This window comes from Streptomyces sp. NPDC006326 (assembly GCF_040612915.1).
Lineage (GTDB): Bacteria > Actinomycetota > Actinomycetes > Streptomycetales > Streptomycetaceae > Streptomyces.
On record NZ_JBEXRC010000021.1, the window covers coordinates 56,035 to 112,699 of the forward strand.

General features: G+C 71.6%; 52 protein-coding genes, 1 tRNA gene and 1 pseudogene (2 of these 54 running past the window's edge). 15 read left to right on the plus strand and 39 right to left on the minus strand.

Annotated elements, in window-relative coordinates:
* From ABZ128_RS18155 to ABZ128_RS18190, 8 genes are all read right to left on the minus strand, one after another.
* A protein-coding gene (locus ABZ128_RS18155) for an LCP family protein (protein WP_356849427.1) crosses the window boundary here: on the minus strand, positions 1–1,038 show its 5' portion. 66 nt of this gene lie to the left of the window's left edge; only the first 1,038 of its 1,104 coding nucleotides appear in the window; it begins with the start codon at positions 1,036–1,038; its stop codon lies beyond the left edge, outside the window.
* A gap of 371 nt (positions 1,039–1,409) precedes the next feature.
* Complete coding sequence (gene rho, locus ABZ128_RS18160; protein ID WP_356849429.1) at positions 1,410–3,509, minus strand: transcription termination factor Rho; 2,100 nt, start codon at positions 3,507–3,509, stop codon at positions 1,410–1,412.
* Positions 3,510–3,965: 456 nt separating this feature from the next.
* Positions 3,966–4,892 carry a homoserine kinase gene (gene thrB / locus ABZ128_RS18165; RefSeq protein WP_356849430.1) on the minus strand — a complete coding sequence of 309 codons (927 nt, stop codon included), beginning with the start codon at positions 4,890–4,892 and terminating at the stop codon, positions 3,966–3,968.
* Positions 4,893–5,200: 308 nt separating this feature from the next.
* On the minus strand, positions 5,201–6,271 hold the full coding sequence (thrC, locus tag ABZ128_RS18170) for a threonine synthase (RefSeq protein WP_356849432.1): 1,071 nt from the start codon (positions 6,269–6,271) through the stop codon (positions 5,201–5,203).
* A 6-nt stretch (positions 6,272–6,277) separates the two neighbouring features.
* A complete protein-coding gene (locus ABZ128_RS18175; protein WP_356849433.1) occupies positions 6,278–7,582 on the minus strand; it encodes a homoserine dehydrogenase in 1,305 nt (434 codons plus the stop codon).
* 125 nt (positions 7,583–7,707) lie between these two features.
* Positions 7,708–9,099 (minus strand): diaminopimelate decarboxylase, encoded by a 1,392-nt coding sequence (gene lysA, locus ABZ128_RS18180; RefSeq protein ID WP_356849435.1) that lies wholly within the window; start codon positions 9,097–9,099, stop codon positions 7,708–7,710.
* 19 nt (positions 9,100–9,118) lie between these two features.
* Positions 9,119–10,081 (minus strand): ArgS-related anticodon-binding protein NrtL, encoded by a 963-nt coding sequence (gene nrtL, locus ABZ128_RS18185; RefSeq protein WP_356849436.1) that lies wholly within the window; start codon positions 10,079–10,081, stop codon positions 9,119–9,121.
* A gap of 109 nt (positions 10,082–10,190) precedes the next feature.
* Positions 10,191–10,664: a response regulator gene (locus tag ABZ128_RS18190; protein ID WP_356849437.1), complete on the minus strand. Its 474-nt coding sequence runs from the start codon at positions 10,662–10,664 to the stop codon at positions 10,191–10,193.
* Positions 10,665–10,771: 107 nt separating this feature from the next.
* On the opposite strand from ABZ128_RS18190, the gene ABZ128_RS18195 reads away from it, so the two are divergent.
* A tRNA-Arg gene (locus ABZ128_RS18195) sits at positions 10,772–10,843 on the plus strand.
* Between the two features lie 212 nt (positions 10,844–11,055).
* Here ABZ128_RS18195 and ABZ128_RS18200 read toward each other — a convergent pair.
* The 12 genes from ABZ128_RS18200 to ABZ128_RS18255 all read right to left on the minus strand — a co-directional run bounded on the left by ABZ128_RS18200 (position 11,056) and on the right by ABZ128_RS18255 (position 18,970).
* Positions 11,056–12,429: a site-specific integrase gene (locus ABZ128_RS18200; protein ID WP_356849438.1), complete on the minus strand. Its 1,374-nt coding sequence runs from the start codon at positions 12,427–12,429 to the stop codon at positions 11,056–11,058.
* Positions 12,426–12,599, minus strand: coding sequence for a helix-turn-helix domain-containing protein (locus ABZ128_RS18205; protein ID WP_356849508.1), 174 nt, complete (start codon positions 12,597–12,599; stop codon positions 12,426–12,428). The genes ABZ128_RS18200 and ABZ128_RS18205 overlap by 4 nt, the downstream gene beginning before the upstream one ends.
* A gap of 11 nt (positions 12,600–12,610) precedes the next feature.
* Positions 12,611–13,993: a replication initiator protein RepSA gene (repSA, locus tag ABZ128_RS18210; RefSeq protein ID WP_356849439.1), complete on the minus strand. Its 1,383-nt coding sequence runs from the start codon at positions 13,991–13,993 to the stop codon at positions 12,611–12,613.
* Positions 13,990–14,175 (minus strand): hypothetical protein, encoded by a 186-nt coding sequence (locus tag ABZ128_RS18215; protein WP_356849441.1) that lies wholly within the window; start codon positions 14,173–14,175, stop codon positions 13,990–13,992. The genes repSA and ABZ128_RS18215 overlap by 4 nt, the downstream gene beginning before the upstream one ends.
* Before the next feature lie 89 nt (positions 14,176–14,264).
* Positions 14,265–14,813 (minus strand): GGDEF domain-containing protein, encoded by a 549-nt coding sequence (locus ABZ128_RS18220; RefSeq protein ID WP_356849442.1) that lies wholly within the window; start codon positions 14,811–14,813, stop codon positions 14,265–14,267.
* A gap of 94 nt (positions 14,814–14,907) precedes the next feature.
* Positions 14,908–15,222: a SpdD protein gene (locus ABZ128_RS18225; RefSeq protein ID WP_356849444.1), complete on the minus strand. Its 315-nt coding sequence runs from the start codon at positions 15,220–15,222 to the stop codon at positions 14,908–14,910.
* Positions 15,223–15,245: 23 nt separating this feature from the next.
* Positions 15,246–15,404 (minus strand): hypothetical protein, encoded by a 159-nt coding sequence (locus ABZ128_RS18230; RefSeq protein WP_356849446.1) that lies wholly within the window; start codon positions 15,402–15,404, stop codon positions 15,246–15,248.
* Positions 15,405–15,421: 17 nt separating this feature from the next.
* The gene (locus tag ABZ128_RS18235; RefSeq protein WP_356849447.1) at positions 15,422–15,613 is read right to left on the minus strand and encodes a mobile element transfer protein; all 192 of its coding nucleotides are present in this window, start codon (positions 15,611–15,613) and stop codon (positions 15,422–15,424) included.
* A gap of 12 nt (positions 15,614–15,625) precedes the next feature.
* Positions 15,626–16,273: a DUF2637 domain-containing protein gene (locus ABZ128_RS18240; RefSeq protein ID WP_356849448.1), complete on the minus strand. Its 648-nt coding sequence runs from the start codon at positions 16,271–16,273 to the stop codon at positions 15,626–15,628.
* Positions 16,274–16,351: 78 nt separating this feature from the next.
* On the minus strand, positions 16,352–17,710 hold the full coding sequence (locus ABZ128_RS18245) for an FtsK/SpoIIIE domain-containing protein (protein WP_356849450.1): 1,359 nt from the start codon (positions 17,708–17,710) through the stop codon (positions 16,352–16,354).
* A gap of 2 nt (positions 17,711–17,712) precedes the next feature.
* Entirely contained in the window at positions 17,713–18,051 is a 339-nt protein-coding gene (locus ABZ128_RS18250; protein WP_356849451.1) for a hypothetical protein, read from the minus strand.
* 139 nt (positions 18,052–18,190) lie between these two features.
* Positions 18,191–18,970 (minus strand): GntR family transcriptional regulator, encoded by a 780-nt coding sequence (locus ABZ128_RS18255; RefSeq protein ID WP_356849452.1) that lies wholly within the window; start codon positions 18,968–18,970, stop codon positions 18,191–18,193.
* Between the two features lie 18 nt (positions 18,971–18,988).
* On the opposite strand from ABZ128_RS18255, the gene ABZ128_RS18260 reads away from it, so the two are divergent.
* The 7 genes from ABZ128_RS18260 to ABZ128_RS18290 all read left to right on the plus strand — a co-directional run bounded on the left by ABZ128_RS18260 (position 18,989) and on the right by ABZ128_RS18290 (position 29,456).
* Positions 18,989–19,456, plus strand: a complete 468-nt coding sequence (locus tag ABZ128_RS18260; RefSeq protein ID WP_356849453.1) for an NUDIX domain-containing protein — start codon at positions 18,989–18,991, stop codon at positions 19,454–19,456.
* 13 nt (positions 19,457–19,469) lie between these two features.
* Positions 19,470–19,946 (plus strand): hypothetical protein, encoded by a 477-nt coding sequence (locus ABZ128_RS18265; protein WP_356849455.1) that lies wholly within the window; start codon positions 19,470–19,472, stop codon positions 19,944–19,946.
* Between the two features lie 690 nt (positions 19,947–20,636).
* Positions 20,637–21,443: an adenylate/guanylate cyclase domain-containing protein gene (locus ABZ128_RS18270; protein ID WP_356849457.1), complete on the plus strand. Its 807-nt coding sequence runs from the start codon at positions 20,637–20,639 to the stop codon at positions 21,441–21,443.
* Positions 21,444–21,462: 19 nt separating this feature from the next.
* The gene (locus tag ABZ128_RS18275; RefSeq protein WP_356849458.1) at positions 21,463–21,957 is read left to right on the plus strand and encodes a Pycsar system effector family protein; all 495 of its coding nucleotides are present in this window, start codon (positions 21,463–21,465) and stop codon (positions 21,955–21,957) included.
* A gap of 2,356 nt (positions 21,958–24,313) precedes the next feature.
* Positions 24,314–27,061, plus strand: coding sequence for a PKD domain-containing protein (locus tag ABZ128_RS18280; protein WP_356849459.1), 2,748 nt, complete (start codon positions 24,314–24,316; stop codon positions 27,059–27,061).
* Between the two features lie 497 nt (positions 27,062–27,558).
* On the plus strand, positions 27,559–28,185 hold the full coding sequence (locus ABZ128_RS18285) for a tetratricopeptide repeat protein (protein ID WP_356849460.1): 627 nt from the start codon (positions 27,559–27,561) through the stop codon (positions 28,183–28,185).
* Positions 28,182–29,456, plus strand: a complete 1,275-nt coding sequence (locus ABZ128_RS18290; protein ID WP_356849462.1) for a glycosyltransferase — start codon at positions 28,182–28,184, stop codon at positions 29,454–29,456. The genes ABZ128_RS18285 and ABZ128_RS18290 overlap by 4 nt, the downstream gene beginning before the upstream one ends.
* Positions 29,457–29,521: 65 nt before the next feature.
* Here the strand turns inward: ABZ128_RS18290 and ABZ128_RS18295 are convergent, their stop codons facing one another.
* Positions 29,522–30,073 carry a hypothetical protein gene (locus ABZ128_RS18295; protein ID WP_356849463.1) on the minus strand — a complete coding sequence of 184 codons (552 nt, stop codon included), beginning with the start codon at positions 30,071–30,073 and terminating at the stop codon, positions 29,522–29,524.
* 284 nt (positions 30,074–30,357) lie between these two features.
* Positions 30,358–31,638 carry an alpha/beta family hydrolase gene (locus tag ABZ128_RS18300; RefSeq protein WP_356849464.1) on the minus strand — a complete coding sequence of 427 codons (1,281 nt, stop codon included), beginning with the start codon at positions 31,636–31,638 and terminating at the stop codon, positions 30,358–30,360.
* 232 nt (positions 31,639–31,870) lie between these two features.
* Between ABZ128_RS18300 and ABZ128_RS18305 the strand changes: the two genes are divergently transcribed.
* On the plus strand, positions 31,871–32,854 hold the full coding sequence (locus ABZ128_RS18305) for an XdhC family protein (RefSeq protein WP_356849466.1): 984 nt from the start codon (positions 31,871–31,873) through the stop codon (positions 32,852–32,854).
* Between the two features lie 147 nt (positions 32,855–33,001).
* On the opposite strand, the gene ABZ128_RS18310 is transcribed toward ABZ128_RS18305, so the two are convergent.
* Positions 33,002–33,325, minus strand: a complete 324-nt coding sequence (locus ABZ128_RS18310) for a plasmid stabilization protein (RefSeq protein WP_356849467.1) — start codon at positions 33,323–33,325, stop codon at positions 33,002–33,004.
* A 167-nt stretch (positions 33,326–33,492) separates the two neighbouring features.
* On the opposite strand from ABZ128_RS18310, the gene ABZ128_RS18315 reads away from it, so the two are divergent.
* Positions 33,493–33,894, plus strand: coding sequence for a DUF6479 family protein (locus tag ABZ128_RS18315; protein ID WP_356849468.1), 402 nt, complete (start codon positions 33,493–33,495; stop codon positions 33,892–33,894).
* Between the two features lie 91 nt (positions 33,895–33,985).
* Here ABZ128_RS18315 and ABZ128_RS18320 read toward each other — a convergent pair whose 3' ends face one another.
* On the minus strand, positions 33,986–34,903 hold the full coding sequence (locus ABZ128_RS18320; protein WP_356849469.1) for an ATP-dependent DNA ligase: 918 nt from the start codon (positions 34,901–34,903) through the stop codon (positions 33,986–33,988).
* Positions 34,900–35,823 (minus strand): non-homologous end-joining DNA ligase, encoded by a 924-nt coding sequence (ligD, locus tag ABZ128_RS18325; RefSeq protein WP_356849471.1) that lies wholly within the window; start codon positions 35,821–35,823, stop codon positions 34,900–34,902. The genes ABZ128_RS18320 and ligD overlap by 4 nt, the downstream gene beginning before the upstream one ends.
* A gap of 31 nt (positions 35,824–35,854) precedes the next feature.
* Here ligD and ABZ128_RS18330 point away from each other — a divergent pair, with 31 nt between their 5' ends.
* Positions 35,855–37,012: a Ku protein gene (locus tag ABZ128_RS18330; RefSeq protein WP_356849472.1), complete on the plus strand. Its 1,158-nt coding sequence runs from the start codon at positions 35,855–35,857 to the stop codon at positions 37,010–37,012.
* Here ABZ128_RS18330 and ABZ128_RS18335 read toward each other — a convergent pair.
* On the minus strand, positions 36,903–37,838 hold the full coding sequence (locus tag ABZ128_RS18335; protein WP_356849473.1) for a nuclease-related domain-containing protein: 936 nt from the start codon (positions 37,836–37,838) through the stop codon (positions 36,903–36,905). The two genes, ABZ128_RS18330 and ABZ128_RS18335, sit on opposite strands and share 110 nt — an antisense overlap.
* A 195-nt stretch (positions 37,839–38,033) precedes the next feature.
* Here ABZ128_RS18335 and ABZ128_RS18340 point away from each other — a divergent pair, with 195 nt between their 5' ends.
* A complete protein-coding gene (locus tag ABZ128_RS18340; protein ID WP_356849474.1) occupies positions 38,034–38,642 on the plus strand; it encodes a hypothetical protein in 609 nt (202 codons plus the stop codon).
* A gap of 75 nt (positions 38,643–38,717) precedes the next feature.
* On the opposite strand, the gene ABZ128_RS18345 is transcribed toward ABZ128_RS18340, so the two are convergent.
* From ABZ128_RS18345 to ABZ128_RS18355, 3 genes are read right to left on the minus strand one after another with little or no spacing between them, the layout of a single operon-like run.
* Positions 38,718–39,002: a hypothetical protein gene (locus tag ABZ128_RS18345; RefSeq protein ID WP_356849476.1), complete on the minus strand. Its 285-nt coding sequence runs from the start codon at positions 39,000–39,002 to the stop codon at positions 38,718–38,720.
* A 10-nt stretch (positions 39,003–39,012) separates the two neighbouring features.
* Entirely contained in the window at positions 39,013–39,726 is a 714-nt protein-coding gene (locus tag ABZ128_RS18350; RefSeq protein WP_356849477.1) for a helix-turn-helix domain-containing protein, read from the minus strand.
* Between the two features lie 29 nt (positions 39,727–39,755).
* Complete coding sequence (locus tag ABZ128_RS18355) at positions 39,756–40,685, minus strand: diiron oxygenase (RefSeq protein WP_356849479.1); 930 nt, start codon at positions 40,683–40,685, stop codon at positions 39,756–39,758.
* Positions 40,686–40,879: 194 nt separating this feature from the next.
* Between ABZ128_RS18355 and ABZ128_RS18360 the strand changes: the two genes are divergently transcribed.
* Complete coding sequence (locus ABZ128_RS18360; RefSeq protein WP_356849480.1) at positions 40,880–41,989, plus strand: ferritin-like domain-containing protein; 1,110 nt, start codon at positions 40,880–40,882, stop codon at positions 41,987–41,989.
* Between the two features lie 6 nt (positions 41,990–41,995).
* Here ABZ128_RS18360 and ABZ128_RS18365 read toward each other — a convergent pair whose 3' ends face one another.
* Together ABZ128_RS18365 and ABZ128_RS18370 are read right to left on the minus strand one after the other, a co-directional pair.
* Positions 41,996–43,468 (minus strand): penicillin-binding transpeptidase domain-containing protein, encoded by a 1,473-nt coding sequence (locus ABZ128_RS18365; RefSeq protein WP_356849481.1) that lies wholly within the window; start codon positions 43,466–43,468, stop codon positions 41,996–41,998.
* Entirely contained in the window at positions 43,465–44,832 is a 1,368-nt protein-coding gene (locus ABZ128_RS18370; RefSeq protein ID WP_356849483.1) for an FtsW/RodA/SpoVE family cell cycle protein, read from the minus strand. The genes ABZ128_RS18365 and ABZ128_RS18370 overlap by 4 nt, the downstream gene beginning before the upstream one ends.
* A gap of 892 nt (positions 44,833–45,724) precedes the next feature.
* Between ABZ128_RS18370 and ABZ128_RS18375 the strand changes: the two are divergent.
* Positions 45,725–46,381, plus strand: a pseudogene (locus tag ABZ128_RS18375) (C40 family peptidase); the annotation flags it as partial.
* Between the two features lie 119 nt (positions 46,382–46,500).
* On the opposite strand, the gene ABZ128_RS18380 reads toward ABZ128_RS18375, so the two are convergent.
* From ABZ128_RS18380 to ABZ128_RS18400, 5 genes are read right to left on the minus strand one after another with little or no spacing between them, the layout of a single operon-like run.
* Entirely contained in the window at positions 46,501–47,838 is a 1,338-nt protein-coding gene (locus ABZ128_RS18380; protein WP_356849485.1) for a styrene monooxygenase/indole monooxygenase family protein, read from the minus strand.
* Between the two features lie 9 nt (positions 47,839–47,847).
* On the minus strand, positions 47,848–48,471 hold the full coding sequence (locus tag ABZ128_RS18385; protein WP_356849486.1) for an ATP/GTP-binding protein: 624 nt from the start codon (positions 48,469–48,471) through the stop codon (positions 47,848–47,850).
* Positions 48,452–48,886, minus strand: a complete 435-nt coding sequence (locus ABZ128_RS18390) for a DUF742 domain-containing protein (protein WP_356849488.1) — start codon at positions 48,884–48,886, stop codon at positions 48,452–48,454. Before ABZ128_RS18390 ends, ABZ128_RS18385 begins: the two co-directional genes overlap by 20 nt.
* Positions 48,883–49,359 (minus strand): roadblock/LC7 domain-containing protein, encoded by a 477-nt coding sequence (locus tag ABZ128_RS18395; protein WP_356849489.1) that lies wholly within the window; start codon positions 49,357–49,359, stop codon positions 48,883–48,885. The genes ABZ128_RS18390 and ABZ128_RS18395 overlap by 4 nt, the downstream gene beginning before the upstream one ends.
* A complete protein-coding gene (locus ABZ128_RS18400; protein ID WP_356849491.1) occupies positions 49,356–52,271 on the minus strand; it encodes a nitrate- and nitrite sensing domain-containing protein in 2,916 nt (971 codons plus the stop codon). The genes ABZ128_RS18395 and ABZ128_RS18400 overlap by 4 nt, the downstream gene beginning before the upstream one ends.
* Positions 52,272–52,708: 437 nt before the next feature.
* Here ABZ128_RS18400 and ABZ128_RS18405 point away from each other — a divergent pair, with 437 nt between their 5' ends.
* Positions 52,709–53,482, plus strand: coding sequence for a protein phosphatase 2C domain-containing protein (locus ABZ128_RS18405; protein WP_356849493.1), 774 nt, complete (start codon positions 52,709–52,711; stop codon positions 53,480–53,482).
* Between the two features lie 74 nt (positions 53,483–53,556).
* On the opposite strand, the gene ABZ128_RS18410 is transcribed toward ABZ128_RS18405, so the two are convergent.
* From ABZ128_RS18410 to ABZ128_RS18420, 3 genes are all read right to left on the minus strand, one after another.
* Complete coding sequence (locus tag ABZ128_RS18410) at positions 53,557–53,997, minus strand: MarR family transcriptional regulator (protein WP_356849494.1); 441 nt, start codon at positions 53,995–53,997, stop codon at positions 53,557–53,559.
* 117 nt (positions 53,998–54,114) lie between these two features.
* Positions 54,115–56,514, minus strand: coding sequence for an endopeptidase La (gene lon, locus ABZ128_RS18415; RefSeq protein ID WP_356849495.1), 2,400 nt, complete (start codon positions 56,512–56,514; stop codon positions 54,115–54,117).
* 97 nt (positions 56,515–56,611) lie between these two features.
* On the minus strand, positions 56,612–56,665 hold the 3' end of the coding sequence (locus ABZ128_RS18420) for a DinB family protein (RefSeq protein ID WP_356849509.1). The gene runs 411 nt beyond the window's last position; the window shows 54 of its 465 coding nt (coding positions 412–465); the start codon falls outside the window, past its right edge; the stop codon is at positions 56,612–56,614.

Here is a 56,665-nt window from a genome sequence, read left to right on the forward strand (position 1 = left end):
CGGCTGCTCGCCCAGCAGTGCGGTCCACACCATCTGGGATTCCCTGGTGAGCGGGACGACCCGGTCGGGGTCCCGGGCGTCGGCGGTCACCGGCAGGGTGATCATCTGCATGTTCTGGGCGTCGATGCCCTGGAGGCTCTGGGCGAAGCCCGCGAGCGCCTTCACGCTGCCGAGCTGGGTGTCGGTGGTGAGCGACTTGGTGGAGGTGTCGGCGAGGTCGAGCAGCCGCTTGGGGCTGTCGAAGAGGCCGATGCCCTTGACCTGCTTGATCAGGGCCTTGATGAAGGCCTGCTGCAGCTGTATTCGGCCGAGGTCGCTGCCGTCGCCGACGCTCTTGCGGGTGCGTACGAGGCCGAGGGCCTGTTCGCCGTTGAGCTTGTTGGTGCCGGGGGGCAGGTCGAGGTGGCTGGACCCGTCCTTGATCGGCTTGGTGGTGGTCACCTCGACGCCGCCGAGGTTGTCGATGATCTTCTTGAAGCCCGTGAAGTCGACCTCGATGTAGTGGTCCATGCGGATCCCCGACATCTTCTCGACGGTCTTGACGGCGCAGGCCGCCCCGCCGATGGTGAACGACTCGTTGAACATCTGGCGCGGCCCGCCGCGGTCGGTCTTGTTCGAGCCGGTGACCGTGCAGGCGGGCCGGGTGACCAGGGTGTCGCGCGGGATCGATATGACGCTGGCCTTCTTGTGGCCCTCGTACAGGTGGACGATCATCGCCGTGTCGGAGCGGGCGGAGCCGCCGTCGTCGTGTCCGTACTCGCCGTTGGCGCCGCCGCGGGAGTCGGAGCCAAGGACGAGGATGTCCATCGAGCCGTTGTCCACGTCCTGGGGACGGTCGGTGCCGAGGGCCTGGTCGATGTCGACCGTCTTCAGGTTCCCGTTCAGCGTGAAGTAGACGTAGCCGAGGCCCGCTCCGCCGAGGAGGACGACGCCGGCGGCGCTCCACGCCGCGATCGCGAGGGCTCTGCGGCGCTTCGCCGGTTTCCGTCGGCGCCGGCCCGCGGCGCGTCGGCCCTGGCCGCTGCTGTCCTCGCTCATGCTCTCCTCAGTCCTGCGTACCGTCTCCGGCGGGTTCCGGCCCGGTGGCCTCCCGCTGTCGCTGACACAGACGGCGGAACGCCCCCTCAGGGTTCCACGGCGTACGGGGGCCGCCGGCGGACGGCCGCGGCCGGGCCGGACGGGACGGGCGCTCGGCCGCGCCCGCTCCCGCCTGCGGTTTCCCGGCCGGCGGGGGCGGCGGCGTACGCAGGTCGCCCGGCGGCCGGGTGTGGCGAAGCTCGCACCCGTACGCCCTCCCCTGCGACCGCCCGCACGCGCCTGCGTACGCGCCGGCGCACCGGACGCGCACGCGAGGCCGCCCCCGTCGCGGATGCGGCGGGGGCGGCCTCGGTGGTGCGCGGCGAAGACGGTCAGTCGTCGTTCTTGCCCGACGGAGTCGTCTTGGCGATCTGCATCAGGAACTCGGCGTTCGACTTCGTCTGCTTCATCTTGTCGAGCAGCAGCTCGATCGCCTGCTGCGAGTCGAGCGCGTGCAGCACCCGGCGCAGCTTCCAGACGATGGCGAGCTCCTCGCTGTTGAGGAGGATCTCCTCCTTGCGGGTGCCCGACGGGTCGACGTCGACCGCCGGGAAGATGCGCTTGTCGGCGAGCTTCCGGTCGAGCTTGAGCTCCATGTTGCCGGTGCCCTTGAACTCCTCAAAGATCACCTCGTCCATGCGCGAGCCGGTGTCGACCAGCGCGGTGGCCAGGATGGTCAGCGAGCCGCCGTCCTCGATGTTGCGCGCGGCACCGAAGAAGCGCTTCGGCGGGTACAGCGCGGTCGAGTCGACACCACCGGACAGGATGCGGCCGGAGGCGGGCGCCGCGAGGTTGTACGCGCGGCCCAGACGGGTGATGGAGTCCAGCAGGACGACCACGTCGTGACCCAGCTCGACGAGGCGCTTGGCGCGCTCGATGGCCAGCTCGGCGACGGTGGTGTGGTCCTCGGCCGGGCGGTCGAAGGTCGAGGAGATGACCTCGCCCTTGACCGACCGCTGCATGTCGGTGACCTCTTCCGGACGCTCGTCGACCAGGACGACCATCAGGTGGCACTCGGGGTTGTTGGTGGTGATCGCGTTGGCGATCGCCTGCATGATCATGGTCTTGCCGGTCTTCGGCGGGGCCACGATCAGGCCTCGCTGACCCTTGCCGATCGGCGACACGAGGTCGATGATGCGGGTCGTCAGCACGCCCGGGTCGGTCTCCAGGCGGAGCCGGTCCTGCGGGTACAGCGGCGTCAGCTTCTGGAACTCCGGTCGGCCCCGGCCCGATTCGGGCGCCATGCCGTTGACGGAGTCCAGCCGCACGAGGGCGTTGAACTTCTCGCGGCGCTCGCCGTCCTTGGGCTGGCGCACGGCACCGGTGACGTGGTCGCCCTTGCGCAGACCCGCCTTGCGGACCTGGGCGAGGGAGACGTACACGTCGTTGGGGCCGGGCAGGTAGCCCGAGGTCCGGATGAACGCGTAGTTGTCGAGGATGTCCAGGATGCCCGCGACGGGGATCAGGACGTCGTCGTCGGCGACCTGCGGCTCGCCCGGCGCGAACTCGTCGCGTCCGCGGCGGCCCCGGCGGTCGCGGTAGCGGCCGCGACGGCCGCGGCGGCCGCCCTCGTCGTCGAAGTCGTCCTGCGGACCGCCGTCCTGGCGGCCCTGCTGACCCTGCTGGCCCTGGCCCCGGCCGCCCTGCTGGCGGTCCTGACGGCCGCCGCCCTGACCGCCGCCCTGGCCCGGGGCGCCCTGGCCCTGGTCATCGGCCTTGGCGCCGCGCTCGCGACGGCCCTGGCGGTCGCCGCGCTCGGCACGGTCACCGCGGTCGCGGCGGTCGCGGCGGCCGCGGCCCTCGCCGTCCTGCGCGGGCGCGGAGACGGCAGTGGCGGCCTCGGCCTTGACATCGGTCTGCGCGGTGGCGGCAGGCGCGGAGGCGGTCTCGGTCTTCTGCTCGACCTGGACGGCCGTGGCGACCGGAGCCGCGGTCTCCGGGCTGCCGGAGGGGGCCGTGGCCCGGCGGCGGCGGCGCTCGCCGGCCGGGGCTTCCTCTGTCCCGCGCTCGGCTTCGCTCGTGCGGGAGGGGCCACCGGCCGGCTGGCCCGGGATCTCGATCTGCGCCTGCGTGGCAGGCTTCTCGGCGGGCGCCTGGGCGGCGGTCTCGCCGGTGCGGGCCTTGCTGGTGGCGCGGCGCTTCGGCTTGGCCTCGGCGGCCTCGGCGGTCGTGGCGGCCGCGGCCTTGGGGGCGCTGCCGCCACCCGCCTGGGCCTCCTTGATGACCTCGATCAGCTGGCTCTTGCGCATCCGCGCGGTGCCCCTGATGCCGAGGCCGGACGCGACCTGCTGCAGCTCGGCCAGGACCATGCCCTCAAGGCCGGTGCCGGAGCGGCGGCGCCGTCCGGCAGTGGCGGCCGGGGCGCCCGCGGCGGGGGCACTGGCGTCGACATTGGTGTCGGCAGCGCCCATCAGATCGGTGGTGTCGCTCACGAAGGGTCCTTCCCTGGAGCGGACGTCGGCCTGTCTGGCTCGGCGACCGGTTGTGCTGTCCGACGGCAGTCCATGGCCTGATGGGACGTGGACCGCAGCCGGGGCGGTGGTCCGCCGGTGAGAGATACGGCGGAAGAAACGTGCATGGTGGTTCCGGCGAGAGGCCCCCGAGCTGGAAGCGTGGGAAGTTCACGCCGATTCCGGAGCGTGCTCGAAACTGCTGGCAGCGATCAAAGCAGTCGGGGAGGCTCCCGGAAGAAAGGTGGTCCCGGATGGGGACACTGAGCACCGAGCCATGGCGGCTTCGGCTGCGCACTTGAGACTAACACTACCGGATCCAATAGATATTCCCCCTCTCAATCACCTGCAATCGCGCCTTCCGCGGAGCGGCCTGCCCTGGCCGCCCCCGGGCGGTGGACGTTTTCCGGCCACCGCCCGTCCTGCGCAGTCCGCGGCCTAACCGGCCGGGGTGCCCAGCGGAAGTACGCTCGCGCCCGCGGCGTCGAGGGCGAGCCGGTTGGCCGCCCATCCTTCGCCGGCGAGCTGCGCGACCTTGTCGGCCGCGTCGTTGTCGGCCAGCGCGAGGACCGTCGGGCCCGCGCCGGAGATGACCGCGGGGATGCCGTCCGCCCGCAGTCGGCCCACGAGTGCCACGCTCTCGGGCATCGCGGGGGACCGGTACTCCTGGTGGAGCCGGTCTTCGGTGGCCGGCAGCAGCAACTCGGGACGCCTGGTCAGGGCTTCGACGAGCAGGGCCGCCCGGCCCGCGTTCACGGCCGCGTCGACGTGCGGGACGCTGCGCGGCAGCAGGCCGCGCGCGGTCTCGGTCAGGACGGGCTTGGAGGGCACGAAGACCACCGGAACGATGGAACCGGCGGGCTCCATCCGGATCGCCTTGGCACTGCCGCCGTCCATCCACGCCAGGGTGAAGCCGCCGAGCAGACAGGCGGCGACGTTGTCGGGGTGGCCCTCGATCTCGGTGGCCAGTTCCAGTACGGCGGCGTCGTCCAGCTTGGCCTCGCCGCCTATGGTCACCGCGCGGGCGGCGACGATGCCGGCGCAGATGGCGGCGGAGGAGGACCCGAGGCCGCGGCCGTGCGGGATGCGGTTGGCGCAGACGACCTCAAGGCCGCGCGGCTGGCCGCCCAGCAGGTCGAAGGTGGTGCGCATGGAGCGTACGAGCAGGTGGCTCTCGTCCCGCGGGAGGGTGTCGGCACCCTCACCGGCGATGTCGACGTGCAGGCCGGAATCGGCCACCCGGACGACGACGTCGTCGTAGAGGCCCAGGGCCAGGCCCAGGGCGTCGAAACCCGGGCCGAGGTTGGCACTGCTGGCGGGGACGCGCACCCGTACGGCGGCGGCGCGGAACGCTGGACCGGCCATCGTCCGATGACACTCCTTGTGACTGTGCGAGACGAGGTGTTCGCTGGCTCGCTGCGAATGTACTGGAGAACGTACGACACCCGAAGGCCCTCTGGGCAGCACCACGGTCATATGCGCGGTGGCGGATGTAAGTACAGCCTATCGAAGGAAGGTTCTCTCGCGACATAGGGCGCACAGGAGGCGCACGATGCGTGTCGCTGCCCTCGCTCCGGGTCCGTCGGCCTTTGCTGCCGTACGACCTGGATTGCCGGGTTCCGGAAGGCTCCGGAACCCGGCAACTCACAGGGAGGTGGTGCGGCTTTGCCCGGTCAGACCAGGCCGAGCCGGACGGCCGCGGCCTCGGCGTCCACCGGAACGGTGACCGGCTGCGGGGCGCCGGCCACCGCCCAGTCGGGGTCCTTGAGGCCGTTGCCGGTGACGGTGCATACGATCTTCTGGCCCGGGTCGACCAGCCCCAGCTCGGCGGCCTTGAGCAGGCCCGCCACGGAGGCGGCCGAGGCGGGCTCCACGAAAACGCCCTCCTGCGCGGCCAACAGCCGGTACGCCGCCAGGATCTGGCGGTCCGTCACCTCGTCGATGAAACCGCCCGACTCGTCCCGCGCGGCGAGCGCGTAGTCCCAGGAGGCCGGGTTGCCGATGCGGATCGCGGTGGCGATGGTGTGCGGCTCCTTGACGACCTCGCCGCGCACGATCGGCGCGGATCCGGACGCCTGGAAACCCCACACGCGCGGCGTACGGGAGGACAGGCCGTCGGCCTTGTACTCCTTGAAGCCCTTCCAGTACGCGGTGATGTTGCCGGCGTTGCCGACGGGCAGCACGTGGATGTCCGGGGCGTCGCCGAGCGCGTCGACGATCTCGAACGCGGCCGTCTTCTGACCCTCGATGCGCACCGGGTTGACCGAATTGACCAGCGCCACCGGGTAGTTGTCGGACAGCGCACGGGCGAGGTCCAGGCAGTCGTCGAAGTTGCCGTCCACCTGGAGGATCTTGGCGCCGTGCACCAGCGCCTGGCCCATCTTGCCGAGCGCGATCTTGCCGCGGGGCACGAGGACCGCGGAGACCATCCCGGCACGCACCGCATACGCCGCGGCGGAGGCCGAGGTGTTGCCCGTCGAGGCGCAGATGACGGCCTTGGCGCCGTCCTCCTTGGCCTTGGTGATCGCCATCGTCATGCCGCGGTCCTTGAAGGACCCGGTCGGGTTCGCGCCCTCGACCTTCAGGTGCACCTCGCAGCCGGTGCGCTCGGAGAGCACCTGTGCGGGGACGAGGGGAGTGCCGCCTTCGCGGAGCGTGACCACGGGCGTCGCGTCGGTCACCGGCAGGCGGTCCCGGTACTCCTCGATGATGCCGCGCCACTGGTGGGTGCGATTGCTGCTCATGGGTCCTTACTCCCCTTCAACGCGCATGATGCTGGCCACACCGCGGACGGTGTCCAGCTTCCGCAGCGCCTCGACGGTCCCCGAGAGGGCGGCGTCGGGTGCGCGGTGGGTGACGACGACGAGGGAGGCCCCATTGCCGGCCCCGTCCTGGTGTCCCTGCTGGCGGACGGTGTCGATGGAGACACCGTGCTCCGCGAACGTCGTCGCCACCTGGGCGAGGACGCCCGGCTTGTCGGCCACATCGAGGCTGATGTGGTAGCGGGTGACGACGTCGCCCATGGGGCTGACCGGCAGCTGGGTGTACGCCGACTCGCCCGGCCCCGTTGCCTCGGCGAGCTTGTTGCGGCAGACGGCGACGAGGTCGCCCAGGACCGCCGAGGCGGTCGGCGAACCGCCCGCGCCGGGCCCGTAGAACATGAGCCGCCCGGCGGCCTCCGCCTCGACGAAGACGGCGTTGTACGCCTCGCGGACGGAGGCGAGCGGGTGGCTGAGCGGGATCATCGCGGGGTGGACGCGCGCGGTGACGGACTCGCCGTCGGCGGCCCGCTCGCAGATCGCGAGCAGCTTGATGGTGCACCCCATCCGCTTGGCGGAGGCGAAGTCGGCGGCGCTGACCTCGGTCATCCCCTCGCGGTGGACGTCGTCCAGCCGGACCCGGGTGTGGAAGGCGATGCCGGCCAGGATCGCGGCCTTGGCGGCGGCGTCGTAGCCCTCGACGTCGGCGGTCGGGTCGGCCTCGGCGTACCCGAGGGCGGTGGCCTCGTCGAGCGCCTCCTGGTAGCCGGCGCCCGTCGAGTCCATCTTGTCGAGGATGAAGTTCGTCGTGCCGTTGACGATGCCCATCACGCGGTTGATCTTGTCGCCGGCGAGGGACTCGCGCATCGGGCGGACCAGCGGAATGGCGCCGGCCACGGCGGCCTCGTAGTACAGGTCCAGCCCGTGCTGCTCGGCCGCCGCGTGCAGGGCGGCGCCGTCCTGGGCGAGCAGCGCCTTGTTGGCCGAGACGACGGAGATGCCGTGCTCGAAGGCGGTGGTGATCAGGGTGCGGGCGGGCTCGATGCCGCCGATGACCTCGATGGCCACGTCGATGTCGCCGCGTTTGAGGAGCGCGGTCGCATCGGTGGTCACGAGCGCCGGGTCGATGCCCTCGCGCACCTTGGAGGGGCGGCGCACGGCCACACCGGCCAGCTCGACGGGCGCCCCGATCCTGGCCGTCAGATCGTCGGCGTGCGTCGTCATGATGCGCGCCACCTCTGAGCCGACCACTCCACAGCCCAGCAGCGCCACCTTCAGCGGACGCGTACGCATCATTCGACCTACGCCTTTCGATCTTCCAGCTTCACCCGGTACGCGGTATTGCGTTCCAGGTCTGAACCAGTCTCACTCAATGGACAGCAGTTTCCACCTTCGGTCCATTGAGTGAGACGCCTATTTCATCATCCGAGGTCGAGGCGCAGGAGATCTTCCTCCGTCTCGCGCCGGACGATCACGCGGGCCTGTCCGTCGCGCACCGCGACGACGGGCGGGCGCAGCGCGTGGTTGTAGTTGCTGGCCATGGAGCGGCAGTACGCCCCGGTGGCCGGCACGGCGAGGAGGTCGCCCGGGGCCAGGTCGGCCGGCAGGAAGGCGTCCTTGACGACGATGTCGCCGCTCTCGCAGTGCTTGCCGACGACGCGGACGAGCATGGGCTCGGCGTCGGAGACGCGGGAGACGAGGGTCACGGCGTATTCGGCGTCGTAGAGGGCGGTGCGGATGTTGTCCGACATGCCGCCGTCGACCGACACGTACGTCCGCAGCCCCTCCAGCGGCTTGATCGTCCCCACCTCGTAGAGGGTGAAGGCGGTGGGCCCGACGATGGCCCGCCCGGGCTCGACGGAGATCCGTGGCGCCCGCAGCCCGGCGGCCTCGCACTCGCGGGCGACGATCTCGTGCAGGGCCTTGGCGATCTCGTGCGGCTCGCGCGGGTCGTCGGCGGGGGTGTACGCGATGCCGAGGCCGCCGCCGAGGTCGATCTCGGGCAGCTCGACGCCGTGCTCGTCGCGCACGGCGGTCAGCAGCTGCACGACCCGCTTCGCGGACACCTCGAAGCCGGCCATGTCGAAGATCTGCGAGCCGATGTGGGAGTGGACGCCGAGCAGTTCCAGGCTGTCGTGCCCGAGCGCCCGGCGTACGGCCTCGGCGGCGGAGCCGTCGGCGACGGCGATGCCGAACTTCTGGTCCTCGTGGGCGGTGGCGATGAACTCGTGGGTGTGCGCCTCGACGCCGACGGTGACGCGGATCTGCACGGGCTGGCGGACGCCCAGCTCGCGGGCGATGTGCGCGACGCGGGCGATCTCCTGGAAGGAGTCGAGCACGATGCGCCCGACCCCGGCCCCGACGGCGCGGGTGATCTCGGAGACGGACTTGTTGTTCCCGTGGAAGGCGATCCGCTCGGCGGGCATCCCGGCGGCGAGGGCGGTGGTCAGCTCACCGCCCGAACACACGTCGAGGTTGAGCCCTTCTTCGCGGAGCCACTTCACGACGGCCTTGGAGAGGAACGCCTTCCCGGCGTAGAACACGTCGGCGTCGGGCCCGAAGGCGTGCGCCCAGGCCCGGCAGCGCTCCCGGAAGTCCTCTTCGTCGAGGAAGTAGGCGGGCGTCCCGAACTCCTCGGCGAGCCGGGTGACCTCGATCCCGCCGACGGTGACGACCCCGTCCTGGTTGCGGGTGACCGTCCGGGCCCAGACCTTCTCGTCGAGCGCGTTCAGGTCGGCGGGCGGCGGGGCGTGGTGGCCCTCGGGCAGGACGTCGGCGTGGCGGGGTCCGGCGGGGTGCGCGGAGCGGCTCATCGGTATCTCTCTTCGCAAATCACAGGCAGTCGGGTGCGTCCATGCCGAGCAGGGCCAGGCCACCGGCCAGCACCGTCCCGGCGGCTTCGGCGAGGGCCAGTCGGGCGCGGTGGGCGGCCGAGGGTTTCTCGTCGCCGACGGGCAGCACGCGGTACTGGAAGTCGAGCAGCTCGTCGGCGGTCACGACGAGGTGCCGCGTGAGCTTCTCCGGCGCCCGGTGGTACGCGGCGGCTTCGAGCACGAGGGGGTGGTCGGCGAGGGCGCGCACCAGCCCGGGGGCCTCGTCGGCGCCGATGTCGCCCGGCTCGCCCGCGAACCCCAGCCGGGCGGCGTTGCGCACCAGCGCACGGCTGCGGGCGTGGGCGTAGCGGACGCGGAAGAGTTCGCTGTCCTCGCCCTGGACGAGCAGCTGCGCGGAGAAGACGGGGGTCTCCCGGGGGGCCACGGACAGCATGGCCCAGGCGGCGGCGTCCGCTCCGTAGCGGGCGACGACGTCGCCGTCGCGCCGGGCCACGGGGGCGACCCGCAGGTCCGCGGCGGCGTGGCCTGCGGGGGCCGCGGGGCTGAGCCCCTGACTCCGGGCGATCCGGTGCACGGCGTCGCCCACCACCCGCGCCCGCAGCTCGCCGTCGGGGGCGTACCCGTACCGCAGCCCCCGGGACCGCACCTCGCGTACGAGCTCGGCGGCGGAGCGCTGCGCGAGCACGAAGTTCAGGAAGCCGGCGCCGGTGATCTCGACCCGCTCGATCCCGGGCTCTCCTCCGAGCCGCCGGGCCAGGACGAGGGCCACCTCGCGGGGCTGCCGCCCGGCGGTCCTCGCCACCTGGAAGGCCACGGGGGTGGCGTACTCCCCCACTCCCCCGGGCCTGGTCCGCTCGACGACCACCCGCTCGGGCACGCCCGCCGCGGCGGGCAGCTCCCCGTCCTCCACGGCGCAGCGCACGGCGCGTACGACGGTACGGGAGAGGTCCACGGGGGTCACAGGGCCCAGCCTAGGGGAGAAGCCCCGGCAACCCGCGAACGGTTTCGCCATGTGAACAGGAAGGACGAAGGGGACGGTGAACGGGGTGGCGCCGGGAACAGCCGGGCTCCTACCCGCGGCCACCCCTGCCGGCGGGGGCACCCTTCCGCTCCCTGCGGTCCTTCCGCTCGGCCAGCCGCCGTACGACCCGCACCAGCTCGGCCGGCTCGAACGGCTTGGCGAGGAAGGCGTCCACCCCGGCGGCGGTCCCCGACTCCACCTCGTGCTGCGTGCAGGCGCTCACGATGGCGACGGGCAGGTGCCGCGTCCGCGGATCGGCCCGCAGCTGCGCGGCGGCCCCGAACCCGTCCAGCCGGGGCATGACCACATCGAGAGTGACCACGTCGGGACACACGCGGTGGACGACGTCCAGGCACTCGGCACCATCGTTCGCGGTCACCACCTCGAAACCCTCCAGTTCGAGATTGACCTTGATCAGCTGCCGGATGACCTTGTTGTCGTCGACAACAAGCACCCGGCCCGAGGCGCCTGGCACAACTTGAGAGTAGGTCCGCCTAAGCCCCCGCGTCCGGGTTTTTGCCACTTCCACCCCGTCCGGGCGACCCGGCCCCCACCCACCCGCGAAAGGGGTTCCTGATCACCCCGCGGAAGCTGGTAGTGTTCAACCCGTCGCCGCACCGCGAACGACACGCCCCCGTAGCTCAGGGGATAGAGCAACGGCCTCCGGAGCCGTGTGCGCAGGTTCGAATCCTGCCGGGGGCACACTGTGTAAGTGTGTCCAAGACCCCGCCATCAGCGAGAACGCTGAGACGGGGTCTTCGCGTATGTGCTGCCATGTGCCAGGCCATGCAGCCGCATGACAGCCCCTGCGGCCTATTCGCGGCCTGGAGTCCTCCACAACTCCCCAGGTCAGCCTGGGAAACACGAAGGCCCCCGGGTTTCCCCAGGGGCCTCGGGCCGCAACGGCTCACCTCTCACTCGTACTCGCGGAGCAGCTCCTCGATCCGCCGGTTGCCGACCTCCTGCCGGCCGTCGAGGCACTTGGCGTACCGGCCGAGCAGAACCTCCACGCTGTTGCCCGCTCGCGCCGCAACCTCGGTCGGGTCGACGCCCGCGTTGAGCCAGGTGGAGAGCGCCGAGTGCCTCAGGTCGTACGGGCGCCGCGCGAGCGGAGAAGCGACGACGGCCGGCGGCAGGGCCAGGAGCCGCGCCTCCTGCCAGGCCCGGTAGTACGTGGAGGACGACACCACTCCCCCGCCCTCGCTGAAGAAGAGCCGCCCGTCCGGGGCAGTCCCGAAGGTGTCGATGTGCTCCTTCAGTACAGCGACGAGCTGGGGCGGGATCGGCACGCGCCGCACCTCCTCGGCAGGCCGGTTCTTAAGTCCGCGGTCGTCATGGCTCAGGCCGGAGTCCGTCCACTGCCGCCCGACGCTCGGACGGGACCGGTTCAGCAGGGCCTCTCCCCAGCCGCTGGACGGGAGAGTGAGATCAGGCAGGGACAGCCCGACCGCCTCGGCGGGCCGGAAGCCCCCGAAGTACATCCCGGCGAAGAGGCCGACCAGGCGCCGGCCGCGGGCCCGCTTGTAGCCGCCGACGTACGACACCGCACACAGCAGTGATCGCGCCTGCTCCGGATTCGCCACGACTCGGGGATCCACGTCGTTGGCTACCTTCGGCCTTTGCCAGCGGACAGCCCCAAGCGGATTCTCCTGGAACTCACCTAGATCAACCGCGTAGTGCATGGAATTCACCAAGGTACGCCGCTTCCGGTGAACGGTTTCCGCTGCGGCAGCAGTCCCGTCAAGCTTGACCTTGAGGGAGTCGAGTACCGCACGCCCCACGACGGGATCCGCAAGATCTCCGAGGGGACGAGAGGCCTTGGACACCCAGTGAAGCGCGTTGGCGATCTCATCCGGGATTTCTCGATCATCGGGCCCTGGCATGACGAATGCCCAGTTGCGCAGCGCTCGCCGGAGAACCCTCTCCTCGGGGCGGCCGGGCCGGTCGTCCAACAGGGCCAGCGTGACGGAGGTCAAAGATTCGTTGATCCCGTCGCGTGTGTTCGGGGCGGCGTGCGGCCACTTCATCGCAAGGTACTGCAACGCGAAGGAGTACCAGCTCAGGGATGCCTTGCGTTCTGCCATGGAGTCGGGAAGGCCCGAAACCGTGTCGAATTCCTCGCCGTCGCGCGAGGCACGAAGCAGCTTCGACCTGAAGCTGTCAGCGAGCGCCTTCGTCTTGCGCGTTTCAGAGAAGGCCAGCCCCGCAACCTTCCATCGCACCTCATAGGAGAGCCGTTTCCCAGGCTTGACCCGAATCGACCAGACCCGCACATCGGTCGACTTCACGCGGCTGCTCCCTCTCGGCTCCTCAGCCAGGTGAGAAAGTCACTCCGCCATACGCGCAGTTCACCGTTCGGGAGCTTGAAGGCTTCGGGAGCGAGACCCAGCTCACGCCACCGATAGAAGGTGCGCCGGGAGATCCCTTTCAACTCGGAAAGGACTTCCGGAACGGTCATCAGCTCATCCTTCACGGTGCGGCTCCTTCCATGTCGTGCAGTGCTTCGCGGGCGGTCTCCCGGTTGAGCTGGATGTTGCGGGCGATGGTGGCGGCGAGGACCGACTCCCCCGGGCTGTGTCCGTGGCCGGCGTACTGCCAGGAGGCGAGCACAAGGACGGTGTCCGGCTCGACGTCGGTGAGGCCGCGGGCTTCGCGCTCCTGGGCGGCGCGATAGTCGGCGCGGGTCTGGCGTAAGGCGCCGAGCGTGGTCGAGTACTGGCGGGACTTGGTGGAGAAGTGGCCGCGGAAGCCGAGCATGTGTGACCAGGCGGCGAGGCGGCGGTCCGGGTACACCGGGTCGAGGTCGAGGCAAGCCGAGATCAGACGTGCTGCGTGGTCCGGGACGTCGAGGAGGACCAGGGCCTCGCGATTGCCGATGCGGCGGTCGAGGGTGCCGGTGTTCTCCGCCGCCTTGGTGGCGTACTTCGCGACGTACGAGGCAACGGCCTGTTCGGTGATGTCCGAGCCGTCCCCGAACGCCTTGATCGGGCGGATGTCGAGTTGCGTCCCCCAGTGGAAGGTTCGAGTGGGCTGGTCGGCGGCGGCCGGGACGGTGATCGAGGTGTAGGAGTGGGCGACGGCGCTGCGGATCGAGCGGTCGAGTAGCTCGGTGCTGGCCCAGGAGGGTGGAGGGCTATCGGGGCCATCGGGTCCGTCGATGCGGATCACCGCGTGGAAGTGGATCGCCCCGCGCTTCTGAAACTCGGCGACCTTGCCGTACGAGACTCGGGCGACCTCCTGGAGCTCGCGTTGGGTCAGTCCGGCGTAGGCCGCGATCTCGCGGCGCAGGCGCGTGGTGAAGCGCTGCCAGAGCTGTCCGGCGTGGTTGTTGAAGAGGACGGCGGCGGCGTAGTCGTAGGTGTGCGGGTCGAGGGCGGTGCCGAGCTCGGCGTCGTGCTCCTGGTGGTGCTTGCCGCAGCGGCAGGGGCGACCGGCGGGGCGGTTGTGGACCGGGCCGAACGAGGGCGCGGTGAGGGTGGCGAAGACGCGGGGGTGTTCGCGGACGGTGGCGGGGATGTCTCGGCGTTCGTCTCCGGCGAGGCCGGCGCGGATGAGGTGGTAGGTGTCTCCGGCGTAGGTCCAGGCGCAGGCCGGGCAGCGGGAGGCGCGGCGGTTGCCGCAGGCGGTGCGGAGGCGGGCGCCCGGCTCGTTCTCGGTCGAGTACCGGTGCAGGATCTCGCCTGAGGCCTTGTCCTTGGCGACGGTCCAGCCGGTGATGTGGATGGGGTCGGAACAGCCGCCGGTGCGACGGATCTGGTCCTCCCAGCGGGCGTAACCGGGTGCCCCGGCCACCTTCAGCATGTCGCCGAGGAGGCCGGGGTCCAGGTCCGCGAAAGCCGCGGGGTGGGTCACGCCGTCACCGTCCGGTGGGGTCGGCGGGTCGAGCGGTGACCGGTGCCGTGGCAGGCCGGGCAGTGGGCGGTGATGGTGCGCAGGGCCCCTGTGCGGTCGCGGCCGCCGAGGGTGATGGCAACGGCGGGGAAGCCGTCGCAGTTGGGGCAGACCTGGGGCGGTATGGGAGTGGGCTGGGCCATGATGGTGGTCCTTTCGATTGCGGTTGGGAGGGGCCGGTCCGTCCGGGCGGCGGCGATGCTTGGCGGCTTGTGCGTCGCCCGGAGGCCGGTCAGCGAGTGGTGTGGCGCGAGCCGCGACGGCCGTTGGTGCCCTTGGCCGCGTACATCGCGGCGTCGGCGACGGCGAGGGCTTCGGGAAGGCTGCGGACGGGCAGGTCGGCGAGGCGACAGGAGCCGACGGAGACCGAGACCGGCAGAGGCTGGCTGTCGTGCATCACGGGGACGTGGAGCAGGGCGGTCAGTCGGTCCAGGTCCGAGCGACGGTGCACGGCGACGAACTCGTCCCCGCCGAGGCGGCCGGCGAACCCGTAGTGCTCGCACCAGCCGGTGAGCCGGGCGGCGGTCGCGGCGAGGGCAGCGTCCCCGGCGGCGTGGCCGTGGGTGTCGTTCAGGCTCTTGAACTCGTCCAGGTCGAGGAGGAGGACGGCGGAGTCCCGGTGTCGGCGGATGAAGCGCTCGGCTCGTACGGTCCATCCGGCGCGGGTCCGCAGGCCGGTCAGCGGGTCGCGGCGGGCGGTGGCGAGGCGGTGGGTCAGCAGGGCGGAGTGGGCGGCCCAGCCGATGAGCGGCAGGCCTAAGGCGAGCGATTGGGTGTCCACGATGCTCCTTCGTGCGGTCCGGAAGTGGTGATGGGTCGGGCTCCGAGCGGCGGCGATGCTTGGCGGCTTGTGGCGCCCCTCGGAGACCGGTCGGTCAGTGGTTCTTGAACTCTTGGCGCAGGGCCCGAAGCAGGAAGAGCAGCACCACGCCGCTGATGGACAGGGCGACTGCGGTGACGGCGACGGCCAGGAGGAGCGAGACGGCGACGGAGGCCAGGGCGAGGACTCCGGCGATTCCGCCGGCGGCGAGGGCGAGCGCGGTGCCAGGTGACTGCTGGACCAGGCCGCCGAGGACGGTGGGGGTCTTCGCGGGAGCCGGGGCCGACGCGGTGTGTTCGACGGGGACCGGGGTCGGGCGGATGGTGGCCGGGGCGTAGCTGTCCGGGCGGGGGTACTGGGGCTTGAACACGGCGGTTCTCCTTCCGGAGCGGGCTACTTGTGGATCGCGGTGTCGATGGCCGGGGCGAGGAAGCTGTCCGCGAGGAGGAAGCCGCCGAGGAGGATCACGGCGACGAGCCACCACGGCGGGCGGATGAGCTTCACGCCGAGGACACCGACGGCGAGGAGGGCGAACCAGAGCGGGACGTCCATGGCGTTGGCCTTTCGGTTCAGCTGACGCGGCAGCGGTGGGAGCGGGCGGCGAGCTGGGCGGCGGTCGAGGAGCTGTAGTCCGAGGACCAGCCGCAGCCGTCGGAGGTGCACACGGCGGCGTCCTTCGAGCGGCCGTGGCGGTCGCGGTAGGTGCCGATCTGGACGGGGCCGATCTTCATGAGCGAGCGGAAGTTGATCCGGGCGGGCATGGCGGTCTCCTGTCAGGCGAGCTGGGCGGCGATGGCCTCGGCCAGCGGGGGCGGGACGCCGAGCCGGGCGCGCAGCGTCTCGGTGTCGATCTCCGAGCCGGTGCGGGTTCGGTGGTCGGCCGCGATCTTCTGGGCATGGGCGACGAGGGCGGGCGGAGCCGTGACCGTCGGTGCGGGGGCGGGCAGGGCGGGGACCGGGGCGACCTGTACGCCGGGTTCTGTCTCCCGCTCGACCACGGGCTGAGGCGCCGTGACGGGGTCGGGCTCGGGAGACGGCGTGCTGGGCGGCGTAGGCCTGTGGACCAGGAGCGTTCCGCCGAGGAAGGCGAGCGCGGGCCATCCGGCGACGAGGATCCGGAGCCAGGCGGGGACGTCGTTCAGGTCGAGAAGGCCGGCGGTCGCGACGTTCGCGCCGAGCGAGGCCGCGAGGGCGACGGCGAACCAGGACCAGGCCGACCGCGAGGGCTCTCCCGCGTCCCGCAGGGTGCGCAGGCGGTGCCAGGCGGCGACGAGGAGCAGGTCCACGCTGATCGGGTAGGCCCAAGCCTTCCAGCCGTCCTGTCCGGCGGCTTCGGCAAGGTCGTGCAGGTGGGCGAAGGAGAGGGCTCCGGCGATGACGGCCTGGACGAGGACGGCGTCCGGGCGGACCAGGCGATTCATGGTGTTCACCTCCTTTCAGGCATGGGGGTGGTAGGGACTTGGCGCGATGAGGCCGCGCCGACCGGGTGGGCCACGTGCTTAGAAGGCAGTTGCCGTAGCAGCCTTGGGCTGGACCTTGCCCACGAGGACCCGAGCAGGGAGCGCAGGCCGGAAGGGCTCCAGCTCCGGGATGCTCGGCGTGCGGTGGGCGTGGGCGTTGCAGGTGTCCACGGCCTGGCGGAGCGTGGTGTGCGGGGCCCGGATGCGGGACCAGCCGCCGGAGGAGTCACCGGCCACGGCGGTGCCGGGGCGGTCCTTGTCGATCTGGACGGCGGCGAGGACGGCATCCGGGAAGATGTCCCCGAAGGCCATGTTGGCCGAGGTCTCGTCGTTGACCCGGTGGGCGGTGCGGCCGGTGAGCTGGGCGCGGAGCATCGTGATCCCCTTGCCGAGCTCGGAGCCGAAACGCTGGCCGCAGATCTCCAGGTGGATGCCGGCGGCTCGGCCGAGCTGGGCGAGGCGGACGAGATCGGTGACGATCTGGTCCCGCCGTACCTCCTCGGCCTTGTTCGCGGCGAGTGCGAGCTCGGCAACCTCGTCCACCAGGACCACGACGGGTACGGGGCGAAGGTGCGCGGGCAGGTCCCAGATGTCGGCGGTGATCTCCGCATCGGGCAGGGCGACGCTGATGCGCTGCTCGGCCCGGATGACCTCGTAGACGCGGCTCATGTACTGGACGAGTGCGGCCAGCAGTTTGGCAGCGTCGGCGGGGTTGTCCGCCATGGCGGTAAACCGCGCCGCCAGCGGCGAGAGTTCCACGCCGTTCTTGCAGTCGATGCCGACGAGCGCGACGTTCTGCGGTGCCAGTCCGGCGACGAGCGTGCGCTGATAGACGGACTTCCCCGATTTCGTCGCCCCGACGTTCAGGGCGTGCGGGACCTGGCGGTAGTCCCGATGGTGGACCTCCCCGTCCTCCCGCAGGGCCACCGGGACCCGGAGCACCTCAGTGGGCCGGGCCGCGGGCATCCGCACGCGCTTGAGTACGTCGTACCCGGTCATCCGCAGCTCGACGACGCCGGACCGGATCTCCCGGGACACGACGTTGTGGAGGGCGAAGGAGTGCCGTAGCCGGTCGGATGAGGCGGAGAAGTCGAACGCGTCCTGACCGGGGCGGAGTTTGAGCCGGAGGACCAGGCCGGTCGCGGTGGGCCGCAGCCGCAGGATACGCGGCGAGCGGGCTTCGGGGACGGGGCGGTTGGTGACCCGGGCGAGGGTGAGTCGCCAGCGGGAGGGCGGGACGGTGAGCCCGCAGGCGTCCATAACCGAGCCGTAGCGGATCAGGACGCGGACCGTCGCGAGGGTGACCCCGAAGGTCATCCAGTACCAGGTGGGCTGCAGCCAGCGCAGAAGGAGCGCAAGGGCGAGGACCACCAGCAGCGTGATCCATAAGGCGTTCATGCTCAGCCCGCCTTGGCCAGGGAGGTGACGGCGACGGCGCGGAAGCTGATCCCGTGTCGCTTCTGGCCGTTGAACTCGTTCTCCCACGGGCGGGCGACCAGGCCGGTCAGGGCGACCGGGGTGCCCATGGCCAGCTCGCCGGAGATGTCGGGCTCCGCCACGGTCACGGTGATGACCTCGGCGTTGCCGTTCATCACGAACAGCACGTCGACGGTCATGAGGTTGCTGCCGCTCTCGTTGTCGACGGCGACCTGACCGGTCTTCTTGTCACGGATCTTGAGCTGCGGGGGCTGGGCGACCATCACGGTCGCACCGGTGGTGTCGACAGGGATCTGACGCACGGAAGATCACTCCTCTATAGGGGTGGGACTCCATCACTCATGTACATGAGTGACATGAAGAAGAGTGCATCACTCCTATACATGAGCCAGCCCGCTGCGAAGAGAAACTCGCAGCGGGCTGTGGGAAGTTGAGCAGTCGTCAGTCTCGTGCAGAGATCCGGTACTCGAAAACGAACTGGTCAGCCGCCATCAGGGTGTCGCAGACCTCGACTACGCGACCTTCCTCGGTAACGGCGTTGCGGAGCAGGTGAACCACCGGAGCACCGGGGCTCAGTGACAGCTCAGTGGCTTCGGACTTGGCGGCCGGCCGGGCCTGGAGCGTCTCCACGTACTCGGCGAAGACGTGACCGTGGTCCTCCAGCCGTGCGTAGATGCCGCCAGGACCCGGGTTCTCGGCGAACAGCTCGGGGATGTCCTTGACGACGTCCCACGGCAGGTACGAGGTGGCGGTCTCCACGGGTGTCCCGTTGCGGAAGTACAGCCGTCGGCGGGCCAGGACCTGAGTCCCCGCGGTGACGCCGAGCCGCTCCGCGATCTCTTCAGGCGCCTCCATGGGCCCGATGAACAGGACGCTCACTTTGGCCTCGGCCCCGGACTGTGCGGACTCGGCGAGGTAGGCGGCCCGACCCTCCTGCCGGTGCGTACGCCGGAAGCGGTCCGAGGACCGGTGCCGCACGGGCGGCCGGGCCTTCACCATCGACCCCTTGCCGTGCCGGGTCTCCACGAGCCCACTGGCCCGGACCTCCACCATGGCCTTCCGGATCGTCCCGCCGGAGACGCCGTAGCGCTCCACGAGCTCGGACTCACTCGGCACCATGTCGCCGGCGCTCAGCACCCCGGCCCGGATCTGCTGGACGATGTCATCGGCGATCTGCACGTACCTCGGTACGGCGCGGCCACCTCCCACTGCGGTTCCCATAGTCCTTCTCTTCCTCCTATGCTCCTGTACATGAGTACGGGTTCCCCGCAGGCCAAGTCAACGCCACTGCACTCCGTGTCCGTAGCCGGGGCAGTGCTGCGCGAGGACGGCCGCCTCCTGGCGATCCGCCGAGCAGACAACGGGACTTGGGAACTGCCGGGCGGCGTACTCGAACTCACCGAGTCCCCGGAGGCCGGCGTCCGCCGCGAGGTCCTGGAGGAAACGGGCATCGAGGTCGAGGTGGACGAGCTCACCGGCGTCTACAAGAACACCACCCGAGGCATCGTCGCCCTGGTCTTCCGCTGCAAGGTGTCCGGCGGAACGGAGCGCACCTCGGAGGAATCGACCGCGGTTGCCTGGCTCACTCCGGAGGAGGTGTCCGAGCAGATGTCCGAGGTCTTCGCGATCCGCCTGCTAGATGCCTTGGACGACACAGGCCCTCACGTCCGCAGCCACGACGGCCGAACCCTCACCAGTGCTCGCTGACGCGGGACGGCTCATGACTGCGGATCTTGCCCTGCGCTTCGAGCGCATCTCCAGCCGGGGAGCCCACAACGATCTCCGGTTGAGCATCGGCACCCATAGGCACGTCTGCGATTCCTACTACTTCGCCATCGACCAGTCGCCAACGGCTGCGGGCGCAGGCCTGGGAACGAAGATGGGACGCCTGCTGGAGCAGTGGAACGAGCAGGTCGCCGAGCTCGTGGGCTCGGGCGGTATCGCCTACCTTCCGTACGACTTCTCCGACCAGTGCACGGCATGGCTGCGCGTCTCGTCGCCGGATGGACAGACTGCCTTGGTTCAGGCCGGCTGGAGCCGGATCGAGGCCTGGGGCATCGAGCCATCCGACTACGCCGATACACCCGAGGTCACAGACTTCGCCCCGATCGACGGCGCTGGCATCGAGTGCTCGCTTCTCGACCTGACGGCGTGCATCGAGGCGAACCGAGCCGCTTCGGTAGCCACAGGCCCATAGGCGCGGTAAGAGTTTCCCTACTTCATCAAGGGCGCTTCCGCCGCCAAGGCGGCGTCGCGCGCCCATCGCCCCGGGCCTGCGCTCCTGTCTGCGCCCCGCTCCAGCCCGGGGCGCCGGCCGCGCGCCAATGGCTAAGGGCTTGATGGGCTGAACCAGCCTGGCCAGTCGGCTGCCGGTCAAGACTGATGCCTCCGGCGGGGGCGCTCCGACTCCGGGATGGCGGGGGCGCCGTGCGCGGGTGCCGGTACGTCGTGGCGAGCGTGGGGAGGCTCCCATCCCGTCTGCCATCGACCCAGGCAAGCCGAGCAGACGCGGGCCCTGGCGTCCAGGTCGTTCGTACAGTGGCGCGCTCCACCTGGACGCCAGGGCCCGCGCCCGCTCCACATACGTGTGGGTCGACGGCAGACGGGATGGGAGCCGGGGCGGTCGTGGGTGCAAGCAGGGGGCAGCTGACCCATCAACGTGCCCCAGGCATGCCCGATCGGTTGAGCGCCCTTCCACGGCCCGAGGACGGCCTGGGAGGGCGCTTGCGTGTCGGCGATACCTCTGTTGCCCAGTGGCAGTCGGGTCCCTACCGGGAGAAACTAAAAGGGTACCCCGGTGGTTAATGGGAACCCACCGCCAACTGCATCGGATCACCCTTTCTCGTGCACGTTAACCAGCAGGTGGGTGCAACACGGGAGCGCAGTCATGGCAAATCCGGAAATCTCTCCAGATGTGCTGGGTGATGACATCTCGGAAAATGAGCAAACTATACCGGACGAGTTGATTTTGAATCATGCGCCATCAGGGTGGGCGGAAGACGAAGATATCTTGAGCCGAGTTAAGGGGCATAAGCATATATCGGCGATTGTTATGGCGGCCGATATTCGTCGATCCACCTTCCTGATGAAAGAGGCAGTTAGTGAAAGAAGGTACGGAGACATACTCGGCGACTTTATCGAATTGTCCAAGAGGGGGATAAACGAACGAGGGGGGTGGTTCGATAAGTTCACTGGCGATGGCTTCCTGGCGTACTGGCCCTACAACCCCGACTCATCAGACGGCCTGTTCGCAACCGGCATTAGGGTGCTGCATCTCGCCGAAAGTTTGCTTCAAATGTTCAATTTCCAAGTAATTCCACGACTGAGGGCTAACAGTAGAAACTTCCCTAGGTCTGCCGGGCTTTCGATCGGGATTGATGCTGGACATGTGCGCCTGCTCACGATAGCGGGGGACCTTACGATTGTCTCGCCCACGGTCGTCGGTGCTGTGAGGATGGTGTCCGCCGCAGCACCTTCTGAGGTGTTGTTGAACGTCTACCTTGGGGAGTTCCTCAATAGGAACGAGTTCAGATTGGAGAGCGACTCCGGCTGGTGCGTGACGCTTGAATATCGTCAGACCAAGGAGTACGACCAGCAAGAGGTCTACTCCGCTCGGCTGGGTAGTCTTGATTCTCCGCAGAAGCTCCACGGAGGGCCGATACCCTCAGCCAATGGTGCCCGGACCTTGCCTTGAACTTCGGAGGTGTGGTCGATTGAATGCCGATCCGGTCGAAACTGCGTGGAAAGTTCATGCGAGCCTCCTCGACTGGACTGGGAAAGCGGATTCGAAAGCCGCCTTTGCTCTGACTGTCGAGTCTGGAATCCTGGTTGCCATTACTGCCCTATCGGGTAACGGGAGGCGTCTTGGTAAACTCAGCGAGGGAGCACCGGTTTCGTTGTTGTACACCGGGGTGTCATTGCTGGCCCTGGCCATCTTGTTCGCTGCTGCGGCGGTGCTGCCCAATGTTCGCAAGGGGGCGGTGTCGAACGAGGCAGCCGATAATTTCATCTTCTTCGGCCATCTGAAATCATGGGAGTGGCGCGACTTGGAGAAGGCTCTGCGCGAGAGGGATCCGTTGCCGGTTATCTCGCGACAGCTCGTCGTGATGAGTAGGATAGCGTGGCGTAAGCATGCATGCGTAAAGGCGTCGCTATTCTTGAGCGTGCTGGGTTCGGCCTTGGTGGCCTTGGGTGGACTTCTTGGTTAGCGGGCTAATTCACCCAGCTTCCTCCAGTCGTGGATGACAGGAATTCACTGTGGTCGGTGGAGCGGCTTTGGGCTGGCACTGATTTGGCGCGAGTGATCATGGCCATTACGCTAGCCAGCGGATCGGGCAGGTTTGTGAGCCTGCCCGTTAGTGCCCGATCTCAGGCCATGATCTTCGAGCTTCGGGTCAAATTGGCTGCCTAAATCCGCGAAGCTGACCGCCGCAGCCAGAGAGGGTTTATCCCCACGAAGGTGCCCGCAGCCGCGAGCGCGCCGCCGGATGCGGCCAGCCGGGGCGAAGACAGGAGTGCAGGCCGCGCTGCAAAGTCGGCGCGCGCCCGCGACGTGCGCGGGCCTTGACGAGGTGGGGCAATTGCTGCCGCTTTCCGTAACTGGGGGACGACTATACAGCAGCGATGTACCGCAACCACAGTAACCGCCCCCATCCGCTACCGTTCCTCCGGGGCTTCGTAGCGGCCGGTATGGCCGTCGCTGACCGATCTGGCTAGAGCTACGGATCAGATGATGGCGCCGGAGGCTCTGAACGGCGAGCCAAGGAGATACGGCGAGCAACCGTCAATCCGTCAGATGCCAAGCGGACGACGTACCCGGCACCGATCAGCGTGAGCACTTGCACGGCGCCTGTCAACGTAAAGATGAGGGCCTTTGCGCCACCAAACCAGCCAACGATAAGCGTTGCCCCACTCAACACAAGGCTCAAAACTGTGACGAGGGAGGTAATCAGCGTAGTTTGAAGGATGACCTCCGTAAGGAGGTCACGGAGCGCTGGGCGATCATGCCGAAGTTGATGCGCCAAGGCGTCAGCCCGCGCTGCAGTTCGATGCTCAATTCTGCGGTCAAGCAGTCGGTCCAAAGGCCTCTTCCACAGATCCATTCCGAGGCCTAGCAGCGCACCAAGGAGGAGTCCCAGCCAGAAAACCCCATTCACCGCAGCATCGTCCCATCAGCGCGCCCTGGAATCACAGTCGATCCTTCTCAACGTCGGCCCGCGGTACCCGCGAGCGCCAGCGCGAATGCGAAGCAGGCCGATTTGGTACCATTCGTAGCTCACCGTAGCCGGTGTGGCGGCCAACAACGAGAAGCCTTGCTGACTTGCCTAGTACATTGCATCCCATTCGTGGCCGGCGGGCCCCAGGCGCACACCGGCCAGACCTAGGGACTTGAACGTCAGAGCCGCGCCGTCGCGCGAGCTACCCACCACCTGGGGCGGCAAACTGAGCTCCTCTTCCGATAAGTCGCGGAAGTATGAGCGGTATGACGAGCGATGACGACAGGAACCCGGCTCAGCAGTTAGCTGGTCGGGCCCAAGACGTCGGATGGGTGTCTGGGCGAGAGTCATGGCGTGAGGTGGTGCAGTGGCTGAGTCGAGGTCGACTCGGCCGGCGCAACGGGCCGCCGCCCCTGCTGGAGTTAGGCACTCCGTGGCAAGACACCCTCTCGCCGCAGCGGGTCGGCTGGCGTCAGCGTGCGGCGAACCTAGACGGTGAGTTCGCGTTCAGCGTCGACTACCAGATCTGCCTGGCCTGCCATCTTGCTTGGGTCGAGGAGCCCTTCACGCTCCCGGACTACCAGCGTTGTGGCCTGGCCTCGGCCGGCCTCGCCGCGTTGCGGTTCGAGTACACAGACATATCGTGGCACACCCTCGGTGGGCACTTCGCAGAGTCGAGGCCGTTCTGGGCAGCCGTAGGAAACGGCGTACCGGGTGGGTATGAGCAACGTTCACTGTGCCCACACGTCTCTAGCGGGTGATTGCTGAAGCTCCGCGCGCCATGGCCTATTCGTGGACGGGAACCGGCACTCAGCCGGGCGTTGAGGCTCTGACCTGGTGAGACACGTGAGACGCACGGGGCCTCCGGAGCCGTGTGCGCAGGTTCGAATCCTGCCGGGGGCACTTCGCAGGAAGTGCCCAAAGACCCCGCCATCAGCGAGAACGCTGAGACGGGGTCTTCGCGTATGCGCGGCCAACTGCCGCCGTGCACCCGTATGTCGGCGGCTGTGGACTATTCGTGGACAGGATCATGGTCCATCGCCTCAGCCCTCGGTCGGGTCGACGCCGGCGTTGAGCCACGACACCACTCCCCCGCCCTCACTAGCGGCCAGGGCGCTCGTCCAGGAGCGCCATCGCCACCGAGGCCAGGGACTCGTTGATCCCGTCCCGGGGAAGCCCTCCCCGTCACGGGCAGCGACGTGGCTGAATGCGGGTGACAGTGGCTGGATCGCGAGAGATGATGGGCGGCGTCTGTTCGAGTCCGCGTGCGCCCGACTGACGCTGGGGGAACAGGACGTCTACCAGTCGTGCGGCGCCGCGACCGGCGTGACTCCACGTCACTTCTGGCATGAAGGAAACCCTTCTGGTGCGTCCCACTCGTGCGACGGTCCTGCTCACCGCAGGTCTCGTCACCCTTCTCGGTGTTCCGTCCGCCGCGGCAGCCGAGGCCCCGCCCACCCTCTACGTGAACAACAACACCGCCTCCTGCGCGGACGGCGGCCCCGGCTCGCAGGCCGTGCCCTTCTGCACCATCTCGGCGGCGGCCAAGGTCGTGGCGCCGGGGCAGACCGTACGGATCAAGACGGGCAAGACGTACGCCGAGGCCGTCACCATCGACCGCTCCGGCGCCCCGGGCAAGCCGGTCAGCTTCGTGGCCGATGGACCGGCCGGCAGCCTGGTGAGCCTGGGCAACCAGCCGCTCACCATCAGCGGCGCCTCGCACGTGGTGGTCCGCGAGCTGGGCCTCAACGGCGGTATACGGGTCAACCGGTCCGCCGACGTCGAGCTGGACCGGATCAGAGCGCTCGGCCCGGTCGATGCAGAAGCCCTCGTGGTCGGCGACGCGAGCACGGATGTGCGCGTCAGCCGGGGGATTCTCTACGGCGTCCGGATCGAGGGCGGCGCCCAGCGCACCGTACTCGGCCGCAACGAGATCTTCGGCGCCAACCAGGAGCCGCTCACCGTGGCGGACGCGCCCGCCACCGTCATCACGAACAACACGGTCCAACTCGGCTGCGGCACGGCCGTCTCGCTCAGCGGCAGCTCGTCGGGCTCCGCCGTGTTCAACAACGTGATCAGCGCCAAGTACCAGAACGGTCCGTGCGACCCCGCGCGGGGACGCGCCGCCCTCGCGGTGTCGCAGAGCGCGGCGGCCGGCACCCGGGCCGACTACAACCTGATCGCCGGCTCCGTCCAGGTGGGGCCGACGGTCTACACCTGGGGCGGCGCCGCCCACCAGGACCAGGCGGCGTTCCACGCCGCGACGGGCCAGGGCGGGCACGACAACGTGCTTCCCACCCAGGACATCGGTACGAAGGCCGTGGACTCCGCCGACGCGACCGCGCCCGGGGTGCTGCTCACCGACAGCCGCGGGTATCCGGTCGTGGACGACCTGCGCGTGGCCAACACCGGAAAGGACGGCGGGTACCTCGACCGCGGCTCGCGCGAGGGCCAGAACTGGCTGGAGAGCGTCCGGCTGGAACTCGACCAGCCCTGGGCGCCGGCCGGCACCGCCGTGAAGGCGACGGCCACCGCGGTCAGCGCGTGGTCCGGCCCGCTCACCTACCACTTCGACTTCGGTGACGGCTCCGCCCCCGTCGTCACCGGCGAGCGCACCGCCACGCACGTCTACAGCTCGCCGTGCGAGTGCACGGCGACGGTGACCGTGTACAACGAGGCCAAGCTGAATACCGGCGCCGGCTCCAAGGCCAAGGTCACCGCGCCCGGTCCGCTGACGGCCGGCTTCACCTCCAAGCCGTTCCTGCCGACCGCCGAAGACCCGCGGGCGTACGTCGCCCCGCTGACGGTGGAAGTCGACCCGCGGAGCACCGTCGCACCGTGGCCGGTCCAGCAGGTGGACGTGGACTTCGGTGACGGCGCCCACGAGCGGGTGTCCGCGCTGGAGCCCGTCCGTCACACCTACGCGCGGCCCGGCGACTACAAGGTAACCGTGACCCTCAAGGACGCGAAGGGCGCCACCTCCACGGTCAGCCGGACCGTGCAGGCTGCGTACGCCGCGTCGGGCTACGTGCCCGTGCACCCGTTCCGTGTCCTGGACACCCGTCTCTCCAACAGCCCGGTGCAGGCCGGCACCCCCGCCCAGGTGGCCGTGCCGGTCGTCTACTACAGCTCGGGCCCCCACCACACGGGCGGGGCGACCGCGGCCGTCCTGAACGTGACGGTGACCGGCGCCACCCAGGACACCCACCTGAACGTCTGGCCTTCGGGCCAGCAGCGCCCGGCGACCTCGAACGTGAACGTCCGCGCGGGCGGCACCTCGTCCAACACGGTCACCGTGCCCATCGGCTCCGACGGCAAGATCCTCGCGCAGCTCAACTCCGGCCAGGGGCACGTCGTCGTCGACTTCGTCGGCTACTACCAGCCCAACACCGGGCAGAGGTTCTACCCGGTCACCCCGACCCGTCTCGCCGACACCCGCACCATGGGAGGCGCGCTGGGCGCCGGCCAGACCCGCACCGTCAAGGTGGCGGGCGTGCGGAGCATCCCGCCGGACGCCGCGGCCGTCGCGCTCAACCTGACCAGCACCGGCGCCACGACCGACACGCACGTGATCGCCTACGCGGAGGCGGACAAGCGCCCCACCACCTCGAACCTCAACCCGGAGCCGGGCAAGGACAAGTCCAACCAGGTCATCGTCCCGGTCGGCCCGGACGGCACCATCACCCTCTACAACAACGCCGGCTCCACCGACCTCGTCCTCGACGTGGTCGGCTACTACCACGAGTGGGGCGGCGGGGCGCTCTTCACGCCGGTCGTTCCCAAGCGGCTCGCCGACACCCGCACCACGGGCAAGCTCGCGCCCGGCGCGACCACCACCGTCGCCGGCCTGCCGGCGAACGCCGTCGGCGCTGCCCTGAACGTCACCGCGACGGAGACCACCGGCGCCGGCTTCCTCACCGTCCACGGGTACGGGACCGCCCGCACGGACGCCAGCAGCCTCAACACCCGTCCCGGCGAAACCGTCCCCAACCATGTCATCACCCCCGTCGGGGACGGCAAGGTCAGCATCTGGAACAGCTGGGGCGGCAGCAACCACGTGATCACCGACGTGTTCGGCTACTTCACCCAGGGCTAGCAACTGTGTTCCGAGGCAGCGCATGAACGGCGCCCCTGCACGCTGCGGCCTGTTCGTGGACCTACGGGCGGCGGACGCTGTTCAGAGGACCTGACCCGGCGAAACGCGTGAGACGCACGGGGCCTCGGAGCCGTGTGCGCAAGTTCGAATCCTGCCGGGGGCACTTCGCGCCCGACGTGCCTGAAGACCCCGTCTCAGCGGCAACGCCGAGACGGGGTCTTTTTGCGTGTGCCGTGCCGGCTCCCGGCCGGGCCGGGAAGGGAGCGGGATTCGCGCCCAACTGCCTTATGGCAAAGGGAAACCAGCGAAATCCCTTTCACTGAGTCCGTTCTTTGATGCGTACATTCGAGTGGTCTTGGTCCTCAATTGCCTGCCATACGGCGGCCTGATCCGGGTGGGCTCGTAACGTCGGCGGAAATGATGGGGGTTCGGCCTCCGGCGCGGCCGGAGCCGTTACCCGCATGTCCGTTCCTCCCGATTCCGCGAGATGTGACAGAGTGAAACGTAAGCACATGTGGGCGGGGATCGCCGGCCTGGCTGCGGCTTCCGCCGGAGTGGCCCTCTGGGCGATTCAGTCCCCTTCGGGAGCCGGCCCGGAATCCAAGACCCCGTCGGTGAACGTGAAGGTCCAGGAAGCAAATGCCCTTTTGCAGGGCGCCCTTCTGCAGGAGAGCCGGCACGACTTCGCCGGGGCGGCCCGTACCTACCGGCGCGTGCTGGAACTGGATCCGCGCAACAAGTTCGCCTGGTACGACCTGGGGGTCATCGCCCAGCAGGACGGCAAGACGGCCGACGCCCTCGCCTCCTACGACAAGGCCCTGAAGATCGATCCTTCGTTCACGTCGGCGCTGTTCAACGAGGCGATCCTGCTCAAGTCGAGCGAGCCCGACCGGGCGGCCGGGCTCCTCAGGCGCGCCATCGCCGCCGACCCGAAGGCGGCCACGGCCCACCTGCACCTCGGACACATCCTCGCGGCCCAGGGCCCCGGCCGCGCCGGGGAAGCCGGCGAGGAGTTCCGTCGCGCCGTCGCGACGGACCCCTCGCTCCAGTCCCAAGTACCGGAGGAATTCCGGGAATCCGCAAGCCCTTCACCGACATCGACCCCAGCAGGGAGCACCAGATGACGTCGACCCCGACCCCCAGGTTCTCCGTTTTCACACCCAGCCACCGGCCTCGTTTCCTCGACGAGTGCCTGGCGACCCTGCAGGCGCAGACCTGTCCGGACTGGGAGTGGATCGTCCTGCTCAACAACGGCGCCCGGTGGCGGCCCGAGCGACCCGACGACAGGGTCCGCGTGGAGATCGCGGACGACCTCCAGGGCGTCGGAGCGGCGAAGCGCAGGGCCTGCGAACTGGCACGCGGCGAGATCCTCGTCGAACTCGACCACGACGACCTGCTCGCGAAGGCCTGCCTGGCGGAGCTCGGCACGGCGTTCGACGAGCACCCCGAGGTCGTCTTCGTCTACAGCAACACCGCGCAGATCACCGAGGACGGGAGCCGGGACGACACGCGGTGGGACGAGACGTGCGGATGGCAGTACGAGGAGGTGGACGTCGACGGCCGCAAGCTGCAGCAGATCATCTCCCTGGCGCCGACGCCGCACAACGTCTCCTACATCTGGTACGCGCCCAACCACGTGCGGGCCTTCCGCAAGGAGGCCTACGAGCAGGCCGGCGGGTACGACGCCGCGCGCACCGTCCTGGACGACCAGGACCTGATGTGCCGCCTCTTCCACATCGGCGACTTCCACCACGTCAACCGCTGCCTCTACCTCCAGCGGGTGCACCCGGCGAACACCCAGAGCGACCCGGAGATCAACGCGCACATCCAGCGCGAGACGGTCGTCCTGTACGACCGGTACATCGAGGCGAACGCCCTCGCGTGGACCCACCGGCGCGGACTGCTCGCGCTCGACCTCGGCGCGGCCCACCGCAAGCCCCCCGGCTACCTCGGCGTCGACCAGTACCCGGGGAAGGGCGTCGACATCGTCGCGACGCTGCCCGGGAAGCTGGATCTGCCCGACGGTTCCGTCGGCCTGATGCGGGCGGTGGACTTCCTCGAACACGTGCCCTCGAAGGTGCCGCTGATCAACGAGCTGTACCGGCTGCTGGCGCCCGGCGGCATGCTCCTCACCATGACGCCCAGCTCCGACGGCCGCGGCGCCTACCAGGACCCGACCCATGTCGCGTACTACAACGAGAACTCGTTCTGGTACTACACGGACGACCAGTACCGCGCCTTCGTGCCCTCGATCGAGGCCCGGTTCCAGTCCTCGCGGCTGGTCACCTACTTCCCGAGCGACTGGCACTCCAAGAACGACATCTCGTACGTGGTCGCCAACCTCATCGCGATGAAGGACGGCGCCGCGCGGTGCGGCGGACCGCTGCTGGTCTAGGCGATCCCCCGCACGACGGTGCCCCGAGGCCGAAGCCTCGGGGCACCGTCGTTCAGTGCGGGAACCTACGGCGTCACGTCGACGCACACCACGTAGGCGGTCACGTCCTGGTTGGCCGTGATCTCGGCCTGCCATCCGTTGGGGGGCGTGCCGACGGGGCGGCTGGTCCGCACCGTGCCGGTGGTGGTCGAGATTCCGCCGCCGGTGGCGCGGTCGCCGTTGTTGCAGGTGGCGATCACGCTGCCGTCGTCGTCCGTGGCGGTGTTGACGTAGGTGATGACCACGCCCGACGCACCCTGCGCGCCCTGAGCACCCTGCGCGCCCTGGGCTCCCTGCGCACCCTGTGCGCCCTGAGCACCCTGAGCACCCTGGGCTCCCTGCGGGCCCTGGGGGCCCGGCCGGCCCGGCTTGCCCTGCGGACCACGGTTGCCGTGGTCGCCGCCGCTGACCACGCCGGACGGGCCGGGCAGCGCCACGGAGGAGTCGGTGCCGGAGCGGTGGATCGCGTCGGCGATGGCGGTCGTGGTCGGGACGACGTTGAGCGCCACGGCGAGCACACCGGCCGAAACCATGGTGGCGGTCTTCAGGCGCGTAATTCGGGTCGTTCGATGACTCAAGGGAATCTTCCTCACGGACTTGGGGGGGTCACCGCCGCAAGCGCGCTCAGTCTGTGCGCCTCGTGTAAATGCGCGGCACCTCGCCTCTGGCTACGAACGAAAGCCATTGTTGACGCTGCGCGATCGAATGCTCACACGGTGGCGCATGTCCCGTCGAGGATCACCCGTGCGGCCTCAATGCACGGCATTCGTGGAGGCCGGCATTTCAAGGAAGTCCCCTCGGCGAAAGGCCGATTCCCCGTCCGGTGAATTCAATCGGCCCAAGGGGAATACGCCGGGCGCTCTCAGCGCGTGGGGGCCTCCGGCCGGTGGGTGGTGAACCAGTGCTCCGCGAGGGCGGACACCTCTTGGAGGGCTCCCGGTTCCTCGAAGAGGTGAGTGGCGCCCTCGACAATCTCCAGGCGGTTCTCACAGCGGAGCCGGGCCTGGGCCTCCCGGTTGAGGGTCAGGACCAGGTCGTCGTCGCCGCCCACGATGAGCAGGGTGGGCGCACGGACCGCGCCGAGGTGCGGACCCGCCAGGTCCGGGCGGCCGCCCCGGGAGACCACCGCGTAGACCGGTGAGTCCGGGGACCCCGCCGCGACGAGGGCGGCCGCGGCGCCCGTGCTCGCGCCGAAGTAGGCGACCGGGGCCGAGGTGCGGGTGGCGAGCCAGGCGGTGGCCCCGGAGAGCCGGGCGGCCAGGGTCTCGATGTCGAAGACGTTGGCGCGGTTCCCCTCCTCGGCCGGGGTGAGGAGGTCGAACAGCAGGGTGCCCAGGCCGGCCCGGTTCAGGGTCGTGGCCACCTGGCGGTTGCGCGGGCTGTGGCGGCTGCTGCCCGAGCCGTGCGCGAAGACGATGACCGCCTTCGCGGCCGGCGGGAGGACGAGATCGCCGGGGAGGTCCAGGCCGGCCGCGGAAACGGTGACCTCCTGCGCCGTGGCCGCGGGCTGCCGGGCGGCCCGGGCCAGCAGGGCGACGACCTCCTCGTCCGGGGTCTGCGAGAAGTCCTGGTACCACTGGCCGACCGCCGAGAAGTCGCTCGGCGTGGCCAGGCAGACCACCTCGTCCGCCGCCGCGCCGACCCGTGCCACCGCGTCGGGCGGGGCCACCGGGGCCGCCATCACCACGCGGGCCGCGCCCTGCGCCCGTACGACCTGGCAGGCCGCGGCGGCGGTGGCGCCGGTGGCGATGCCGTCGTCCACGACGATCGCGGTACGGGAGGCCAGGTCCACGCGGGGGCGGCCGGCGCGGAAGCGGGCCGCGCGGCGGGTGAGCTCCGTCTGCTCCGCCTCCTCGACCGAGGCGATGGCCTGGGCACTGATCCGGCCGCGCCGCACGATGTCCTCGCTGATGACCCGTACGCCACCCTCACCGATGGCCCCGAAGGCCAGCTCGCGCTGGTACGGGACGCCGAGCTTGCGGACGACGATCACGTCGAGCGGGGCGTGAAGGGCCTCGGCCACTTCGAAGGCCACCGGGACCCCGCCCCGGGGCAGCCCGAGCACCACCGGGTTCGCCTGCGCGTACGGGCGCAGTGCCGTGGCCAGTCGTCGTCCCGCGTCCTCGCGGTCGGTGAAGAACACGTGGTTCCGCCTCGGTGCAGGGGGCCTTGAGCCTTCTCCTTCGAAAGAACCTCCGCCGCGGCGGTTGCGCAAGTCGGATCCGGTGGTCCGTACGAGGGAGGGGGGTCGGGGTCTGTGGGTTTTGGGGGGTGGGTAGGGACAGAAAGCGTGCGTAGGTTGGGCGGGAGGCCGCAATTGCGCCGCTGACCTGGTGCTTTGCGGCGGGCTCTGACGACGAGGATGGGGCAGCGGGATGCGTGAGCTGGTGGAGACGGCGCGGCGGTGGGCGGCCGAGGGGCGGGCGGGGTTCCTGGCCAGGCCCGTGGCCGAGCAGGGGTTCGGGCCGCGGGACCCCGCGGGGGCCCTGCTCCTGGACGCGCGGCGCGGCGCGTGCGAGGGGAACCTGTACCGGGGGGTCTTCGACGCCGAGCTGCTGGCCGAGGCCGGTGCGTGGGCTCCGGGGGCGACGGCGCGGGTGTGCGAGGTCTCGGTCGGGGCCGACGGGGCCGCCGAGGCGCGGCTGACCTGCGGCGGCCGGGCCGAGATCCTGCTGCAGCCGCTGTCCTCCGTGCCTGCGCAGTGGTGGGAGCTGCTCGGGGAGGGGGTCGGGGTGGCGTTGGTGACCCGGCTCAACGAGCAGGCCGACCAGGCCGTGAGCGAGGTCGTACGGGCCGTCGACGCGCCGGGGAACGACGCGGAGCGCCGGGCCGGTGAGCTGCTGGCCACGCGCCGGCCCGGCCGCGACGCGCTGTACGGGGACTCCGGGCTGGTGCTGGTGGAGGCGTACCCGTCGGCGCCGTACGTGCTGATCGGCGGGGAGGGCGAACTCGCCGACGTCATCGCGGCGCAGGTCCGGCTGCTGGGGTGGACGAGCGCGACGGTGGCCGGCGCCGGGGACGCGGAGAAGCTGCTGGAGGCGCGGCGCGACGCCGCCTGCCTGGTGATGCTGAGCCACGATCCGGAGTTCGACGTCCCGACGCTGCGGACCGCGCTGGCCCTCGGGATCCCGTACGTCGGCGCCCTCGGCTCCCGCAAGACCACCGCGCGGCGGCGGGAGGGGCTGATCGCCGCCGGGGTGGGAGAGGCGGAGCTGGCGCGGGTGCACGGGCCGATCGGGCTGGACCTCGGGGCGAGGACTCCGGCGGAGACGGCGCTGGCGATCTGCGCGGAGGTCCTGGCGGTGCTCGGGGGGTACGAGGTACGGGCCCTGCGGGACTCGGACGGGCCGCTCCGCTAGGCCGGGCACCGCCCCGCCCGCAGGGCGCGGTCACGGCGGCGGGCGGCCCCGGCCGGGCACGGCCCACGGCCCGCGCACGCCGGGCTCCACCCGGACGGCCGTGTGCGGGCGGGCGATCTCAGCCGGGTCGCCCGCCGGTGCGCGGTGTCACTTGTCCAGGGCCCGCTTCAGCTGGTCCTTGTTCATGTCCGAGCGGCCGTGGATGTTGCGGCGCTTGGCCTCCGCGTAGAGCTGGTCGTACGTCGGCCCCTGCGCGCCCGAGTGCGAGTGCAGGCCGCCGCGGCGGGACGAGGACATGTCCTCCAGGGACTCCTTGCTCGCCGTCTTGGACTCGCCGGCCCGGGCCCGCTCCTTGTTGACCGTCCGGGCGGCGATCTCCTTGGCCCGCTCCTCGGACTCGCCGCGCTGCTCGGCGCTCTCCTTGATGTGCTCGTACTGGCGTTCCCGCTTCGGGGAGGATCCGCGGGGCATGACGCGCTCCTTTCGGGGTCACATACCGGTCGCTCACCCGGTTGCCCGCCGACGGCGGCCGGTCGCTTGCCTGAGGGCGTTTACCCCTGCCCGGACGAGGTATCCGGTGCGGAGGATTTTGCGAGCGCCCCGAGTGCAATGGGGCGAAATGCGGGAAAATGGTGGTTATGGACATGACGTTGAGCGTGGACAAGATCCTGACGGACATCGCGTGGTTCCTGCTCGCCGGATTCGCGATCGTCGGCTTCCTGCTGGCTGCCTTCAAGCTGGGCCAGCGGGTCCGCGCCAAGGAGCTGCCGCCGCCCACTCCCGAGAGTCAGCCCCACCTGCCGGACGGCGGCGCCGTGCACGAGGTCCGAGAGGAGCGCGACCCGGTGGAGTTCCCGCCGGAGGGCCTGCGCCCGCACGAGATGCAGGGCTTCGGCAACTTCGGGTCCACCACCTCCGACCACCCCGACGACATCCGGGCCGAGCGCGATGCGGGCTACCGGAATCCGCCGAAGTACCCCGGGCCTCAGCAGCCGCCGCAGGGCGAGCCGCCGCGGGACAAACCCACCGGCCACGCCTGAGCCGTCCTGAGCCCTGTCCCGGGCTCCGTCCGCCGGGCCCGGCCCCTGTCCGTGTCGGCCGCCTCTGACCTGCGTCACCCCACGGCGCAGGTCAGAGGTCTGTCCGGAGCCTGAGCACCTCGGGGGGCGGATGCCGCAGCGAGGTGTAGCGGACCTCCGCCGCCAGGGGCGGGTCCAGCGTCCGGTACGCGACCTCGCCGAACCCGATCGCCGTGACGGTCCGGGTCGCCGCCGCCCCCGCCGCGGCGCCGGGCCCCGCCCCGGCCGGGCCCGTCCGCGAGGCCACCTCCGCCGCCACCTGCGCCCGCAGCGCCGCCGACAGCGGGCTGGACACCAGCGGCGTCTCGTCCTCCACCGGCACGACCACCACCAGCGCGAGCGGCCGCCGCGGGGTGCCGGTGTAGCCGACCACCGCAGCGTCGCGTACCTCCGTGTGCCGCAGCTTCTGCCAGCCGCGCCGCCCCGCCGGGTAGGTCTGGTCGAGCCGTTTGACCACGATCCCCTCGATGCCGCTCGCGGGCAGGGTCTCGTACCAGGTGGCGGCCAGTTCGGGGTCCGTGGTCATCGGTACGGGCTGGAGCGGCGGCCCCAGCGGGAGCAGCAGGTCCACCAGCAGCGCCCGGCGCCGCTCGTAGGGGCGCCCGCGTACGTCCACCCCGCCCAGCTCCAGCACGTCGAAGGCCGCGTACGAGGCCGGCAGGCTCTGCGCGAGCAGGGGGGCGCGCGCCGCGGTGGCGGCCGCCCTGCGCTGGACGAGGGCGAAGTCCGTACGGCCCTCGTGCCAGACCACCACCTCGCCGTCGAGGACGGTGCCGGCCGGCAGGTGCAGCGCCGCGGCCGCCAGATCCGGGAAGGCGCTGGTCACGATGCGCCCGGAGCGGGCCTGGAGGACCACCTCCCGCCCGGTGCGGACGATGACCATCCGGTGGCCGTCGAACTTGGGCTCGTACGCGAGGCCCGCCGCACGCGGCAGGGTCCGTACGGGCGCGGCGAGGGCGACTTTGATCATCGCCGGGTCCCGGGTGGCTTCCGGGTCCGGTGGTGCGCGGGCAGCGGGTGGGCCCGGTCGGGGTCGGTCAGCGGGGCGAAGAGGTCTCCGTCGCGCTCCAGCCGGGGCGGGACGTCGTCGGCGAGGAAGACCAGCTGCGAGGGGTCCCCGCAGTGCGCGACCTCCTCCCACGAGATGGGCGCGGAGACCGTGGGGCGGGCCCGGGCGCGCAGGGTGTAGGGGGCGGCGGTGGTCTTGGCGGCCGCGTTCTGGCTGTGGTCGACGAAGACCTTGCCGGGGCGCAGGGACTTGGCCATGCGGTGCACGACGAGGTCGGGGAGCTCGCGCTCGGCCTCCTGGGCGAGCGCCTTGGCGTACGCGGACACGCGGTCGGACGGGGTCGGCTCCAGGGCCACGGCCAGGTGGAGGCCCTTGGAGCCGGAGGTCTTGGCGTACGCGGCCAGGCCGTCGGCCGCGAGGCGCTCGCGCAGCCAGAGCGCGGCCGCGCAGCACTCGACGACGGTGGCGGGCGGGCCGGGGTCGAGGTCGAGGACCAGGCGGTCGGCGACGGCGGGGCTGCCGGCCGGCCACTGGTAGGTGTGGAACTCGACGACGAGGTTGGCCGCCCACATGAGGGAGGGCAGGTCCGAGACGAGCACCTGTGCGGCGGAGGGCTCGTCGCTGCGCGGCACCGGGGCGGTTTTCACCCAGGCGGGCGTGCCGGGCGGCGGGTTCTTCGTGAAGAAGAGCTGGCCGTCCGGGCCGTCGGGGTAGCGCAGGAACGACACCGGCCGGTTGTGGGTGTGGGCCAGCAGCGGGTCCGCGACGGTGGCGTAGTAGTGCAGCACCTCGCCCTTGGTGGTGCCGGTCTCCGGGTACAGGACCTTGTCCAGGTTGCTGAGCGAGATGCGACGCCCCTCCACCATGGTGATCGGCGTCATACGATGAGATTGCCATGAAACGGGAGGAACCGTGCGATCCATCTGGAACGGCGCAATCTCTTTCGGTTTGGTCAGCATTCCGATCAAGCTGGTGAACGCCACCGAGAGCCACTCGATCTCCTTTCGGCAGATCCACCTGAGCGACGGCGGGCGGATCCGCTACCGCAAGGTGTGCGAACTGGACGGCGAGGAGGTGACCAACGCCGAGATCGGCAAGGGCTACGAGGAGCCGGACGGGGCGATCATCCCGATCACCGACGAGGACCTGGCGCAGCTGCCGATCGCGACGGCGAAGACGATCGAGATCGTGTCCTTCGTGCCGGCGGACGAGATCGATCCGCTCCAGATGGACGCGGCGTACTACCTCGCGGCGAACGGGGCGACGGCCGCCAAGCCGTACACCCTGCTGCGGGAGGCGCTGAAGCGGAGCCGGCAGGTCGCCATCGCCAAGTACGCGCTGCGGGGGCGCGAGCGGCTGGGGATGCTGCGGGTCGTCGACGATGTGATCGCCATGCACGGGCTGCTGTGGCCGGACGAGATCCGCGAACCGGAGGGCGTGGCCCCGGAGGGGTCGGTGTCGGTACGCGACGCGGAGCTGGACCTCGCGGACGCGCTGATGGCGACCCTGGGCGAGGTGGACATCGGCTCGCTGCGGGACGAGTACCGGGACGCCGTGGAATCGATGATCGAGGCGAAGGCGGAGGGCGCCTTCGAGCCTCCGGCGGAGGTGGGCACGGAGTCGTCCGGGAAGGTGATCGACCTGATGGCGGCGCTGGAGAGCAGCGTACGGGCGGCCAAGGCGGCCCGGGGCGAGGCGGCGTCGGGGGCGGAGGCGGCCGGGGAGGAGGGCGGCGAGGCGGAGGTGACGCCGATGCGGCGGTCCGCCTCCTCCGGGTCCGGCGGCGCCCGGACCTCCCGCAAGTCGGCGGCGTCCGCACCGAAGGACGTGGGCGGCAAGAAGTCGACCGCGAGGACGGCGAAGAAGACGGCGGCCCCGGGGACGGCCAAGAAGTCGGCGGCCAAGTCGGCCTCCAAGTCGGCGTCGGCCAAGTCCGCTTCCGGGGGCCGGTCCGGCACCGTCAAGTCCACCTCTGCGGCGAAGAAGACGGCTTCCGCGAAGAAGACGGCCGCGACCGCGAAAACGGCCTCGGGGGCGAAGAAAGCGGCCCCGCGGAAGCGGTCGGCCTGAGGGCGCCGCGCGGGCCGGGGACCGCGGGGCCCGGCAGCCAGGTCCGGCTGTCGCGGGCGAGGGCGAAGAGGGCTTCGGTGTCCGGAGGTTTGAGGGTGGCGGGGGCCGAGGCGAGGAACGCGGCCGCCGTGGCCGGTTCCAGGATGCGGATGTCGGCGACGGTGGGCGCCACCGCGATCCGGGCCGCGTCGACCAGCGCGAGGGCCGGGCTGACCGGGGCCGCCAGGGCGCGGGTGGCCGCTGCGGCGGCGCGGCGGATCCAGCGCGGGTCCGGGCGGGGCTCCGTACGCCCCACGGTCAGCAGCAGGTCGCCCACCGAGGCGCGCTGCCTGCGGCCCGGGAGCGTACGGACGCAGAAGAGTCCCGCCGGGCCGATGAGCAGGTGGTCGACCGGGCCCAGGCCGGGCAGCGGGACGCCGTGCAGGACCCGCCAGCCGTCCGCTTCGAGGGCGTCGAGGACCTCGCCCATCCGCTGCTGGGCGGTCAGCTCCTGGCGCAGCCGGTGCCGGGCCCTGGTGCCCGCCGAGCCGTGTTCGAGCTCGCCGAGCAGCAGCTCGCCCGGGCGGTTCGGGGCCAGGTCCAGGTCCGGGGGCAGGGAGAGCCGGCGCAGGTCGGCCCGGGTGGGGACGGGCGGCGGGCCGACGGTGCAGGCCCGGGCCAGGTACGGGCGCAGGGCCGCGAGGACCGCGTCGCGGTGTTCCTCGCCGAGCAGGCTGATCCGGTTGGCTTCCCGGTCGTACCAGGCCACCGCCCGCCCGTCGGGCAGGTTCACATAGAGCCGGCCGCGGCCGGGCCGGCCGCTCGGCAGCACCTTGAGTCCGCGCATGGGACCTCACCCCCGCCGTACATGGGAGCAGCCGCGGGGCCGCCCGGCAATCCCCCGGTGGTGTTCTCGGCCGTGTAACGGCTTCTACGGGACTCCGCCGGGTTCCTGTTACACGACGCAGGCCCCACCGCAACGGCCCGCCCCTAATTTGGGGGCAGCCGCAGACGCCGGACCCCACCGCACCGAGGGATTCACGTGACCACCGCCAGCCGCCGCACACCCGTCCGCGCAGCCGCCGTGACCGCCTGCGCCGCAGCCCTGCTCGCGCTGCCCGCCGCGGCGGCGCTCGCCGAGGGGGTGCCGGCCGCGTCGGCCGCGCACACCGCCGGCGCGCCCCGGACGCCGGTCAAGAGCCTCGGCCTCGCCGACGGCGTCTCGACCGCGAAGGTCCACCGGGTCTCCGAGGGCGTGTACCAGGCGGAGATCCTGGCCGCCGACGGCTCCCTGGCCGCCACCGTGACCAGCCGCGACGGGATCCCCGCCGTGGGCGGCGCGGGCCCGCTGCACGCGGCCCTGCAGCCCGACGGGCGGCTCTCCTCCTGGGTCGGCGACCCCTCGGCCCCGAACGGTACGCCCGGGGGCGACGGCTACAAGACCGGGACCCGGGACGGTCACGGCGTCCCGGGGACGACGCCGCGCACGCACACGATCGCCGCGGGCGCGACCGGGGTACTGGGCCTGGACACCCTGGCCGACGAACCTGGCGACGGGCTGCTGCTGGTCGCGGCGGGCGCCGGGATGGCGGCGGTGGGCGCCGCCGGGCTCGGCTTCGCCCTGCTGCGCCGCGGGCGCAGCGAGGGCTGACCCCGAGAGGGCCCGGGGCCCGGCCCGAGGGGCCCCGGTAGCCCGCTGCCGGAGGCGGCCTCAGGCGAAACGGCCTCAGACGCCGGCCTCAGGCGGCGGGCTTGTCTTGGTCCAGGGCCAGCGCAGTCCCGGCTTGCGGGCCTGCGGGCGGTACGCGTACTTCCAGCCCTTCTGCAGGTGCAGCCTCTTGGTGTGGCCGGCCGGTACGCGTTCGTAGAGCAGCACCGTCGGGGCGCCGCCGTCCGCCGCCGGGACCGGGATCTCGTACCAGCGCGGCGGGTGGCCGGTCGGGCCGAGCAGGATCGGGAGGACCCGGCCGTCCATCGGGCCGCCCTCGAAGGGGGTCGGTTCGCTTCTCACCCCACCAGTGTCACAGCAGGTGCGCGGCCTGCGAGACCACCGGCATCACGCGCCGGGCCAGAACTCCCGCCGGCCCGTCCGCCGACTCCAGGGCCAGCGCCGCCCCCGCCGCGGCGGCGGTCTGCGGGTCGGTGGCGGCGGTCGCCGTCAGGAGGGCGATGAACTGGTCCACCAGCCAGTCGCGCAGCGAGGCCACGTCCGGCTGCTTGCCCTCGTCGATCCAGATCAGGGAGGCGGCCTCGACGGCCGTGATCCAGGTGCGGACCATCATGCGCAGCCGCGGGCCCGGCGACGGGACGCCCAGGTGGACGAGGATCTGCTGCGCGGCCGCCCGCCGGATGCCGTCCACGGTGGCCGTCGTACGGGAGGTCTCCACGACGCTGCCGCCCTGCAGCAGGGCCGCGAAGCCCGTGTCGTGCACGTCGACGAAGCCCAGGTAGCGGTCGAGCGCCCGGGACAGCCGCTGGGTCAGCGGGCCCTCCTGGGGTTCGGCGAAGCACTGCTCCAGGATGTCGGCCGCCGAGCGCAGGGCGGCCTCGTACAGCTGCTGCTTGCCGCCGGGGAAGTACCGGTACACCAGGGGGCGCGAGACCCCGGCCGCCTCGGCGACGTCGTCGAGGGAGACGTCCTCGGGCGCCCGGTGCGCGAACAGGGACAGGGCGGCGTCGAGGAGTTGGGCCCGCCGCTCCTCGACGCTCAGCCTGCGGTACGCGCGTACGGTCATGCCCGCAGGGTAGCCCCACGGCACGGGCTTCAGGCCAGGAGTCCCGAGCTCCGCCAGAGCTTGCGGCCGACCCCGCGCAGGACGCCGATGTCGTCCAGGAAGTCGGTGAGCCGCTTGGCGCCCGTCTGCATGACCTCCCGGCGGTGTCCGCTGGCCTTGACCTGGGCGACGGCCTCGCGGCGGTCCAGGCCGACGTTCTCGTACACCTGGGGGTTGACGAAGGCGAGGGAGAAGACGCGGGCGGCCTCGCCGCAGCTGATGCGGGTGAGCTCCTGCTCCCAGCGCGGGGCGGTGAGCATCTGGCGGCGCAGCTCCTCGCGGGCGTACCGGACGTGCCGGGCCTCCTCGATGACGTGGATCCGGGTGACCCCGCGGACCAGCGGCTGGATGCGCTCGTCCGGGAAGGTCAGCCGCTGCATCCAGTCGAGGATCTCCTCGCCGAGCAGGGTGCAGGCGAAGGAGCCCGGGGTGGTGGAGACCGTCTTGAGGATGCGGGCGAGGTTGTGGTTCGTGCGGGAGACCGGATAGGCGGGGGCCCCGGCCTTCTGGATCATGCGGGCGAACATCATCGAGTGGCGGCACTCGTCGGCTATCTCGGTGAGTGCGTACCGCACGTGATTGCTGGTCAGGGGCTTGTCGTAGATGTGCCGGACCAGCAGCTGCATCAGGATGATCTCGAACCAGATGCCGAGGGAGCCGAGGGCCGCCGCCTCGTGGCGGGAGAGGTCGATGCGCTGCTCCTCGCCCATCTTCTTCCACAGCGGGGTGTCGTAGAGGGAGAGCAGTTCCGGGGGCCAGTAGTACTTTCCGTCGACCGTCGGGGCGTCCCAGTCGAGTTCCTTGTCGGGGTCGAAGGAGTGCTTGGCGGAGGATTCGAGGAGGCGTGCGGCGATCTGCTCGCGGTCCTTGAGGAGGCCGAGCGCGTCCTGGAGGACCCGTCGATCGGTCGTGGTCGTCATGGCGGGGGCACCTCGCCGTGTTCCGGATGGATGGATGGGTGGGGACGTCACTGCTTGCCGTCACCAGTCATGAGACTGCTTGTCAGCAAGGCCGTCAATCCCCTGCGCGTCACTTGTTGACCGCGCGTCTACCAACGTGTGACGCTGCCAACCATCCAGTCCTGTACGGAAATACACGAGCCGAGGGGGCGTCAGTGTCGACGCACGAGCTCTACACCAAGGACCCGGGCACAGACGTCTGGCAGGTTCCCGCCACCGGCGCCGCCCGTTTCAGCTGGGAGTACGCGGAGGGCCGGGAGCGCCTCCTCGCGCTGTACCAGAAGGGCAAGGACAAGCAGTGGGACGGTGCCAAGCGCATCGACTGGGACCTGGAAGTGGACCCGTACAACGCGCTCGGCACCCCGGACGAGGCGCTGACCCTCCACGGCACCCGCTACTGGCCCCGGCTCACCGACAAGGACAAGGGCGAGCTGCGCCGGCACTACGCCGCCTGGAACTTCAGCCAGTTCCTGCACGGCGAGCAGGGCGCGATGGTGTGCGCGGCACGCATCGTGGAGTCGGTGCCGGACCTCGACGCGAAGTTCTACTCCGCCACCCAGACCATGGACGAGGCCCGGCACGCCGAGATCTTCGGGCGCTTCCTGCACGAGAAGGTCGGGATGCTCTACCCGATCAACGACAGCCTCCAGGGCCTGCTCGGCGACACCCTGCGCGACGCCCGCTGGGACATGCCCTACCTCGGCATGCAGGTGCTCATCGAAGGACTCGCGCTGGCGGCCTTCGGCATGATCCGCGACACCACCGACAAGCCGCTGCCCCGGCAGATCCTGGCGTACGTGATGCAGGACGAGGCCCGCCACGTGGCCTTCGGGCGGATGGCCCTGCGCGACTACTACAAGCAGCTCACCGACGCCGAACTGCGCGAGCGCGAGGAGTTCGTGATCGAGGGCTGCTACCTGATGCGCGACCGGCTGCGCGGGGTGGAGGTGCTGGAGAACTTCGGCATCCCGCGCAAGGAGGCGGAGGAGTTCAGCGAGCGGTCGGAGTTCCTCCACATGTTCCGCAGGCTGCTCTTCAGCCGGATCGTGCCCTGTGTGAAGGACATCGGGCTGTGGGGCGAACGGCTGCAGAAGGCGTACCTGGACATGGGCGTCTTCGACATGGGCGACTCCAACCTGGACCTGCTGATGAGCCAGGACGAGGAGATCGCCGAAGCCCTCGACCGCGAGCGGTTCGCGGCCGAGGAGGCCGAGAGGGTGGCGGAGGTGCAGGCCGCCATCGCGGAGGGCGGCGAGAACCCGTAGGGCGGGTCAGGCCGACGGCCGCGCCCCGGACAGGGCCGCCTGCATCACCGCCCGGGCGATCGGGGCCGCCGCGCCGTTGCCGCTGACGCCTCCGCGGACCGCCGAGGCGTCCTCGACCACCACCGCGACCGCCACTCCGGGCAGCGGAGCGTCCCCCGCCCTGGCCCAGCCGATGAACCAGGCGTAGGGGGTGCCCGCATTGCCGACGCCGTGCTGGGCCGTCCCCGTCTTGCCGCCCACCACGGCGCCCCGGATGGCCGCGTTGCGCCCGGTGCCGTCCTCCACCACCTTCACCATCAGCTCCTGGAGCCGCAGTGCCGTGGCCGGGCTCATGGCCCGGCCCAGCCGGCGCGGGACGGCCCGCCGCACCGGGCCGCCGTCACCCCGCGTGGTCCGGTCCACCAGGTACGGGGCCCTGAGCTCACCGCCGTCCGCCACGGCCGCCGCCACCATCGCCATCTGCAGAGGGGTCGCCGTGGTGTTGAACTGCCCGATCGAGGACAGCGCCAGCTGGTCCTGGCTCATGTCCGTGTCGAAGTTCGAGCGCGACACCCACGAGGGCACGCGCAGCCCGGCGTCGTTGAACCCGAACCGCCGGGCCGCCTCCACCATCCTGCGCAGCCCGACCTGGACGCCGATCTTCGCCATCACCGTGTTGCAGGACCACTGCACCGCCTCCGCCATCGAGGCGTCCTCGCAGCCGGTGCCCGCGTTCGGCAGCAGGGTGCGGGTGCCGGGCAGCGGATAGGGGTCGGGGGTGCGGGTCGGCGCGTCCACATCGGTGACCACGCCCGCGTCCAGGGCCGCCGCCGCCGTCACGATCTTGAAGGTGGAGCCGGGCGGATACGTCTCGCGCAGCGCGCGGTTGAGCATCGGCCGGGCGGGGTCCGCGTTCAGCCGCGCCCAGGCCGCCTTCACCGCCGCACCGGTCCCCGAGAGCGTCCCCGGGTCGTACGAGGGGCTGCTGACCAGCGCGAGGATCCTCCCGGTGGCGGGCTCCAGCGCGGCCACCGCCCCGCGCTTGCCGGCGAGGCCGGTGTACGCGGCCCGCTGGGCCGCGGCCCGGAGGGTGGTCGCCGCGTTCCCCCCGGCCGGACGCCCCCGGGAGAGCTCGTACCAGAGGGGGAAGACGGAGAGCCCGGGGTCCGCGCCCGACAGGATCCGGTCCTCGGCGCGCTCGACGAAGCTGGTCCCGTACGTCTGCGAGGAGTAGCCGGTGACCGGCGCGTACAGCGGGCCGTCCAGGTACGTCCGCTCGTAGCGCAGCAGTTGGCCGCTGTCCCGGGATCCGGTGACGGGCCGGCCCTCGACCAGGATGTCCCCGCGCGGCTCGGCGTAGCGGGCGACGGCGGGACGCTTGTTGGCGGGGTTCGCCCCGTACGCGGCGGACTCCCAGACCTGCACCCGGGCCACGTTGACCAGGAGGGCGAGCAGCAGGGCGGCGCAGAAGTACGCGCACCAGCGGATGTACCGGATCACGCGGCCTCCCCTCCGGCGGGGCGGGGGCGGTGGGCGCTGTCGCTGAGCCGGACCAGCAGGGCCACGATGATCCAGTTGGTGACCACGGAGGAGCCGCCCTGGGCGAGGAAGGGCATGGCCATGCCGGTCAGCGGGATCAGCCCGGTCACTCCCCCGGCGATGACGAACACCTGGAGCGCGATGATCGAGGCGAGCCCGGTGGCGAGGAGCCGCCCGAACGGATCGCGCAGCGCCAGCCCGGCCCGGAACCCCCGGTCGACGAGCAGCCCGTACAGCAGCAGGATCGCGCTGACCCCGACGAGCCCGAGTTCCTCGCCCGCGGTGGCCAGCACGAAGTCCGACTTGGCGGCGAAGCCGATCAGGAACGACTGCCCGTGCCCGAGCCCCGCGCCGAGCAGCCCGCCGGCACCGAAGGCGAAGAGGGACTGGGCGAGCTGCCCGGGGCCCTCACCGCGCCCGATGGAGGCGAAAGGATTCAGCCAGTCCTCGACCCGGCTGTGCACGTGCGGCTCGAAGGTCCCCACGGCGTACGCCCCGAGGGCGGCGAGCAGCAGCCCGACGGCGATCCAGCCGATCCTGCCGGTGGCGGTGAACAGCATGATGACGAACAGCCCGAAGAAGAGCAGCGAGGTCCCCAGGTCCCGCTCCAGCACGAGCACGCCGACGCTCAGCAGCCAGATCGCCAGGATCGGCCCGAGCACCCGCCCGGGCAGCAGCCGCACCCGCCAGAACAGCCGGCGGCCGGTGAGCGCGAGGGCGGTCCGGTTCGCGGCGAGGTAGGCGGCGAAGAACACCGCGAGCAGGATCTTGGCGAACTCCCCCGGCTGGAAGGAGAGTCCGGCGAACCGGATCCAGATGTGGGCCCCGTTGACCGCGGGGAAGAAGACGGGCACGAGCATCAGCACGAGGGCGGCGGCCACCGACAGGTACGCGTACCGCTGGAGCAGACGGTGGTCCCGGAACCCGGCGAGCACGAACACGAACAGCGCCACCCCGAACGCGGACCACCGCAGCTGGTCTCCGGCGGTGAGCTGCTCGGGCGTGGTCAGGTCCAGACGCTGGATCAGGACCAGTCCCAGCCCGTTCAGCAGGACGGCGATGGGCAGGACGAGCGGATCGGCGTACGGCGCCCGCAGCCTGACGGCGACATGGGCGACGAGCGCGGCAGCCACGAGCCCGGCAGCGTAACGGGCGGCGGACCCCGGCATGCGGCCGGTGCCGGAGAGGCCGACGTGGAGGTGACCGAGGACGGCGATGAGCACGGCCCCGAGCAGCAGCGCCAACTCCACCCCGCGGCGCGGGGCGCGGCTGTCGGGGGGCGGGGGCGGAACGGGGTCCACCACCTGTTCCGTCAGGGCGGTCATGAGGGCAACGTAGCAAGGCGCCGACCGGAATGTCCGCGTATGTCGTGCGCGCCTGCGACGGCCCGCCGCGCGGGGCCGGATTCGGCGGGCCGGGGACGGGTCGGGGCGGGGCCCGCGCCGCAGGGATCGGCCGGACGGGTGGGCCCCGGCGACTGGCCGCCGTCGATCAACATCTAGTCATACCGGACATGGCAGCATCGGCCGCCCAGGAGGTGATCCCATGTCACGTCGGCTGCTCCGCGCCGCCTGCCTCGCCGCCGTACTCGTGGCGGCCGGCCCGGCCCATGCCATCCCCACCCCGGCCATCGGGACCACCGGGGGCGGGCCCACCGGGACCGGGAGACCCGGCGGATCCGCGCAGGCCGCAGGGGCCCCCGGAGGCCGGTCGGCCACGGGGAGGACCGCCACCACCGGCACCGGCGGGAACAGGGCAACCGGGACCGACGAGGACCCCGAGGCCAACGAGGACCCCGGGACCACCGGCACCGCGGCCATCACGGAACCCACCGATGACGCCGAGGACACCGAGCCCCCCGGGACCACGGGAAACACCCCGACCGCCGCGACCACCGAAGCCACCGGAACCGCCACCGCCACCGGCACCGCCACCGGCACCCACACCGCCCTGGCCCCCGGATCCCCAGCCACCCCCGGCCAGGGGATCGGCGCGCTCCTCACCCGCCTCCAGACCCTCTACCGCCAGGCCGAAGAGGCGACCGAGGCCTACAACGCCACCGAAGCCGCCCTCCAGGCCCGCCAGAACGAGGAGCGCCGGCTCAGCTCCGCCCTCGGCAAGACCCGGACCGCCCTCGACGCCGAGCGCGCCGCCGCCGGGCGGATGGCCCGGGAGCAGTACCAGGGGGCCGTGGCCGGCCTCTCCCCGTACGTCCGGATGCTGCTCACCGGTGACGCCCAGGCCGCCCAGGACCAGCGCCACCTCGCCGCCCGCGAGGGCGCCCGCCGGGCCGGGATCCTGGCCCGCCTCGCCCGCGGCGAGCACCGGGCCGACGCCCTCGCCACCGCCGCCCGCAAGGCCCTGGACTCCCAGCAGTCCCTCACCACCCGGCGCAAGGAGCGCAAGGACGAGGTGACCCTCAGGCTCAGGGAGGTGGAGCGGCTGCTCTCCTCCCTCACCCCGGAGCAGCTGGCCCGGCTCGACGCCCGCGAGGCCGCCCAGACGGCCACCGCCCAGCGGGAGCTGCTCGCCGCGGGGGCGCTCGGCAGCCCGGCCACCCCCCGCACCCCCACGGCCGCCGGCGGCGCCGCCCTGAGGTACGCGGCCGCCCAGATCGGCAAACCGTACGCGTGGGGTGCCGAGGGGCCCGGTGCCTTCGACTGCTCCGGGCTCACCTCCCAGGCCTGGGCCCACGCCGGCCGGTCCATTCCCCGGACCAGCCAGGAGCAGTGGGCGCAGCTGCCCAAGGTTCCGCTGAACCAGTTGCGGCCCGGGGACCTGGTGGTCTACTTCCCCACCGCCACGCACGTGGCCCTCTACATCGGCGACGGCAAGGTCGTACAGGCCCCCCGCCCGGGGGCCAAGGTCAAGGTGTCGCCGATCGCGGCGAATCCGCTGCTGGGGGCCGTCCGGCCGGACCCGGGGGGCACCCCGCTCGCCGCCTACACCCCGCCGCCGCTCCCCGAGGGGGCGACGGCGGGCGACGACACCGGCTACTCGGCCGGGGTGGCACCGGACGCGGCATCCGGGGCGGCACCGTCCCCGGCAGCCCCCGACGCGGACGGTGCGGACGAGACCGCCGATGCCGCCGATGCCGCCGACGAGACCTCCGCCAGGTAGTCCGCCGCGTCCTCGGGGTCGTAGAAGTACCCGTCGAAGTCGGCCGGGTTGTCGAAGCCGTTGGCGAATCGATCCGCCACCGGCTGAAACCGCCCGGCCGCTCCGATCAGGTTCAGCACGTGCTCCGGCGGCGCGCCCAGCATCGCGTTGGTCCACTGGGTCACCGGCTTGCCCGTCGTGAACCAGAACCTGTCGAAGGCCGCCTTCATCCAGGCCTCGTCGAACGGCCTGTCCCCGTGCATCAGGATCGACGAGAGGTACGAGGCCGCGCACTTGGCGGCGGTGTTCGAGCCCTGCCCGGTGATCGGGTCGTTCGTCACGACCACGTCCGCGACGCCCAGCACCAGTCCGCCGCCCGGCAGCCGCCCGACCGGCTTGCGCACGACCGGCGCGTACCGCCCGGCGAGGGTGGCGCCCGCGTCCGTCAGCTCGACGTCCCGGGCCCGTGCGTACTCCCAGGGCGTGTACGTCCGCATCAGTTCGAGCGTCAGCTCCAAGTGCTCCGCCGGGTCGTTGACCCCGCGGAACACGTCCAGCGGACCGCCCGGGAGACCCTCCCAGAACAGGACGTCCGCCCGCCCCGAGGTGGTGAGCGCCGGCATGGTGAACAGCTCGCCGACCCCCGGCACCAGATTGCAGCGCACCGCTTCCGTCTGCGGGTGCTCGGGCCGGGGCCCGAGCCCGTGCACGTACGAGACCGCCAGCGCGCGCTGGGGAGCGTCGTACGGGGAACGGGCCGCGTCCCGTTCGAACATCGACACCAGCTCGCCCTTGCCGGCGGCGACGAGGATCAGGTCGTAGGTGCGGGAGAAGTAGTCCAGGTCGGCGACCGACGCGCCGTGCACGACGAGCTGCCCGCCGCGCTGCACGAAGGTGTCGAGCCAGCCGGCCATCTTCACCCGCTGGTCCACGGACTGCGCGAAGCTCTTGAGGCGGCCCAGCCAGTCGATCGGGCGGGAGCCGTCCGGGGCGGCGACCGAAACGCCGATCCCCTCGATCCGCGGGGCCTGCCGCTCCCAGAAGTCCAGCCGGAGGTCGCGTTCGTGCTGGAGTGCGGCGTCGAACATGACCTGCGTGGACATGACCTTCCCGGTCCGGATCTCGTCCGGCGTCCGGTTGGACATGAGGGTGATCTCGTACCCCTTCGCCTGAAGGCCGAGGGCGAGCTGGAGACCGGACTGCCCGGCTCCGACGACGAGTATCCTGCGCATCCGCGTTCTCTATTCGGGAGTGGTGTCGAGGGCGTGGCCCACCAGGGTCAGCAGGGACTCGACGACCGTGGGCCGGCGCCGCGCGTCCATGATCACCACCGGTACGTCGGGCGGGATCGTCAGCGCCTCGCGCACGTCCTCCGGCTCGTAGGAGCGGGAGCCCTCGAAGTGGTTCACGGCGACGGCGTACGGGAGCCCGCAGCTCTCGAAGTAGTCGAGGGCCGGGAAGCAGTCCCGCAGCCGGCGGGTGTCGGCCAGGACGATGCCGCCGACGGCTCCGCGGACCAGGTCGTCCCACATGAACCAGAACCGCTCCTGGCCCGGCGTCCCGTACACGTACAGCACGAGGTCGTCGTCGAGCGTGATGCGGCCGAAGTCCATCGCGACGGTGGTGGTGTTCTTGTCCGGGGTCGCGGACAGGTCGTCGGTCGGCAGGCTGGCCCGGGTCATCACCGCCTCGGTGCGCAGCGGCGTGATCTCGGAGACGGACGACACGAAGGTGGTCTTGCCGACGCCGAAGCAGCCCGCGACCAGCACCTTGACGGCCACGGGTGCGCGGGAGCGGTCGTACTGCCAGGGCTGTACGGGTTCGTCGTCGACCGACGCGACCGGGTCAGAGACGGCGAAGGCCACTGAGCACCCTTTCGAGCAGTGCGCGTTCGGGCCGGCCGGGGCCGTGGCCCGTGCCGTAGACCCGGACCCTCCCCTGGTCGGCCAGGTCGCTGACGAGGACGCGGACCACGCCGAGGGGCAGCTTCAGCAGCGCGGCGATCTCGGCGATCGTGCGCATGCGCCGGCAGACCTCGACGATGGCGGGCATCTCGGGCATGCGGTCGGACCGGCCGTCCGCGCTGCCGTCGGACTCGCCCTCGGTGCCTCCCGGCAGCTGCGGCCGGGACGCCTTGGCGTCCAGGGCGGCGACGAAGGTCTCGACGTGCAGGACCTGGGAGAACCGGGTGCGGCCGCCCGTGAGCGAGTACGGGCGGACGCGGGCGGGGCGGCGGTCGGCGCCGCGTATGGGCAGCCGGTCGGAGGCCGGACTCCTCACGGGGTTTTCTCCATCGACTGGCGCAGCTCGCTGCGGACTTCGGGGGTCAGGACGTGGCCGGCGCGGCCGACGAACAGGGCCATGTGGTAGGCGACGACGCTCATGTCGCAGTCCGGGGTGGCGTGCACGCCGAGCAGGGAGCCGTCGCTGATGGACATGACGAAGACGGAGCCGTGCTCCATCGCCACCATGGTCTGCTTGACGCCGCCGCCCTCCATGAGCGCGGCGGCGCCGGTGGTGAGGCTGCCGAGCCCGGAGACGATGGTGGCGAGGTCGGCGGAGGCGCCGCGCGGCCCCTTGGCCGGGGAGGGGCTCCGGCCGGCTCCCGCGGGGTCGGAGGACAGCAGCAGGAGCCCGTCCGAGGAGACGACGGCGACGGAGTTGACGCCCGGCACCTCCTCCACCAGGTCGGTCAGCAGCCACTGCAGGTTGCGGGCCTGGGTGCTCAGTCCGTACGTACTGGGCGCGGTCATGTGCGTGCCTCCTGTGCGGTGTCCCCCCGGTCGGTGTCCTGTGCGAGTTCGGCGGCGACGACGCGTCTGCCGTCGCGGGTCCCCTGGTAGAACCCGCCGAGCCGGCGCCGCAGTTCCTCCGCGTCGACACGGCGCGGCGGCGCGGACGGCTGGACGGCTTCACCGCGCCGGGCGGCCACGACGCGGGGGGTCCGCTTGGGCAGCCCCTTGCCGGTGACGGGCCCGGCGGCCTCGGAGGCGTCTGCGGCCTCCGCCTCGGGGTGGGCTCCCTGGCGGGGCACCCAGTCGCCTTCGGCGGTGGCGTGGCTGTGCGGGGTCCGCTCGGCGGCGGGCCCGTCCTCTTCCTCCGGTACGTCGGCCCGCGGGGCGGGACCGGCCGACGGGTCGGGGGACGCCGGGGCGGGGTCGGACCCTGCGAAGGCCTCCGCCGCGCCGTCGGGGACGACCCGCGCGAGGAGCTCCTGGGCGGGCTCCGGCCCGGCCGGAGCCGGGGCCGGGACGGTGAACACCTGATCGGGGGGCGGCAGCGCGCCCTCGGACCCGGCGAAGCCGTACCCACCCGGAGCGGACTCCGGCGCGGCCTCGGCCGACAGCACCGGCTCCGGCTCCGGCTCCGGCTCCGGAACGGCGTCGGCAACGCCCCGGACCGGCAGCTCCTGATCCGGCTCCGGCCCGGCCCCGGCGGCCGGCTCCGGCTCGAACCCGAGCTCCGGCTCCAGACCCTCCCCGGCGGCCGACTCCGGCTCAAGCCCGGGCTCGGCACCGGTCGCGGCACCGGCACCTGCCTCGACGCCGGCCTCGGCGGTGGCCTCGACGCCGGCGAACTCCGACGCCGGCTCCGCCGCCGGAGGTTCCGGCCGGGGGCGGGTGCGGGGCGGGAGCGTGTGTTCGTTGGCCTCGGCGATGACGCCCGGCAGCCGCAGCTCCGGCCGGCCCGGGCCGGCGAAGGTGTGGACCGGGGTGGCCGGCGGGGTGGCCGGCAGCAGCGCCGCCGGGACGACGACCAGGGCCTCCGTGCCCCCGTGCCGTCCCGCCCGGAGCTCCGCGGTGACGCCGTGCCGGGCCGCCAGGCGGCCGGCCACGTACAGGCCGAGGCCCAGGCCGTGTTCCGCCTCGGGCTCCTCGTCGTACGCCTCGGGCGTCGCCAGCCGGGAGTTCAGCGCCTCCAGCCGGTCCTCGGTGACCCCGATGCCCGCGTCCAGCACGGACAGCACGACGTCACCGGAGTCCAGCTGCCACCCGGACACCCTGACCTTGGCGTCCGGCGGCGAGAAGGTCGTCGCGTTCTCCAGCAGCTCGGCGAGGACGTGCGAGATGTCGTCCGCGGCGTGCCCGGCCACCTGCGTGAACGACGGCAGCCCGGCGAGGTCGACCCGCTCGTAGCGCTCGATCTCGCTGACCGCGGCCCGCATCACGTCGACCAGCGGCACCGCGGCGGCTCCGGCGCCGTGGCCGGTCTCCTGTCCGGCGAGCACGAGCAGGTTCTCGTTGTGGCGGCGCATCACCGTCGCGAGGTGGTCCAGCTTGAACAGGGTGGCCAGCCGGTCGGGGTCCTGCTCCTTGGACTCCAGCTCCTCGATGACCGTGAGCTGGCGCTCGACCAGGCCGAGGGTGCGCAGCGACAGGGAGACCGAGGTGGTGGACATGATGCGGCGGTGCTCCTCCAGCCCCGCCCGCAGCTCCTTGAGCTCCTGCTCCAGTGCCTCGCGGCCGGAGGTCAGCGCCTCGTTGCGGCCGATGAGGCGGCGCCGGTCGGCGTCGAGGCCGGCGATCCGCGTGTGCAGGGACACCGTCTGGTCCCGGACCGCGTTCAGGTGGCGGACGACCTCGGCGAACTCGTCGTTGCGGCCCGTGAAGCGGACCGGTTCGACCGAGCCCTCCGGCGTGGCCAGCCGCTCGGCGCCGCGGCGCAGCACCGACAGGGGCCGGGTGAGCGAGCGGGCAACGGCCGTGGAGACGCCGACCACGAAGAGGAACAGTGCGCCGAGCACGCCGACCAGCAGTTCCAGCCGGGTCACGTCGTCGTCCCGCAGGGTGGCGAGCGCGGTGGCCCGCTGCCCGGCGAGGGTGGCCTCGACGGAGCGCATCCGCTCGATCCGGGCGGTGAGCGGGGGGCTGACGGCGGCGCCGTCGAGCTTGCGGTCGGCGGAGCTGAGGGTGGGCCGGTCGGTGAGCCGCTTGAGCAGGTCGTCGGCCGTCTTGACCTCGGGGCCGGTGACGGTGGCGGCGAGGGTCTGGCGTACGTCGGGGCGGGCGATCCGCGCGAAGTCTTCGAGGGCCGCCTGCTCCCGTACGCGGGCGCGCTGGGCGGCGGCGGTGAGCTCGTCCACGACCGCCGAGTTGGGGGGCTGCTCGCCGCGGGGGACGGCCAGCGCGGCGAGCAGCAGTCCACGGGTGGCCGAGGCCTGTTCGACGGCCTGGCCGAGGGGGGCCAGCGGGCGGGTGGTGACGAGGGCGTCGCCGGCCCTGGGCGGGGTGAGCACGGCGAGCCGGTCGCCCGGGGCGAGCACCTGCGCGATGACGCCCGCGTACGTCTGGTGGGCGGCGAGGGCGCTGCCCTTGCCGTCGACGGCCTCGGTGCGGACGGCCCGGACGCGGCCGATGGCCTCGGCGAGCGGCTCGTCGGCCTCGGCCCGGATCTCGTCGAGCTGCCGGTCGGTGAGGGCGATGCGCTCCTGGACGGGCGCCTTGGCCTGTCCGCCGGGGCGGCCCTTGGCCACGTACTCGACGACGGCGTCGCGCTCGTCGCCGAGGAGGTGGGCGAGCGTGAGGGTGTGCTGGGTCTGCTCGGCGAGGGTGACCAGTTGCTGGGAGTCGTTCAGCTCCCGTGTCGCGGACACCACGGCGGGCGCGCCGGCCGCGAGGACGGTGAGGCCGGCGACGGCCACGCCGACGACCAGCCTGCTGCGCACGCGGACACGGGGTCCTGCGGGGGCGGGTCCGTCGGTGGCGGTGCCGTTCTTCCGAGACCGCTTCTTCTGCACCGGTGCTCGCAATCCTGTACGTGTGCTCGTGCTCGTCTACTCGTGTGGCCGAGGTAACGGCCGGTCAACAAGTAAACGCCCCCTGCCCCCTCGTACCGCCTCAGACCTTCGCAGTGTGTTGGGGAGAGAGCCTGACATCGCCCACCCGGCCACTCGAACGAGTGAACATCACGGATGAGTTGGCGACCAACTCGGCGGGGTGGCGTCAGGGCGCGGCCGTGGACGGGTGGTTGAAAGATCGATGGGGGCTTTGGCAGTATGCCCGCCCGCACGTCCGCAGGGCCCGGGGCGGGGCCCGCCCCGCGCCTTCCGCTTTGGTACGGACCTGACCTGTCCGCGATGGGCGCGGCGGGCAGAATGTACGCATGCGCATCGACCTCGCCTCGGCCCCCGGCAACCCGGAACGCCCCAACGAGGACTGGCTGTCGGCGGCGATACCGGCGGTGGGGGGCGGGGTCCTGGTCGCCCTGGACGGGGTGACCCCGCCGCCCGGCGAGGTGGGCTGCACGCACGGCGTGCCGTGGTTCGCGGCGCGGCTCGGCGGCCGATTGACCGAACTGTCCGGATCGCGGCGGGACATGCCGCTGGACCGGATCCTCGCGGAGTCGATCCGCGACACGGCCGACGCCCACCGTCAAACCTGTGACCTTTCTCACGTGCGCACTCCGCAGGCGACGGTGGTGCTGGTGCGCTGGGACGAGGCGTACGTGGAGCACCTCGTCCTCTCGGATTCCGTCCTCCTCCTCCAGGATTCCGAGGGCGCGGTGACGGCCGTGCTCGACGACCGGCTCGACCGGATCCCCCGCGCGCTGTTGCGCACCACCGCCTCGGCGGACGCGCTGCGCAACAGGGAGGGCGGTTTCTTCACGGCGGCCGCGGATCCGGCGGTGGCGGCGCGGGCGGTGACCGGCCGGGTCCCGCGCGAGCGGGTGCGGGCGCTGGCCGCGCTCACCGACGGGGCGAGCCGGTGGACGGACACCTTCCGGGAGGGCGACTGGGCCGAGTGCCTGGCGGTGCTGCGGAAGGAGGGCGCGCAGGGGCTGATCGGCCGGGTGCGCGCCCTGGAGTCGGATCCGCAGCGCACCCCGGTCCGCGGCAAGCGCCACGACGACGCCTCGGCGGCCTACGCGGAGCTGTAGCGCGGGCGGCGGCACGGGCGCCGGCCGCGGCGGGAACGGTGTGTGAGCGATGCGGGCGCCGGGGCCGGGGCCTGCTAGTCCTCGCCCTGGTTCAACTGGTTGAGGAGCCTGGCCAGTTCCGCGACCTCGCCGCGGTCCCAGTCGGCGAGCTTGCGCATGTACTGCTCGCGCCGGGCGCCGCGGACGCGCAGGAAGCGCTCCCGGCCCTCCTCCGTGAGCCCGACCAGGAAGGCCCGGCCGTCCGCGGGGTCGGGTTCGCGGGCCACCAGCCCGAGCACCTCCAGGGCGCGCAGCTGCCGGCTCATGGTGGCCTTGCCGACCCCGAAGTAGGCGGCGAGGTCGGTGGCCCGCTGCCGGCCGGCCGCCTCCAGGCGGACGAGCAGGCCGTACGCGGCGGGCTCCAGCTCGGGGTGCAGTGCGCGCGCCATCTCCCCGGAGGAGGCGCGGGCCCGCCGGAGGAAGACGGACAGCTCCCGCTCCAGGGCAAGGAACTCCTGGTCTTCGCTCCCGTGCACGTTCCGCTCCCGCTGTGTCTGTGTCTGAGGTGGGTTCCCGAGAGCTCCAGTATTTCGCAGCGGGTACGGCGGCGGCCCGGGACCCCGCCGCAGCGGGAGCCCGGGCCGCCCCGGGGGTCAGGCCGCGGTGGCCACCGCCTGGGCCCCGGCCTTCGCCAGCGCCAGTTCCAGGACCTGGCGCACGTCCGTCACAGGGTGCACCTCAAGCCCCTCCAGCACCTCGGACGGGACGTCGTCGAGGTCGGCCTCGTTCCGCTTCGGGATGATCACGGTGGTCAGGCCGGCCCGGTGCGCGGCGAGCAGCTTCTGCTTGACGCCGCCGATCGGCAGGACCCGTCCGGTCAGCGAGACCTCGCCGGTCATCGCCACGTCCGTGCGGACCTGCCGCCCGGACAGCAGCGAGGCGAGTGCGGTGGTCATGGTGATGCCCGCGCTCGGGCCGTCCTTGGGGACCGCGCCCGCCGGGAAGTGGATGTGCACGCCCCGGTCCTTCAGGTCGGCGACGGGAAGCTCCAGCTCGGCGCCGTGCGAGCGCAGGAAGCTGAGCGCGATCTGCGCGGACTCCTTCATCACGTCGCCGAGCTGGCCGGTCAGGGTGAGCCCTGCCGCCCCGGTCTCCGGGTCGGCCAGCGAGGCCTCGACGAAGAGCACGTCCCCGCCGGCGCCGGTCACCGCGAGGCCGGTGGCCACGCCGGGGACGGCGGTGCGCCGCTCCGCCGGGTCCTGCGCGGACTCGGGGACGTGGTGCGGCCGGCCGATGAGGGGGCGCAGCTCGTCGGCGCCGATCCGGAAGGGCAGCTCCTGCTCGCCCAGTTCGTGCTGCGAGGCCACCTTGCGCAGCAGCCGCGCGATGGAGCGCTCCAGGGTGCGCACGCCGGCTTCGCGGGTGTACTCCCCGGCCAGCTTGCGCAGGGCGTCCTCCTCCAGGACCACCTCGTCGGCGGCCAGGCCGGCCCGCTCCAGCTGGCGGGGCAGCAGGTGGTCGCGGGCGATGACGATCTTCTCGTCCTCGGTGTACCCGTCGAGGCGGACGAGGTCCATGCGGTCCGCGAGGGCCTCCGGGATGGCCTCCAGCACATTGGCGGTGGCGAGGAAGACCACGTCGCTGAGGTCGAGCTCCACCTCCAGGTAGTGGTCGCGGAAGGTGTGGTTCTGGGCCGGGTCCAGGACTTCCAGCAGGGCGGCGGCCGGGTCCCCGCGGAAGTCGGAGCCGACCTTGTCGATCTCGTCGAGGAGCACCACCGGGTTCATGGACCCGGCCTCCTTGATGGCGCGGACGATCCGGCCGGGCAGGGCCCCAACGTACGTCCGGCGGTGGCCGCGGATCTCGGCCTCGTCCCGTACGCCGCCGAGGGCGACCCGGACGAACTTGCGGCCCATGGCGTGCGCGACGGACTCCCCGAGGGAGGTCTTGCCCACACCGGGCGGCCCGACGAGCGCGAGCACGGCTCCGCCGCGGCGGCCGCCGACGACGCCCATGCCCCGCTCGGAGCGGCGCTTGCGGACGGCGAGGTACTCGGTGATGCGGTCCTTGACGTCGCTCAGCCCGGCGTGCTCGGCGTCGAGGACGGCCCGGGCGCCGCGGATGTCGTACGCGTCCTCGGTCCGCTCGTTCCACGGCAGCTCCAGCACCGTGTCCAGCCAGGTCCGGATCCAGGAGCCCTCGGGGGACTGGTCGCTGGCCCGCTCCAGCTTCTCGACCTCCTTGAGGGCGGCTTCGCGCACCTTCTCGGGGAGGTCGGCGGCCTCGACGCGGGCGCGGTAGTCGTCGGACTCCTCGCCCTCCTTCTCCCCGTTCAGCTCGCGCAGCTCCTTGCGGACGGCCTCCAGCTGACGGCGCAGCAGGAACTCGCGCTGCTGCTTGTCGACGCCGTCCTGGACGTCCTTGGCGATGGACTCGGCGACGTCCTGCTCGGCGAGGTGGTCGCGGAGCCACTTGATGGCGAGCCTGAGCCGCGCGACGGGATCGGCGGTCTCCAGCAGCTCCACCTTCTGGGCCACCGTCAGGAACGGCGAGTAGCCGGAGTTGTCGGCGAGGGCGGACACGCCTTCGATCTGCTGGACCCGGTCCACGACCTGCCAGGCGCCGCGCTTCTTGAGCCAGCTGGTGGCGAGGGCCTTGTACTCCTTGACGAGTTCGGCCACGGCCCCGGGCAGCGGCTCGGCGAGCTTTTCGTCCACGCTCTCGCCCTCGACCCAGAGCGCGGCGCCGGGACCGGTGGTGCCGGCGCCGATGCGGACGCGGCCGACACCGCGGATGAGCGCCCCGGGGTCCCCGTCGGAGAGCCGCCCCACCTGTTCGACGGTTCCGAGCACACCGGTGCCCGCGTACTTCCCGTCGACCCGCGGTACGAGCAGCACCCGGGGCTTCCCGCTCCCGCCCGCCGCCTGGGCGGCCTCGACGGCCCCCCGCACCTCGGCGTCGGACAGTTCGAGCGGGACGACCATCCCGGGCAGCACGACCTCGTCGTCGAGCGGCAGCACGGGCAGGGTGAGCGTTACGGACGTCGAAGCCATGATCTTCCCTCCGGCAGTCAAGTTGAGCTATGCCGACTCAATGCATGTGCGCCGCCCGTTGTTCCCCAACCCCCGTTCGCCTCCGGCGAACACGCCGTCAGACGCCGACGGCTCCGTCGATCCGCTCGCGCAGCAGGTCGGCGTGGCCGTT

What these genes read in the sequence shown, in the direction of transcription:
- ABZ128_RS18370 (WP_356849483.1), bottom strand. Translation starts at nt 44,832, where the DNA reads ATGACCGCCCTGACGGAACAGGTGGTGGACCCCGTTCCGCCCCCGCCC.
- ABZ128_RS18305 (WP_356849466.1), top strand. Translation starts at nt 31,871, where the DNA reads ATGCGTGAGCTGGTGGAGACGGCGCGGCGGTGGGCGGCCGAGGGGCGG.
- ABZ128_RS18310 (WP_356849467.1), bottom strand. Translation starts at nt 33,325, where the DNA reads ATGCCCCGCGGATCCTCCCCGAAGCGGGAACGCCAGTACGAGCACATC.
- ABZ128_RS18255 (WP_356849452.1), bottom strand. Translation starts at nt 18,970, where the DNA reads ATGGGAACCGCAGTGGGAGGTGGCCGCGCCGTACCGAGGTACGTGCAG.
- ABZ128_RS18335 (WP_356849473.1), bottom strand. Translation starts at nt 37,838, where the DNA reads ATGCGCGGACTCAAGGTGCTGCCGAGCGGCCGGCCCGGCCGCGGCCGG.
- thrC (WP_356849432.1), bottom strand. Translation starts at nt 6,271, where the DNA reads ATGAGCAGCAATCGCACCCACCAGTGGCGCGGCATCATCGAGGAGTAC.
- ABZ128_RS18280 (WP_356849459.1), top strand. Translation starts at nt 24,314, where the DNA reads ATGAAGGAAACCCTTCTGGTGCGTCCCACTCGTGCGACGGTCCTGCTC.
- ABZ128_RS18205 (WP_356849508.1), bottom strand. Translation starts at nt 12,599, where the DNA reads ATGACCGTTCCGGAAGTCCTTTCCGAGTTGAAAGGGATCTCCCGGCGC.
- ABZ128_RS18215 (WP_356849441.1), bottom strand. Translation starts at nt 14,175, where the DNA reads ATGGCCCAGCCCACTCCCATACCGCCCCAGGTCTGCCCCAACTGCGAC.
- ABZ128_RS18240 (WP_356849448.1), bottom strand. Translation starts at nt 16,273, where the DNA reads ATGAATCGCCTGGTCCGCCCGGACGCCGTCCTCGTCCAGGCCGTCATC.
- ABZ128_RS18235 (WP_356849447.1), bottom strand. Translation starts at nt 15,613, where the DNA reads ATGCCCGCCCGGATCAACTTCCGCTCGCTCATGAAGATCGGCCCCGTC.
- ABZ128_RS18175 (WP_356849433.1), bottom strand. Translation starts at nt 7,582, where the DNA reads ATGATGCGTACGCGTCCGCTGAAGGTGGCGCTGCTGGGCTGTGGAGTG.
- ABZ128_RS18350 (WP_356849477.1), bottom strand. Translation starts at nt 39,726, where the DNA reads ATGACCGTACGCGCGTACCGCAGGCTGAGCGTCGAGGAGCGGCGGGCC.
- ABZ128_RS18315 (WP_356849468.1), top strand. Translation starts at nt 33,493, where the DNA reads ATGGACATGACGTTGAGCGTGGACAAGATCCTGACGGACATCGCGTGG.
- ligD (WP_356849471.1), bottom strand. Translation starts at nt 35,823, where the DNA reads ATGACGCCGATCACCATGGTGGAGGGGCGTCGCATCTCGCTCAGCAAC.
- ABZ128_RS18230 (WP_356849446.1), bottom strand. Translation starts at nt 15,404, where the DNA reads ATGGACGTCCCGCTCTGGTTCGCCCTCCTCGCCGTCGGTGTCCTCGGC.
- ABZ128_RS18380 (WP_356849485.1), bottom strand. Translation starts at nt 47,838, where the DNA reads ATGCGCAGGATACTCGTCGTCGGAGCCGGGCAGTCCGGTCTCCAGCTC.
- ABZ128_RS18245 (WP_356849450.1), bottom strand. Translation starts at nt 17,710, where the DNA reads ATGAACGCCTTATGGATCACGCTGCTGGTGGTCCTCGCCCTTGCGCTC.
- ABZ128_RS18320 (WP_356849469.1), bottom strand. Translation starts at nt 34,903, where the DNA reads ATGATCAAAGTCGCCCTCGCCGCGCCCGTACGGACCCTGCCGCGTGCG.
- thrB (WP_356849430.1), bottom strand. Translation starts at nt 4,892, where the DNA reads ATGGCCGGTCCAGCGTTCCGCGCCGCCGCCGTACGGGTGCGCGTCCCC.
- ABZ128_RS18405 (WP_356849493.1), top strand. Translation starts at nt 52,709, where the DNA reads ATGCGCATCGACCTCGCCTCGGCCCCCGGCAACCCGGAACGCCCCAAC.
- lysA (WP_356849435.1), bottom strand. Translation starts at nt 9,099, where the DNA reads ATGAGCCGCTCCGCGCACCCCGCCGGACCCCGCCACGCCGACGTCCTG.
- ABZ128_RS18260 (WP_356849453.1), top strand. Translation starts at nt 18,989, where the DNA reads ATGCTCCTGTACATGAGTACGGGTTCCCCGCAGGCCAAGTCAACGCCA.
- ABZ128_RS18355 (WP_356849479.1), bottom strand. Translation starts at nt 40,685, where the DNA reads ATGACGACCACGACCGATCGACGGGTCCTCCAGGACGCGCTCGGCCTC.
- ABZ128_RS18290 (WP_356849462.1), top strand. Translation starts at nt 28,182, where the DNA reads ATGACGTCGACCCCGACCCCCAGGTTCTCCGTTTTCACACCCAGCCAC.
- lon (WP_356849495.1), bottom strand. Translation starts at nt 56,514, where the DNA reads ATGGCTTCGACGTCCGTAACGCTCACCCTGCCCGTGCTGCCGCTCGAC.
- ABZ128_RS18395 (WP_356849489.1), bottom strand. Translation starts at nt 49,359, where the DNA reads ATGACCGCGCCCAGTACGTACGGACTGAGCACCCAGGCCCGCAACCTG.
- ABZ128_RS18265 (WP_356849455.1), top strand. Translation starts at nt 19,470, where the DNA reads ATGACTGCGGATCTTGCCCTGCGCTTCGAGCGCATCTCCAGCCGGGGA.
- ABZ128_RS18270 (WP_356849457.1), top strand. Translation starts at nt 20,637, where the DNA reads ATGGCAAATCCGGAAATCTCTCCAGATGTGCTGGGTGATGACATCTCG.